Raw genomic sequence first — 57,671 nt, 5'->3', positions numbered from 1 at the left:
CCGCGCTCCGCCTCGATCTCCGTGCTCGCCTTGTCGGTCTCGACGACCGCGATGACATCCCCCCGCTCGACCCGGTCGCCGACACCGGCGACCCACTCGATCAGCAGGGCCTCGCCGAGGCCGTGCCCGAATTCGGGAACCTGCATGTCCTCGGAGGAGTCGCTCACTTCGTCATCACCAGCACCTCGTCCTTGATCTCCTGCACACCGATCAGATAGTCCATCTCGAAGTCCGCCGGGGGATGGATGCGGCGATCGGGCGCCAGCCGGCGCACCGGGGCCAGCAGCGTGTGGAAGCCGTGCTCGGCCACCGACGCGGCGATCTCGGCGCCGATGCCGACGTCCTTGGTCGCCTCGTGCACGATGAGCAGCCGCCCGGTGCGGGCGACGGACGCCAGGACCGTGGCCATGTCGATCGGGGCGACCCAGCGCAGGTCGATCACCTCGACGTCGACGTCGGGGGCGAGCGCGTGCGCCGCCTCCAGCACCTCGTGGGTGATCGCGCCGAACGTGGCGATGGTCAGGTCCGTGCCACGCCGTACCACCCGGGCCGCGGTCGGCGCCCTCGCCGGCTCGGGGTCCCGGGCGGGCGTGTCCCGCCGCCAGTACAGGCGGATCGGCTCGTACATCACCACGGGCGAACCGAGCGTCACCGCGTACCGCAGGATCTGGTCGGCGTCCTCGCCCGTGGAGGGGCACGCCACCGAGATGCCCGGGAAGTGGGCGAAGAGCGCCTCGTTGGACTCGCCGTGGTGCTCGACGCTCCGGAACCCGCTGCCGGTGGGGATCCGCACCACCAGACTCGGGTTCACCTGCCCGTTCCACCGGTGGCCGATCCGGGCCGCCTGGGTCACCAATTGGTTCACCGCGGGGAAGACGAAGCCGTCGAACTGGATCTCGCAGACCGGCACCAGCCCGCTCATGGCCATGCCGACGGCCTGGCCGACGATGGTGGACTCGGCCAGCAGCGAGTCGCGTACCCGATCCTCGCCGAAGCGTTCGTGCAGACCCCGGGTCACCCGGAAGACGCCGCCCAGGCGTCCGATGTCCTCGCCGAGCAGCAGCAGGCGCGGATCCTGTTCGAGCAGGTCGGCGAGGGTCGCGTTGATCGACTCCGCCAGGCCGGCGGACCGTACGGTGCCCATTACGTGTACTCCTTTATCAACCGCTCGCACAGCTCCCGCACTTCCGCGTCGACGGCGTCGAGCCACGCGGTGTCCACCAGGCCCAGGCCGCTCAGCCGGTCCCGGTAGGCGGACACCGGGTCCGCGGCCTTGGCCCGCGCGATGTCCTCGCGGGTGCGGTACGCCTCCTGGGCGTCGGAGGTCGTGTGACCGCGGATGCGCCCCACCTCGATCTCGACGAGATAGGGCGCCCGCTCGCCGCGGATGTGGGTGGCGGCCCGGGAACAGGCGGAGAAGACGGTTTCCGGGTCCCCGCCCGAAAGCCGGACGGACTCGATCCCGAAACCCCGGGCGCGCTCGGCCACCGAGGTGCGCATCTGCTCCTCGGCCGGTTTCGAGATGGCCCAGCCGTTGTTCTGGCAGACGAACAGCACGGACGCCGACTCGACGGCGGCGAGGTTCATCGCCTCCGACATGTCGCCCTCGCTGGTGGCGCCGTCGCCGACGTACACGACGACGAAGTCCTCCCGCTCCTGCAACCGTTGCGCGATCGAGTAGCCGACGCCGTGCAGCGTCTGCGCCGCCAGGACCACGGTGGCGGGGAAGTACCGCGTCCGGAGCGCGTCCCATCCACAGAAGGTGCGCCCGGCCCACTGCGCGAGCAACTCGTCCGGTGTCACGCCGCGGATGAGGGCGACCGCGTGCTCGCGGTAGGTGGGAAAGACGGCCGCGGCCGGGCCCACGGCGAGCGCGGAGCCCACCTGTGCGGCCTCCTGCCCCTGGCAGGACGGCCAGAGGATCAGCGCGCCCTGTTTCTGGAGTCGGTGGGCCTCCTCGTCGATGCCTCTCGCCACCAGCATGTGGCGCAGCAGCGACCGTCGTGTGTCGTCGTCTGGGGCTGTTTCGTACTCGGATTCTGACTTCAAGACCATTGATCACCAGTCGCAGGTTCGTCGATGAGGTTTGTGTCGAACACCGTCGCGCAGTGGCGACCGCGCTCGGGGTGGGGCCTTTCCGACGTTTCTCCACTCGGGAGACCAGGCCTCGGCGGGCCGCGCGAGTCGGTAATCGACTGCGCGCTCTCGATCGCCCAGGCGGGAGGGGATTGGCTGAACCCGAATTCGAGCAGGCCCGTCCACGGGCCGACGCTCGGTCATGGTGGCACAGAATTCGGTGCGGTACAGGTCCGGACGGATGACCGTGAGATGAGCGATCATCCGGCATTGTGGCGTCGGCGGTCGAGTCCTACGGTGTGGTGTCGGCAGGCCGAGTCGGCTGCGGATGCCGGGTGTCCTGTCGACAGGACGACACCGCACGGTGCACCCGCGCCCGGCCCCGGCGATGTGCAATTCCCAGTCGCCTCATGGTGGTCGGGGGTCGCCCGGACCCCGGCGAATTGCAATCCTGAGTTGCCCCGAGATGCTCGGCGGTCGCTCGGTCCTGGTGTTTCCAATCCCGAGTCGTGTCGTGACGATTTGATAAGGACGGTGCCGGTGAGTACAAACCCCTTCGACGACGAGGACGGCCGTTTCCACGTCGTGGTCAACGACGAGGAACAGCACTCCCTGTGGCCGGTGTTCGCGGAGGTTCCCGCGGGCTGGCGCGTGGTCTTCGGCGAGGCGGCCAGGGCCGACTGCCTGGAGTACGTCGAGCGGAACTGGACCGACATGCGCCCGAAGAGCCTGCAGGAGGCCATGGCGGCGGACTGACGGCTTGCGGACTGATCGAGTCCGTCCGATCGAGTCCGTCGAGGAGACGCCCACCCGTCACATCGGAGTCAGTTGATGATCCTTCAGGGAAAGCGGGTGGCCCTGCCCTCGGCACCCGTCGTCCACACACAGTTCGAGGCTCACGCGAAGGCCACCCCCGACGCCGTCGCCGTCTTCTGCGCCGGACGGCAGGTGACGTACGCGGAACTGGACGCCCGGGCCAACCGGTTCGCGCACTTCCTCATCGCGCGCGGACACGGCCGGGGCGCGAAGGTCGGCGTCTGCCTCGACTACTCGATCGATATCGTCGTCGCCATCCTCGGCACGCTGAAGGCGGGCGCGGCCTACGTGCCGCTCGACCCGGCCTATCCGGCGGCGAGGCTGCGACTGCTGCTGGGGCAGGTCCCCGACCTCGCCTTGATCACGGCCTCCCCGGTGACGGCCGAACTGGTCGAGTCCGCGTCCGTGGAGGTCGTCGTCCTGGAGGAGTTGTCCGCGCACCTGGACACGCTCCCGACCACCGGCCCCGACGTCCCGGTCACCGGGGACGACGTGTGCTACGCGGTCTTCACGTCCGGATCCACCGGTACGCCGAAACTGACCGCCGTGCGCCACGAGGGCTGGTTCAACCTGCTGAACTGGCTGATGCTCGAGTACGGCCTGCACCGCGGGTCGCACAACCTGGTCGTCAGCGCGTTCGGGTTCGACCTCTCGCAACGCAGCCTGATGATGCCGTTGTTCTGCGGCGCCACCCAGTACCTGATGGCGAGCCGGAACTTCGACGCCGCGATGGCCTACGGCATGCTGAAGCGGCACGAGATCCGCACGGTGCACTGCGCCTCCAGCACGCTGTACCTGCTGGTGGACTGGGAGACCGCGCGCAAAGGCGAGGCGCTCACCCGGCTGGACTACGTGCTCTTCGGCGGCGAGCCGCTGCACGCGGAACGGCTCACCGACTGGGCGCGGCGCGAGGGGAACACGTGCACCCTCCTGCACCAGTACGGCGTCGCCGAGTGCACGGATGTCGCGTCGTCGTACGACCTCGCCGACTACCGGCCCGGGGAACACGACATCGCGCCGGTCGGCAGGCCGGCCTACAACACCGACCTCCACCTGCTCGACGAGCGCATGCGCGGTGTCGCGGTGGGGGAGTACGGCGAGATCTGCATCTCCGGGACCAGCGTCGGCGCGGGATACCTCGACGGCACGGGGCCCGAATCCGAGCGGTTCACGACGATCGTGGTCGACGGCGAGCCGCGCAGGCTGTACCGCACGGGCGACCGAGGCCACGTGAACGAGGACGGCGACCTCGTCGTCGCCGGCCGGATGGACGCGCAGGTCAAGGTGCGGGGCATGCGCATCGATCCCACCGACATCGAGCGCGCGCTCGGCAGGCTGGCCGGAGTCACGCAGGCCGCCGTGGTGACCAGGTACACCGACGCCGGCGAGGCCGAACTGATCGCGTTCATCGTCCCGTCGGGGGACGATCTCGCCGAGAACGACGTGCGCGCCGGCCTGCTGGAGACGTTGCCGCGGAACATGGTGCCGGCCGGGTTCATCAACATCCCGCGGATTCCGCTCAGTCCGCACGGCAAGGTGGACCGGGCGGCGCTGGTCGACGCGTGCCGGAACCGGTACGCCGACAGCGGCACCTCGGCATAGTCGACGGACCTTGATGACAACCGAGAGGACTGTGATGATTGCCGAGCGAGTACGCGCCATCTGGTGCCGGGAACTTCAGCGCGACGACATATCCGTCGACGACAACTTCTTTGCCCTGGGCGGTCAGTCCGTGATTATGGCCAGGATTCAGGGCGCTTTCATCGAGGAGCTGGACATCGAGGTCCCGGCGGACCGGATGTACCTCAATCCGACGGTGGCGTCGATTTCCGCGTACATCGAATCCATGGGTGCGGTGGCCCAGTAGCTTCAGGCGACTTCACCGGGACGGGCGGGCGGGAACGGCCGGTTCCCGGTGACCGTTCCTCGGGACCGATTACCTGGGACCGATTACATGGGACCGATTACCTGGGGCCGATACGGCGCCGGGTGTATTTCTCCCGCCGGTTCGGAACGGTGGGCATCACATTCGTGTTCGGCGGTGGCCGGTTCGGCCGCCGCATCAACGGTGTGCTCGGGCAAGGCGACAATTCCGACTGCGGCCGCGTCGGGATCCATAAACCACTTGGCAAGAGAGGCGCCATGTACGACGTAATTGTCATAGGTGCCCGTTGTGCGGGTTCGCCGGCGGCCATGTTGTTCGCGCAGCAGGGATATCGCGTCCTGCTCCTGGAGAAAGCGCGTTTCCCGCAGGACACACTGTCCTCGCACTACATCCACCAGCCGGGCGTGGCGTTGCTCGGCCGGTGGGGGTTGCTCGACAAGCTCCGCGACACGGGCTGCACGCCGATCAACCAGGAGAGCTACCAGGGGCCCGGCGTCCGGCTGGACGGCTTCTCCCTGCCGGTCGACGGCTACCGGACGACGTACGCGCCCAGGCGGTTCGTGCTCGACCCGATCCTCGCGGACGGTGCCGTGGCGGCCGGTGTGGAGTTTCGCGAATCCTGCGCGGTCACCGACCTGGTGTTCGAGGACGACCGGGTCGTCGGAGTGCGGTACAGCACGCCCGGCGGCGCCGAGGCGACGGATCGGGCGCGGCTGGTCGTCGGCGCGGACGGCATGCGATCGCTGGTGGCCCGCAAGGTCGGTGCGCCGAACGTCGTCGAGCACCCGCGGATGAGCTGCGTCTACTACAGCTACTGGGCCGGGGTCCCCGCGGGCTTCGAGCTGTACGAGCGCCCGGGGCGCTGGATCGCCACTCTCCCCACCAACGACGATCTCACGCTGATCATGACCTACTTCCCGCAGGACGAGTTCACCAAGGTCCGCACCGCGGTGGAACCCGCGTACCTGGAAGCCGTCCGCTCGACGAGCCCTGAACTGTCCGAGCGCATGTCGGCGGGCAAGCGCGTGGAGCAGATGTACGGCACAGGGCACCAGGAGAACTACTTCCGCAAGGCCTACGGGCCCGGGTGGGTGCTGCTCGGTGACGCGGTGCACCACAAGGACTCCATCACGGCCCGCGGCATCACCGACGCCTTCATCCAGGCGCAGTCGCTCACCGACCGCATCGGGGAGCGGCTGCACGACGAGACCGCGCTCAAGGCGGCGCTGCGGCGCTACGAGAACGACCTGACCGACAACTTCCTCAACCTCTACCAGGGCGTGCTCAACGTGGCCGAGCTCAAGCCCGAGGGGCGCACGGAGATGTTGCGGAAACTGGTCGGTCACCAGGAGTTGATCGACCGGTACTTCTCGACGGTGTCGGGCGCGTGCACCTTGGACGACTTCTACAACGCCGACCTCTTGACGGTGCTCGATCAGAACTGAGTGGCGGATTGCTTCCCGGTAGTTCTGCCGATTTGGAGACACAATGATCCCGTTGTCGTTCGCGCAGCGTCGGCTGTGGTTCGTGGACCGGTTCGAAGGCCCGTCGCCGACCTACAACGGCGCTTTCGCCCTGCGGCTGACCGGTGAGCTGAGCGTGGGTGCGCTGGAGTCGGCGCTTCGCGATGTCATCGACAGACACGAGGTCCTGCGCACGGTGATCGTCGAGGACGACGACGGGGTCCCGTACCAGCAGGTGCTGCCCTTCGATCGCAAGCCGTTCGACCTGCCGGTGGTCGAGGTCGCCGAGGAGGAGCGGGCGGCGGCGGTCGAGGAGATGGCCGGCGAGTGCTTCGACCTGGCCGCCGACATGCCGATCCGGGCCAAGTTGGTGCGGTGCGGACCGCGCGAGCACACCCTGGTGCTGGTGGCACACCACATCGCCGTGGACGGCGAGTCCTTCGGGCCGCTGTTCCGCGACTTCACCACGGCCTTCGCGGCCCGCCGACAGGGCAGGGCTCCGGCGTGGGAGCCGCTGCCGGTGCAGTACGCGGACTACACGCTGTGGCAGCGCGACCTGCTCGGCGACGAGTCCGACCCGGACAGCCTGGCGGCCCGGCAACTGGAGTACTGGCGCGAGAACCTGGCCGATCTGGCCCAGCCGCTGGCGATACCCACCGATCGTCCGCGCCCGAAGGCGATGAGCAGCCGCGGCGACGTGGTGCACTTCTCGATCGACGCCGACCTGCTCCGGTCGGTGGAGAAGCTGGCCGCGCAGGCGGACACCACGATCTCGATGGTCATGCACTCCGCGCTGGCGGTGCTCCTGCACCACCTCGGCTGCGGCGACGACGTGCCCATCGGCGCACCGATCGCGGGTCGCACCGACGAGGAACTGCGGGACCTCGTGGGCTTCTTCGTCAACACCTGGGTGCTGCGCGTCGACCTCTCCGGGAACCCGACCTTCGGCGAACTGCTCCAGCGGGTGCGGGACCGGGCCCTGGCCGCGTACGACAACCAGGACATGCCGTTCGAGCGGCTGGTGGAACTGCTGAACCCGGACCGGTCCACCGCCTACCGGCCGTTCTTCCAGGTGATGCTCTCCTGGCAGCCGCCCGTGCCGGACCTGGAACTGCCGGGCCTTCGGGTGCGGGCCGAGAAGCTCGAGACCAACACGGCCAAGTTCGACCTGTTCTTCGACATGCTCCCGAACGGCTCGGGCGAGGCGGACTGCCGGCTGGAGTACGGAACCGACCTGTTCGACCGGGACACGGCCGAGGGCATCGCGAACCGGTTCGTGCGGGTGCTGGGCCGGCTGGTGGCCGACGCGGGGAGCAGGATCGGCGGCCTCGACGTGCTCGACGAGGCCGAGCGGGACCGGGTGCTCGTCCGGTTCAACGACACCGCCACGGAGGTGTCCGAGCTGACGATCCCGGAGCTGTTCGAAAACCGGGTGGCCGGCACGCCGGACACCCCGGCGATCGTGTGCGACGACCGGACGCTGACCTATCGGGAGCTCGACGACCGGGCGAACGCCGTCGCGTGGGAGCTGATCCGGCGCGGCGCCGGCCCGGAAGACCTGGTGGTGCTGGCGTTGCCGCGCACCGAGGACCTGGTGGTCGGCCTGCTCGGGATCCTCAAGTCCGGCGCCGGGTACCTGCCGATGGACCCGCAGTACCTCGGCGGGCGGGCGGCGAGCGTGCTGTCCGAAGCGGCTCCGCGATTCGCGGTCACCGACACCCGGACGTGGCGGGACCTGCCGCGCGACGACATCTCGACGATCGACCTGGACCACCGCGCGGACTGGGACTCGCCCGAGGGGGCGCCGGACGACACGGGGCGGATCTCGCCGTTGGCTCCGGACAACCTGGCCTACGTCATGTACACCTCCGGCTCCACGGGCAAGCCCAAGGGTGCCGCGATCACCCACCGCAGTGTCGTCAACGGCGTGCGGGAACTGGTGCGCGTGCTGGACGCGCCGCCCGGTTGGCGGATGCTCGCGGGCACCTCGGTGAACTTCGACGTCTCGGTCTTCGAGCTGCTTTCCACGCTGTCCACCGGCGGCACGGTCGAGGTGGTCCCGAACGCCCTGGTGCTCGGCGAGCGGGACACCTGGGCCGGCGACGTGATCAGCGCGGTCCCCTCGGTGCTCGGGGAACTGGTCGGCCACCTGGGAAAGACGACCGGCGTCAATACCGTCGTCTTCGCGGGTGACGTGCTCCCGGCCCGACTGGTGCGGCAGGTGCGCGAGGCGCTGCCGGGCGTGCAGATCGTGAACTCCTACGGGCAGAGCGAGAGCTTCTACGCCACCACGTTCTCCCTCGCGGCGTCCGAGGAATGGGCGGAGAGCGAGGTCGCACCGATCGGCACCCCGCTGGGGAACATGCGCGCCTACGTGCTGGGCCCGGGACTGGTTCCGGTGCCGCAGGGCGTGATCGGCGAGCTGTACGTGGTGGGCACCTGCCTCGGTCGCGGCTACCACGGCCGCCCGGGCCAAACCGCCGAGCGGTTCGTGGCGAACCCGTTCGGCCCCGCCGGCGAGCGGATGTACCGCACCGGCGACCTGGCCCGCTGGAACGCGCAGGGGCAACTGGAGTGCGTCGGCCGCAGCGACGGCCAGGTGAAGGTGCGCGGCTTCCGGATCGAGACGGCCGAGGTCGAAGCGGCGTGCGAGGCGCACCCCGGAATCAGCCAGGCGGTGGTGGTCAGCCGGGAGGTGCCCTCCGGCGGGCGGCGGCTCGTCGCGTACGTGGTGCACACCGGCGGGGAGGCAGTCGGTGACGACGGCGCCGGCGGCATCGGCGACGTGGACGTGCAGTCCGGCGCCTCGGCCGCCGAACTGCGCAGGTTCGTCGCGGCCCGACTGCCCGACTACATGGTGCCGTCGGCCTTCGTGGTGCTGGGCCGCATGCCCTACGGGCCGACCGGCAAACTGGACCGGTCGGCGCTGCCCGAACCGGAGTTCGTGGGAGAGACCTACCAGGAGCCGCGCACCGAGGCCGAGGCGATCATCGCCGCGGCCTACGCGGACGTGCTCGGTGTGGAACGGGTCGGCATCGACGACGACTTCTTCGCGGTGGGCGGGGACAGCCTGCGCTCGATCCAGGTGGTGGCCCGGGCCCGGGCCCGGGGCCTGGAGCTGACCACGCGGGAGATCTTCGAGTGCCGCACGGCGGCCCGGCTGGCCGAGGTGGCCTCCGTTCGCGGGGACCGGATGCCCGTGCTCGCCGAGGACGAGGGCGGCGGCGTCGGCCCGATGCCGTTGCAGCCGGTGGCGCGCCAGGTGTTCGAGCACGGCGGCGGCACGAACCGGTTCGCCATGGCGCTGGCGCTGGAGTTGCCCCCGGACATCGACGCGGACGCATTGGCCGCGACGCTGGACGCGGTGCTCGACCGGCACGACCTGCTGCGCGCACACCTGGTGCGCGGCGACGAACCCTTTCTCGTCGCGCGTGAACCGGGAACCGTGCGGGCGGCGGACCTGATCCGCCGGATTCCGTGCGACGGTCGGTGGGAGGACCCGTCCCTGCTCGACCTGGCGAAGACGGAACTGGACGAGGCGACCGGGCGACTGGACCCGGAAGCCGGGAGCATGGCGGAATTCGTCTGGTTCGCCGCGGACTCGGGCGCGGGACGGCTGCTCGTGGTGCTGCACCACCTGGTGGTGGACGGCGTCTCCTGGCGGATCCTGATGTCGGACCTCGCCGAGGCGTGGCAGCAGGTCCGTTCCGGCCGCACGCCCGAGCTGCCCGCGGTGGGGACGTCGGCCCGCCGCTGGGCGGCGGCGCTGCAGGCCGAGGCGCTCGCCCCGGAGCGGGAAGCGGAACTCGCATTCTGGCGGGACATGCTCGCCGCGCCGAACCCCCCGCTGGGCGCCCGGGCGTTCGATCCGGCGGTGGATGTGATGTCCACGCTCGACACCGTGCGGGTGCACCTGCCCGCCGACGTCACCGAGGCGGTGTTGACCAGGCTGCCCGCGGCGTTCAACGGCACCGGGACGGACGTGCTGCTCGCCGCGCTCGCCCTGGCGGTGAACCGGTGGCGCGGCGCGGACCGCTCGACCCTGATCCGGCTGGAGGGGCACGGCCGCGAGGAGGCCGTCGTTCCCGGGGCCGACCTGTCCCGGACCGTCGGGTGGTTCACCAGCATGTACCCCGCCCGGGTCGACGTGCGCGGCGTGGACCCGGCCGACGCGCTCGCCGGCGGCCCCGCGGCCGGGCAGGCGATCAAGCTGGTCAAGGAGCAACTGCGGGCGATCCCGGACAAGGGCCTGGGCTACGGACTGCTGCGCCGACTGAACCCGGAGACCGCCGGGCAACTCGCCGAACTCCCGGTGCCGCAGCTCGGGTTCAACTACCTCGGCCGGATCTCCGACGCCGACGTGCCCGAACACCTGCGCGCGCACGGATGGGGACCGGCGTCCTGGTCCGCCGAGCTGATCCCGGCGCCCGACCCGGACCTGCCCGCGCTGTCCGCGCTGGAGGTCAACGCGGTCGTCACGGACACCGCCGAGGGCACCCGGTTGCAGGCGGTCTTCATGTTCCCCACCGGGGTGTTGTCCCGCGAGCGCACCGCCGAACTGGCGGACCTGTGGGTCGAGGTGCTGCACGGCATGGCCCGCTACGCCGCGCGCCCGGAGATCGGCGGGCTGACGCCCTCGGACACCTCGCTGGTCTCGGTGCGGCAGGACGAGATCGAGACCTGGGAGGAGCGCTACGGCCGGCTGGCCGAGGTGTGGCCGATGCCCCCGTCGCAGTCCGGCATCCTGTTCCAGGCGGCACTCGCCGACGGCTCCTTCGACGTCTACCACATGCAGTTCGTGCTGCACCTGTCCGGGCACGTGGACCCGGCGCGCATGCGGTCGGCCGGGCAGGCACTGCTCGACCGGTATCCGAATCTGCGCTCCGCGTTCCTGACCGGAGTCGGTGGCGATCCGGTGCAGGTCGTGCCGGAACGCGTCGCCATGCCGTGGCGGCACATCGATCTGACCGGTCGCGGCGAAGCCGAACAGGACGCGGCGCTGGACGCGTTCCTGGCCGAGGACCGGGCCGACCAACTCGATCCCCTGCGCCCACCGCTGATCCGCGTGGCCCTGCTCACCTGCGGGCCGCAGCGGGCGAAACTCGTCATCACCGCGCACCACGCCCTGTTCGACGGCTGGTCGTCGCCGCTGGTGATCACGGATCTGATCCGGCTGTACTCCGGGGCCCGCGACCTCGCCCCGGTCCGCAGCTATGGCGACTACCTGGCCTGGCTGACCGCGCAGGACCGGGAGGCCTCGGCCGCCCGATGGGCCGCCGAGCTCGCCGGATTCGACCAGCCGACCCTGGTGGCCCCGAACACCCCCTTCCAGGAGGCGGCGTCCGCGCTGGGGCGGGTCGAGGTACCGCTGTCGATCGACAAGGGACGCGAACTCGCCCGGCGCGCCGCGGAACTCGGGGTCACGCTGAACACGCTCCTGCAGGCCGCGTGGGCGATCCTGCTCGCGAAGCTGACCGGACAGCGGGATGTGGTGTTCGGCGCCGCCGTCAACGGTCGTCCGGCGGACCTGCTCGGTTCGGACGAGATGGTCGGCCTGTTCATCAACACCCTGCCGATCAGGGTGTTCTGCCGACCGGACGACAGCGTGGCCCGGGTCGTCACCGAGCTGCAGCAGCGACAGACCGCGCTGCTCGACCACAACTACCACGGGCTGGCCGACATCCAGCGCGGCGTCGGGCTGCCCGCCCTGTTCGACACGATCGTCGTGTTCCAGTCCTATCCGATCGACCGCGAGGGCATGGTCGAGGCGAACACCTCGGCAGGCTTCACGATCGACGCCATCCGGCCGTTCGCGGGCTCGCACTACCCGCTCACCCTCAACGCCTCCGACCCCTACCTGCGGCTCTCCCTCGACTACCAGAACAACCTGTACGACCGCGACGCGGCAGAAACGATCGCCGCCCGGCTCGTGCGAGTGCTGGAGCAGGTGCTCGCCGACCCGAGCGCGCCGGTGGGCGCCCTCGAGGTGCTGGTGGAGGACGAACGGGACCGGCTGGTGCGCCGGGTCAACGACACGGCGCATCCGGTGGCCGCGGACACGCTGCCGGACGCGTTCGAGGCGCAGGTGGCGCGCGACCCCGACCGGGTGGCACTGATCGGCGAGCACGAGACGCTGACCTACCGGGAGTTCAACCGGCGTGCCAATCAACTGGCGCACTGGCTGGTGGTGCAGGGCGCCGGCCCGGAACGGCCGGTCGCGGTGCGGATCCCTCGCTCCGTGGATCTGATGGTGGCGATCTACGCGGTGGTCAAGGCGGGGGCGGCCTACCTGCCGGTGGACGTCGACCTGCCCGAGGACCGGGTACGGCATGTGCTGGACAGCGCGAAGCCGCTGCTGGTGCTCGACGGGGCGCTCCCGGACGTGTCCGGATACCCGGTGGTGAATCCGGAGCGGGTGCTGACGCCGGACAACGCCGCGTACGTCATCTACACCTCCGGGTCCACCGGTGGTCCCAAGGGTGTGCAGGTGTCGCACCGGTCGATCACGAACCGGTTGAAGTGGGGTCTGGCGCACTTCGACGTCGGCGTCGAGGACCGGGTGCTGCTCAGCACGTCGGCGAGCTTCGACGTGTCGGTGCCCGAGCTGTTCGCCCCCCTGCAGGTCGGGGCGGCCGTGGTGATCGCGCGACCGGACGGGCGCCGCGATCCGGCGTACCTGGCCGAATTGATCCGCCGGGAGCGGGTCACCGGCGCGGACTTCGTGCCCTCCCTGCTGGAGGCGTTCGTCGCCGAACCCTCGGCCAAGCAGTGCACGAGTCTGCGCTGGATCGAGGTCGCCGGCGAGGCGTTCCCGGCCGCGCTGGCGAACCGGGTCGTCGAACTGCTGCCGGATTGCGGCGTGCACAACCTCTACGGCCCCACCGAGGCGGCGGTCGAGGTCACCGCGTGGCAGCACGTGCCCGGTGCGGACCGGGTGCCGATCGGCGCACCGGTGTGGAACACCCGGGTGTACGTGCTGGACGCGGCGCTGCGCCCGGTCCCGCCCGGGGTCGCCGGTGAGCTGTACCTGGCCGGTGCCGGGCTCGCCCGGGGCTACCTCGGGCAGCCGGACCTGACCGCGAACCGCTTCGTCGCCTGTCCGTACGGGGCACCGGGGACCCGGATGTACCGCACCGGGGACCTGGTGCGGTGGAACGCGGACGACCAGGTCGAGTACATCGGCCGCACCGACTTCCAGGTCAAGGTCCGCGGCTTCCGGATCGAGCTGAGCGAGGTGGAGGCGGCGCTGACCGCGCACCCGGACGTCGAGCACGCGGTGGTCGTGGTGCGCGAGGAACGCGCCGGCGACCAGCGGCTGGTCGCGTACGTGGTGCCGGGCAGCGGCAAGGCGCAAGCGGCGGACCTGGACATCGCCGCCCTGACGGAGCTGGCCCGGGAGCGGTTGCCGGAATACATGGTCCCTTCGGCGATCGTGCCGCTCGCCGAGTTCCCCGTGACACCGAGCGGGAAGCTCGACCGCAAGGCGCTCCCCGCACCCGACCGGGTCGAAGCCGCGACCGGACGAGGGCCGCGCAACCACACCGAGGAAGTGCTCTGCCGGCTGTTCGCCGAGCTGCTCGATGTGCCGGAGGTCGGCATCGACGTCGACTTCTTCGCGCACGGTGGGCATTCGCTGCTGGCCACCCGGCTGACCGGGCGCATCCGCAGCGAGCTCAACGTCGACGTGAAGGTCACCACGGTGTTCCGCAATCCGACCGTCGCCCAGTTGGCGGTCGGGCTGGAGAAGCTCGCCACGTCGAAACGCCCCCAGCTGCGACAGATGAAGGTGCAGGAGTAACGCCGATGATCCCGTTGTCCTTCGCCCAGCGTCGGCTGTGGTTCCTCCATCGTCTGGAAGGCCCGTCCGCGACCTACAACATCCCGTTCGTGCTGCGCCTGGAGGGCGCACTGGACACGGCGGCCCTGGCCGCGGCGGTGACGGACGTGCTCACCCGGCACGAGAGTCTGCGCACCTTGATCGTGGAGGACGCGGACGGCACGCCGGAGCAGCGGATCCTGGCTGCGGCGGAGGCGGTGCTTCCGGTCCCGGTGGTCGACACGACCGCGGACGCGGTGGACGCCGCGCTGCACGAACTCGCGTGCGAGGGGTTCGACCTGGCCGCGGGGCTGCCCCTGCGGGCGACCGTCTTCCGGGTCGCTCCGCGCGAGCACGTGCTGGTGTTCGTGTTCCACCACATCGCCGCGGACGGGTCGTCGATGGCGCCGTTCCTGCGCGACCTGGTGTCGGCGTACTCGGCCCGCAGGCAGGGGAGCGCGCCGGACTGGGAACCGCTTCCGGTGCAGTACAAGGACTACACGCTGTGGCAGCAGCAGCTGCTGGGCGACGAAGCCGACCCGGAGAGCCTCGCCGCAGCTCAACTGGACTACTGGCGGCAGGAATTGGCCGGGGTTCCGCAGCCGGTGCAGTTGCCGCTGGACCGACCCCGGCCGACGGTCGCCGGCCACCGCGGCGGCCATGTCTCCTTCGAGCTGGAACCCGAGGTGCTCGCCGGGATCGGGAAGCTGGCCGCGGATCGCGGGGCCACGGCGCCGATGGTGGCCCAGGCCGCGCTGGCGGTGCTGCTGCAGAAGCTGGGCGGCGGTACGGACGTGACGATCGGCAGCCCGATCGAGGGACGCACCGACGATGCCCTGGCCGATCTGATCGGGTTCTTCATCAACACCTGGGTGCTGCGCGCCGACCTGTCGGGGAGCCCGTCGTTCGGCGAACTGCTGGACCAGGTGCGGGACAAGTCGCTCGCCGCGTACGACAACCAGGACGTCCCGTTCGAGCGACTGGTGGAACTGCTCAACCTGGAACGCTCCACCGCCTACCAGCCGCTGTTCCAGGTGATGCTGGCGTGGCAGTTCCTGTGGCCGCCGATCGAGCTGCCGGGGCTGCGGGCCACTCCCGTCCCGCTGGGCACCGACACCGCGAAGTTCGACCTGTACGTCAACATCGTCCCGGACGCGTCCGGGCGCGCGCACGGACGACTCGAGTACGCGACGGAACTGTTCGACCATGCCACGGCTGTCGACATCGTCGACCGATTCGTGCGCATCCTGGAGCAGGTGGCCGCCGATCGGGGGGTGGGCGTCGCAGACCTCGACGTGCTCGGCGAGGACGAGCGCGGGTGGTTGCTGCGCACGGTGAACGACACCGTCGAGCCGACGCTCGAGCCGGGCCTGGTGGAGACGGTGGCCCGGTGGGCACACGCGACCCCGGACGCGGTCGCCGTCGTCGGCGAGGAGAGCTCGCTCACCTACGAGGAGTTGCACACACGGGCCAACCGGATCGCGCACTGGCTGATCGACCGCGGGGTGCGGCCGGAGTCGTCGGTGGCCGTGCGGCTGCCCCGGTCCGCGGATCTGGTGGTCGCGCTGCTGGCGGTGGCGAAGGCGGGTGCCGCCTACATCCCGATCGACCCGGACCACCCGGGTTCGCGGATCGACTACATCCTTGAGGACTCCCGCCCGGCGCTCGTGCTCGACGCCGACGCGTGGGCCGGTGCGGATTGTTCCGGGTATCCGGACTCGGCACCGGCCGTGCGCGTGTCGCCGGAGAACACCGCGTACGTCATCTACACCTCGGGTTCGACGGGGAACCCGAAGGGCGTGGCGGTCTCCCGCGGCGCGCTGGCGAACTTCCTGGCCACGATGAGCCGGCGGGTCCCGCTGTCGACGGCGGACCGGTGGCTCGCGGTGACCACGATCTCGTTCGACATCGCGGCACTCGAGCTGTACCTGCCGTTGATCTCCGGAGCGGCGGTGGTGCTCGCGGGGAAGGACACCGTTTCCGATCCGTCGGCCGTCGTGGCGATGCTGCGCCGCCACGCGGTCACCGTCGTGCAGGCGACTCCGGCGTTCTGGCAGATGCTGGCGACGCACGAGCCGACCGCCGCGCGGGGTCTGCGGATTCTGGTCGGCGGTGAGGCGTTGCCGGCCCGGCTGGCCCAGACGCTCGTCGCCGAGGCCGCCGAAGTGTCGAATGTGTACGGTCCGACCGAGACGACGATCTGGTCGACCATGGCACCCGTCGAGGCCGGGGCGGGCGTGGCGATCGGGGCGCCGATCGGGAACACCCGGGTGTACGTGCTCGACTCCGCGCTGGGGCCGGTCCCGCGTGGGGTGCAGGGCGAGTTGTACATCGCCGGCGACGGGTTGGCCCGGGGCTATTTCGGTCGCCCCGAGTCGACCTCGGAGCGGTTCGTGGCCTGCCCGTTCGGTCCCGTCGGCGCGCGGATGTATCGCACCGGCGACCTGGTGCGGTGGAGCAGGGACGGTCGGCTGGAGTACGTCGGACGGACCGATTTCCAGGTGAAGATCCGGGGGTTCCGGATCGAGCCGGGGGAGATCGAGCATGTGCTCGCCGGGCACCCCGAAGTGGCCCGGGCGGTGGTCGTGGTGCGTGAGGACCGGCAGGACGACAAGCGCCTGGTCGGCTATGTGGTGCCCAAGGCGGACGCCGCGCTCGCCGATGCCGGCGCCGGGGCGGATGAGCGGGACCCGACCCCCGATCAGGCGATCGCCGCGCTGCTCGCCGAGTTGCCCGAGTACCTGCGCGAGCGCCTGCCGGACTACATGGTGCCCTCCGCGCTGGTGCCGCTGGCGGAGATCCCGTTGACGCCGAACGCGAAACTGGACCGGCGGGCGCTGCCGGCGCCGGACTACGCGCAGGTGTCGACCGGCCGCGCGCCGCGCGACCGGCGCGAGGAGACCTTGTGCGCGCTGCTGGCCGAAGTGCTCGGCCTGGAGAGCGTGGGCATCGACGACGACTACTTCGCCCTGGGCGGGGACAGCATTCGTTCCGTCCAGGTCGTCGCGCGGTCCAAGGCCCGCGGCATGGCGGTCAGCGTGCGGGAGATCTTCGAGTACCGCACGGTTGCCCGACTCGCGGCACTGGTGGCCGAGCGGGAGGGCGAGCGGGACGAGGAGGGTTCGGCCCTGGCCGAGTTGCCGGGGGGTGGCGTCGGCTGGGCCCCGCTGCCGCCGATGGCGGCGCACGTTCTCGCACTGGGCGGCGGCATCGGTCGGTTCTGCATGTCCGGCATGGTGACCCTGCCGGAGGGCATCGACCGGGAGGGGCTGCTCGCCACGGTGGGCGCCGTGCTGGATCGGCACGACGTGCTGCGGTCCCGGCTCGATCGCACACCGCCCGGCCTGTGGATCGAGCCGCCCGGCGGCGTCGACGTCGGCGCGCTGCTGCGCGAGGTCGCCGGCGGCGACGCCGATGTGCGGGCCGAACTGGACGCGGCCGCGGACCGGTTGGACCCGGACGCGGGTGTCATGGCGCAGTTCGTGTGGTTCACCGCCGGCGACCCCGGTGCGGACCGGCTCTTGATCGTGCTGCACCATCTGGTCGTCGACGGGGTGTCGTGGCGGATCCTGGTCCCGGACCTGGCATCCGCCTGGCAGCGGGTGCGCGCCGGCCGCACCCCGGAACCGGCACCGGCGGGCACCTCGTTGCGCCGGTGGGCGCATGCCCTGGTCGACGAGGCGGCCGCTCCGGAGCGCAGGGCCGAACTGCCCGTGTGGCAGCGGATCCTGCGCGCGGACGAGCCGGTGTTGGGCGCCCGGGAGCTGGATCGCGCGCGGGATGTCGCGGCCACCGTGGACACCGTGCGGGTCCGGGTGCCGGCGGATGTCACCAAGACCCTGACGACCACGGTGCCCGCGCTGTTCCGCGGCAGGGCGGACGACGGGCTGTTGGCCGGGCTGGCGCTGGCGCTGGCCCGCCGGCACCTGATCCGGGGCGGGTCCGGGTCGGGATTCTCGGCGCTGGTGCGGGTGGAAGGGCACGGCCGGGAGGAGCATGTGGTGCCCGGCGCGGACCTGTCCGGCACGATCGGCTGGTTCACCTCGTCGTTCCCGGTGCGGCTGGACCTGGCCGGGATCGATGTGGCGGACGCGTTCGCCGGTGGTCCGGCCGCCGGCCGGGCGATCAAGGCGGTCAAGGAGCAGATGCGGGCGGTGCCGGACAACGGCATCGGCTACGGCCTGCTCCGCAGGCTCAACCACGACACCGCCGCCGCGCTGGCCGGCGAACGGGAACCGCAGATCGGTTTCAACTACCTCGGCCGGACCTCCGACGCGGATCTTCCCGCGGACCCGCGCGGCCCGGGCTGGGCCTTCGACGGCACGCACCGGGACCTGATCGCCGCGCCGGACCCGGACATGCCGGTGTTGTCGGCCCTGGAGATCAACGCGGTGGTCACGCCCACCGTCGACGGTGACGAGCTGACCGCCTATTTCGGCTTCCCCACCGGTGTGCTCTCCCGCGAGGAGGTGACCGAGCTGGCCGGGCTGTGGCTCCAGGCGTCGACCGCGCTGGCCGGGCACGCCGAGACCCCCGACGCGGGCGGGCTGACCCCGACCGACGCGCCTTTGGTCGAGGTGCGTCAGGAGGAGATCGACACCTGGGAGGCCCGGTTCGGCAGGCTGACCGAGATATGGCCGACCACCCCGGCGCAGTCCGGGATCCTGTTCCATACGGCGCTGGCCGGGACGTCGTTCGACGCCTACCACATGCAGTTGGTGTTCCATCTCTCCGGCGAGGTCGACCCGGAACGCATGCGCCGGGCCGGGCAGGCACTGTCGGAGCGCCACACCGGCCTGCGCGCGGCGTTCGTCGACCGGGCCGACGGCGACGTCGTGCAGGTGGTGCCGGCGGCCGGGGTGACCGTGCCCTGGCAATACCTCGACCTGACCGCGGCCGGCGAGGCGGAGCGGACCGAGGCGTTCGAGCGCTTCCTCGCCGAAGACCGGGCGGCCCACTTCGACATGGGCACCCCGCCGCTGATGCGGCTGGCACTGGTCGTCCCCGAGCCCGGTCGGGCCGAACTCGTGCTGACCGCGCACCACGTGCTGTTCGACGGCTGGTCCACACCGCTGCTGATGCGCGACCTGCTGCTGCTCTACGCGGCCGACGGCGACCCGGCCGGTCTGCCCGACACGCGCGGCTATGGCGAGTTCCTGGCCTGGCGCGTCCGGCAGGACCGGGACGAGGCGGCACGGGCGTGGGCCGCCGAGCTCGCCGGGGTCGAGGAGCCGACGCTGCTGGCTCCCGGCTCCGAGGGCGCGGACCCCGAGGGCGTCGACCAGGTCGACGTCGCGCTCTTGCCCGACGAGGCGCGCGAACTGGGCCGGTGCGCGGCCGAACTGGGCGTCACCGTGAACACCCTGGTGCAGGGTGCCTGGGCGCTGCTGCTCGGCGGGCTCACCGGCCGCCGGGACGTGCTGTTCGGCGCCACCGTCTCCGGGCGCCCGTCCGCGGTGCCGGACGTCGACTCGATGGTCGGGATGTTCATCAACACCATTCCGGTCCGCGTCGAGTACGCACCCGGCGACACCCTCGCCGAGGTCCTCACCCGGTTGCAGAGCCGGCAGGCCGATCTGCTGGAGCACCACCACCACGGGCTCACGGAGATTCAGCGCTCCGTCGGCCTGTCGTCGCTGTTCGACACGCTGGTCGTCTTCGAGTCGTACCCGATCGACCGGGACGGCCTCGCCGCCGCGGCCGACGCCGCGGACGGGATCGCCTTCACCGGTTTCCGCCCGTCCTCGGCCACCAACTATCCGCTGGCCCTGATGGCGGCGGCCGACCCGCACCTCCAGCTCACCCTCCAGTACGCGACGGGTGTCTTCGAGCGGGACACGGTGGAGGTCTACGCGGCCCGCCTCGTCCGCGTGCTGCGGCAGTTGGCGGCCGACCCCCGGTCGGTGGTCGCCCGGGTCGACATCCTGGAGCGGGCCGAACGCGATCGAATTCTCACGCAGTCCAACGACACCGCGGTGCCCACTCCGGACGTCACCATCCACGGGCTCGTCCAGGCACAGGCGGCGCGGACCCCGGACGAGGTCGCCGTCATCGCCGAGGGCGAGTCGCTCACCTACCGCGAGGTGAACGCCCGGGCCGATCGCCTCGCGCGCGAACTGGCCGATCGCGGAGTGGGCCCGGAGTCGGTGGTCGCGGTGTCGCTGCCGCGATCGGCGGACCTGGTGGTCGGCCTGCTCGCGATCCTGAAGGCGGGCGGCGCCTATCTGCCGGTCGACCCCAAGTACCCCGGCCATCGCCTCCAGGCCATCCTCGAGGCGGCGCGACCGTGCCTGGTCCTGACGCACTCCGCGACGGTCGCGGTGCTGCCGGCGCACCACGCCCCGGACGTCCTGCTCGACACGCTCGACCTGTCCGACGTCGGCTGCGACCAGCAACGGCCCACCCACGCACAGCAGTTGGCGTACGTGATGTACACCTCCGGCTCCACGGGCAGGCCCAAGGGGGTCGCCATCACGCACGCGAACGTGGTCAACGGCGTGTTGCGGCTGGCCTCCCGCGTGGGCATGGAGCCGGGCAAGCGGCTCCTGGCGGGCACCTCGATCAACTTCGACGTCTCGGTGTTCGAGATCTTCACGACCCTCGCCGGCGGCGGAGTCGTCGAAGTGGTCCGGGACGTCCTGGTCCTGGGCGAACGCGAGGGTTGGCGTGGCAGCGTCATCTCCACCGTGCCGTCCGCGTTCGCCGAACTCGTCGACGGGATCGCCGAGCGCACCGCCGTGGAGACGATCGTCTTCGCGGGCGAGGCCCTGCCCGCCTCGCTCGTCGACAAGACTCGGGCCGCCTTCCCGGGCGTCCGGGTCGTCAACGCCTACGGGCAGAGCGAGTCGTTCTACGCCACCACCTTCACCGTCCCCGGCGACCCGCCGGACCGGGCGGGCAGCGCGCCGATCGGCACTCCGCTCGGCAACATGCGGACCTACGTCCTGGGCCCGGGCCTGGCCCCGGTGCCGCCGGGGACGGTCGGCGAGCTGTACGTGGGCGGGAACGTGGGCCGCGGCTACCACGGCCGCGCCGAACTCACCGCCGAGCGCTTCGTCGCCGACCCGTTCGGTCCGTCCGGCTCGCGGATGTACCGCACCGGTGACCTGGCCCGCCGGAACGCCGAGGGGCACCTGGAGTACGTGGGCCGCGGGGACGCGCAGGTCAAGGTGCGCGGCTTCCGGATCGAACCCGCCGAGGTCGAGGCCGCGCTGACCGCGCACCCCGAACTCGCCCAGGCCGCCGTCGTCGCCCGGGGGAGCGGCATCGGCAAGCGGCTCATCGCCTACGTGGTGCCGTCGGGCGAGACCGACGCCGAGGAGATCCGCCGGTTCGCCGCAGAGCGGCTGCCCGAGTTCATGGTGCCGGCCGCGTTCATGCTCCTGGACCGGCTGCCGCTGATGCCCAACGGCAAGCTGGACCGCGCCGCGCTGCCCGAGCCGGAGTACACCGGCACCGCCTACCGCGCGCCCCGTACCCCCCGCGAGGAGGCGCTGGCCGCGCTGTTCGGCGAGGTGCTCGGCGTGGACCGGGTCGGCATCGACGACAGCTTCTTCGCGCTCGGTGGGCACTCCCTGCTCGCCACCCGGCTGATCAGCCGCGTCCGGGCCGAGATGGGGATCGAGATACCCATCCGCAAGATCTTCGACCTGCCGACGGTGGCCGCGCTCGCACCGTGGTCGGAGCAACCGGCCGCTCCCCGTCGCCCCAGTCTGCGCAGGATGATCGTAGAGGAGTGAAGCAATGATTCCGTTGTCGTTCGGACAACGTCGCTACTGGTTTCTGCACCAACTGGAGGGCGGGGAGACCTGGAACATGTCGGCGGCGTTCCGGCTGACCGGGTCGCTGGACCAGGCCGCCCTCGTCGCGGCGATCCACGACGTGGTCGACCGGCACGAGATCCTGCGCACCACGTACGTCACGGACGACGACGGTGAGCCGCATCAGCGGATCCTGCCGGTGGCTCAGGCGCTGGCACAGCTTCGGCTGCCGGTGGTCGAGGTGGCGCCCGAGGAGGTGTCCGGCGCGGTCGACGAGGCGGTGGCGCACGGGTTCGACCTGGCGACCGAAATCCCCATTCGGGCGAACCTGTTCCGCTGCTCGCCACAAGAGCACGTACTGGTGATGGTGATCCACCACATCGCCACGGACGGCAGCTCCGGCGCGCCGCTGGCCCGGGACCTGGCCGCGGCCTACACCGCCCGCCTGGACGGTCGGGCGCCGGGGTGGGAGCCGCTGCCCGTGCAGTACAAGGACTACACGCTGTGGCAGCGCGAGGTGCTCGGCGACGTGGCCGACCCGGACAGTCTCGCCGCGGCGCAGATCGAGTACTGGCGCGAGGAGTTGGCCGGGGCGCCGCAGCCGCTGAACCTGCCGCTGGACCGCCCGCGATCGGTGGAGGTCAGTACGCAGGGCGACGCGGTGGGCTTCGCGGTGACACCGGAGGTGGCGGCCGGGTTGGAGAAGCTGGCCGCCGAGCGCGGGACGACCATGTCGATGGTCCTGCAGGCCGCGCTGGCCGTGCTGCTGAGCAAGCTCGGCGGCGGCGACGACGTGCCCATCGCCACCCCGATCGCCGGCCGAACCGACGAAGCGCTGGGGGAGTTGATCGGGTGCTTCGTCAACAACCTGGTGCTGCGCGTGGACCTCGCCGGTGACCCGTCGTTCACCGACCTGCTCACCCGGGTGCGGAACAAGGCGCTGGCGGCCTACGAGCACCAGGACCTGCCCTTCGACGTGCTGGTCGAGACGCTCAACCCGGACCGCTCCGCGGCGTATCGGCCGCTGTTCCAGGTGATGTGCGGTTGGCAGAACTACGAGCGGCCGACCCTGGGACTTCCCGGCCTGGAGGTGGAGTTCCAGCAGGCCCTCACCTCGAAGACCATGGTCGACCTGTACTTCAGCATGACCATGGACGAATCGGGGACGCTGCACGGCGACATCCAGTACGGGGCCCAGCTGTTCGACCGGGACACGGTCGAGGCCATGGCCGCCCGGTTCACGCGTGTCCTGGAACAGGTGGCCGCCGACCCGGCCGTGTGCGTCGGGGACGTCGACGTGCTCGCGGCGGGCGAGCGGGAGCGGCTGTTGGTGGAGGTGAACGACACCGCCGAGCCGACCCTGGAGTCGGGGCTGGTGGAGGCGGTGCGCAGGCAGGTGGAGGCGACGCCGGCGGCACTTGCCGTGATCACCGAGGAGGAGTCGCTCACCTACCGGGAGTTGGACGCGCGCTCGAACAGGCTGGCGCACTGGTTGGTCGAACGCGGTGTGCGGGCCGAGTCGCTGGTGGCCGTGTGCCTGCCCCGGACGGTGAACCTGATGGTGGCGCTGCTGGCGGTGCTGAAGGCCGGCGGAGCCTATGTCCCGGTGGATCCGGACCATCCGCGTTCGCGGATCGACGACGTGCTCGAGCAGGCGGATCCGTTGCTGGTGCTCGATGCCGACGCGCTGGCCGGTGCGGATTGCTCGGGCTATCCGGACTCGGCGCCCGAGGTGATCGTCCGGCCGGAGAACACCCAGTACGTCATCTACACGTCGGGGTCGACGGGGACCCCGAAGGGAGTGGCGATCCCGCGCGGCGCGGTGGCGAACTTCATCGCCACCACGCAGCGGCGGTTCCCGCTGTCGTCCGCGGACCGCATGTTGTTCAGCACGACGGTGTCGTTCGACATGGCGAACACCGAGCTGTACCTCCCGTTCGTCTCCGGCGCGACGATGGTGATGGCCGGGAAGGACACCGTCACCGATCCGTCGGCCGTGGTGGCCTTCATCCGCCGGCACGAGGTCACCGTGGTGCAGGCCACGCCCGCGTTCTGGCAGATGTTGCTGACGCACGAGCCGCACGCCGCGAAGGGTCTGCGGATCATCACCGGCGCGGAGGCGGTGCCGGTGCGGCTGGCCGAGACGCTCGCGGATCAGGCCGCCGAGGTGGGCAACTGGTACGGCCCGACCGAGACGACGACGTGGTCGACCATGGCACCGGTGAAGGCCGGGGCGGGCGTGGCGATCGGGTCGCCGGTCGGGAACACCCGGGTGTACCTGCTCGACGCGCGGTTGTGCCCGGTTCCGCGCGGAGTGCAGGGCGAGCTGTTCATCGCCGGGGCCGGGATGGCCCGCGGGTACCAGGGCCGGCCGGACCTGACCGCGGAGCGGTTCCTGCCCTGCCCGTTCGGCCCCGCCGGTGAGCGGATGTACCGCACCGGGGACCTGGCGCGGTGGAACCGCAACGGTCAGCTCGAGTACATCGCGCGCACCGATCTCCAGGTGAAGATCCGGGGATTCAGGATCGAACTGGGTGAGATCGAGCATGTGCTGGCCGGGCATCCCGGGGTGGCGCAGGCGGCGGTGGTGGTGCGCGCGAACCAGGAGGGCGACAAGCGGATCGTGGGCTACGTGGTGCCCGCCGCCGCGCCGGTCGAGGCCGGCCACGCGGTGGACGGGGAGCGCCGGGTCCTCGACGACGCGTCGACCGGTGCGCTGCCGGCCGAACTGACGGAGTACCTGCGTGGGTGCCTCCCGGACTACATGGTGCCGTCCTCGGTGATCGTGCTGTCGGAGATTCCGCTGACGCCGAACGGCAAGCTCGACCGACGGGCACTGCCGGAGGAGCACACGAACACCGCGGCCGGCCAGGGGCCGCGGGACGTCAACGAAGAGAAGTTGTGCGCCCTCTTCGCCGAGTTGCTGGGCCGGGAGGGGATCGGGATCAACGACGACTTCTTCACGCTCGGCGGGCACTCGCTCCTGGCCACTCGACTCAGCGTCCGCATCCGCAAGGACTTCGACGTCGACATCCCGCTCAGGACGATCATCAAGTACCCCACCGTGGCCGAGTTGGCCTCGCTGGTGCTCATCGGCGGCATCCCGATGGACAACGCCGACCCGTTCGCGGTCGTGCTGCCGTTGAACACCGATCCCGGCACCGGGAAGGAGCCCCTGTGGTTCTTCCACGGGGGAGGCGGGCTGGGCTGGGCGTACTTCAGCTTCGTGACGCACGTGCGGGACCGGCCGGCCTACGCCCTGCAGTCCCGCGGCTCCGACGGCGTGGACAAGCTGGCGGGGTCCGTGGAGGAGATGGTCGACGACTACATCGACGAGATGCTGAAGATCCAGCCGGAAGGGCCCTTCCACCTCATCGGCTGGTCCTACGGCGGGACCCTGGTGCCGGCCGTCGCGGCGGGGCTCGACCGACGTGGGCACGAGGTCGCCCTCGCGGCCGTCCTGGACTCCCAGCCGGGAGGACACGGGTTCACCGAGATCCACGCCGGCAAGACCCTGTCGGACTACCGGGCGGAACTCGAGGAATTCTTCGGCCAGTACGTCGGCACCGACAACCGGCAGGAGTTCCTCGACACCATGTCGAAGGTCCTGGCCAACAACACGTCGCACATCATGGAATTCGAATCGCCGGTCTACCGCGGCGATGTGCTGTTCTTCAGCGCGACGCTCAAGGACGACTTGTACGCGCACCTGTGGCGGCCGTACGTCCTCGGTGACATCGAGGTGCACGACGTGCGCGCCACGCACCACGAAATGAACATGCCCGCGCCCGTGGCCGAGGTCATGGAGGTCATCAACCGCAAGCTGGCGAAATGACCGGACATCGATCTCCCGGAGCCGGTTCAACGAACCATCGAATGCGTGATTGGGGTTGGTCGGGGTGACAGGACCCGGCATGTCCGCGGAAGACCGGGACCGGACCGCGCTGTTGTGCGTGCCGTTCGCGGGAGCGGGGCCTTCGTTCTTCCACCCGTGGCGGGCGCTGTCCGCCGAGCGGTGGCGCGTGGTCTCGGTCGAGCTGCCCGGCAGGGAGCGGCGGATTCTGGAGACGCCGTACCGCAACGTCGTCGAGGCGGCCAAGAACTCGGTCGACGACATCGTCGCGGACCTCGGCGAAGGCACCCGGACCGTGCTGTTCGGGCACAGCCTGGGCGCGGTCCTCGCGTACGAGCTGGTGCCCTTGCTCGGCGCGCGCGGGGTGCGCGTGGAGCGGCTGGTCGTCAGCGGTTCGCCCGGGCCGTGGACGCAGCGGGAGAGGCGGGCGACCGGGCTTCCGGACGAGGAGTTCCTGGCCCGGGTCGAGGAGTTCGCCGGGTTCCGGCACGAGGCCCTGGATCACCCGGAGATGCGGGAACTGATCCTCCCGGTGTTGCAGGCCGACTGCGAAATGCACGAGAACTACGTCCCGAGCACCGACGATCCGGTGTCGGTGCCGATCTTCTCGATCAGGGGCGACTCGGACGGCCTGGTCACCGCGGAACAGGGTCGAGAGTGGCGGAACGCGACCACGGAAGCCTTCGGCTATGCGGAGTTCCCGGGCGATCACATGTACCTGGTCGATCGCGCGCGGGAGGTGCTGGACCTGATCGAGGCGGAATCCGCCCGCGGTCTATAGGGCGGTGTCGGGTGTTCGCCCGCGGGTTGTGCGGTGCTCCGATCTGCGGCGAGCTGCCGGCAGGCCGGGCAAGGGTGTGACGGGTCGGTGTCGGGATCGGTGGAGACGGTGGGCGCATGACGCGTACGGCTATCGCGGTTTCCGGGCTGCGCAAGGCATTCGGTGACAAGGTCGTGCTCGACGGCATCGACTTCGAGGTTGCCGAGGGATCGGTTTTCTCCATGCTCGGCCCGAACGGGGCGGGCAAGACGACGACGGTGAACATCCTGGCGACGTTGTCGAAAGCCGACGCCGGGACGGTGCGCGTCGCCGGGCACGACGTGGCGAGCGCGATCCGGAAGGTGCGCGCGGCCATCGGCGTCACCGGTCAGTTCGCCGCGGTGGACGAACTGCTGTCGGGCCGGGAGAACCTGCGGTTGATGGCGGACCTGAAGCGGGTGCCCTCCGGGGACCGGGTGGTCGCGCGGCTGCTGGAGCGGTTCGACCTGGCGGAGTCGGCCGACGAGCGGGCCTCCACCTACTCCGGCGGGATGTCCCGGAAGCTGGACCTGGCGATGACGCTGGTCGGCAGCCCGCGGATCATCTTCCTGGACGAGCCCACAACGGGGCTGGACCCGCGCAGCAGGCGCACGATGTGGGCGATCGTCCGCGAGTTGGTGGCCGCCGGCACCACCATCTTCCTCACCACCCAATACCTCGAGGAAGCCGACCAGCTCGCCGACCGGATCGCGGTGCTCGACCAGGGCCGGCTGGTCGCCGAAGGCACTCCCGAGGAGCTCAAGCGCCAGGTCCCCGGTACCCACGTCCGGCTCCGGTTCGCCGATCTCGGTGAACTCGACGCGGCGGCGCGGATCCTGGCCGGGGCCACCAGGGACGACCAGGAGCTGACCCTGCGGGTGCCCAGCGACGGTGCCTCGAAGTCGCTGCGGGCCCTGCTGGACCGGCTCGACGAACACACGATCAACGCCCTGGAGTTCTCCGTGCACACACCGGACCTCGACGACGTCTTTCTCGCCCTGACCGGGCGCACGAGCGCGGAGGCGATCGCCCAGTGAGCAGTGTCTCGACGGCGTGGGCCGACTCGGCGATCATGTTGCGCCGCAACCTGAAGCACTCCGTGCGCAACCCCCTCGTGGTGTTCAACGCGGTCCTGTTCCCGATCGTGATCATGGTCATGTTCGTCAAGGTGCTCGGTGGCGCGTTCAGCGTCGGCGAGGACTACATCGACTACGCGACGCCGGGGCTGCTCGTGATGGCCGTCAGCTACGGGTTGGGGTCCACCGCGACGGCCGTGAACGACGACATGACCAAGGGCATCATCAACCGGTTCAAGGCCATGGACGTCTCCCGGGGCGCCGTGCTGACGGGGCACGTCTTCGTCACCACGGTGCGCTGTCTGGTGGCCAACGTGGCCATCGTCGGGGTGGCCTTCGCGATGGGGTTCGACCCGGCCGCGAGCGCCCTCGACTGGCTCGGCGTGCTCGGTCTCGTCGTGCTGCTCACCGTCGCGGCGAGCTGGCTCACGGTCGCCGTGGGGTTGGCCGCGAAGACCGCGGAGTCGGCGGGCCTGGCCACCGTACCGTTGATCATGCTGCCGTTCCTGAGCAGCGCGTTCGTGCCCGCCGACTCGATGGGGGCGGGCGCGCGGCAGTTCGCGGAGTACCAGCCCTTCACCCCGATCATCGAGACGCTCCGGGGGCTGCTGAAGGGCGATCCGTCCGGCGGCGACGCGATCGCGGCCGTCGCCTGGTGCGTCGGGCTCGCCCTCCTCGGGTACGTGTGGGCGGTCTCCACGTTCAAGAAGCGTTCGTGACCTCGACCCGTCGAGACCGGCGCAATGCGGCGTCGAGAATTCCGGAATCGATTTCTCGGCGATAAAGGAATCACCCGCACCGCCGAAGTCAATGCTTTCCCGGGTATTACTGTCCTGTCGGCGGGACATCGACGCCCGGGAGGGTGTGGGTACCGTCGTCCCTTGCACCGGGTTTCCCCGGCCATTTATGTTGGCGTCGCGAGTTTGCCCCCGACGGCCGTTCACCGTCCCGCTCTTCGAGCGGTGGTTCGTTCACGGCTGCTTTTCACCCCGGGCTCCGCGGCATCGCGGCCGCGGGATGGGAATCACGGAATACTCGCTTTCGGCCATCCAAAGATTTGTCTCGCCGGTGGGACAGCGAAATGCGGCCGGCAATGGCGTGGGCGGGCACGCCCTCCCGTTCGGCGGAGGAAGGAGAGGCTGGCAATGGAATCGTGGCCGCGCGTTCACGAACAGGACGGGCAGGACGAGGAGTCGGAAGGACGAGCCGCGCCGTCGAGTGCGCCGACGGCACTCGTGCGGGAGATCTCGGCGCTGTGGGGGGAGTACCTCGACGGTCGCGAGGTCGACGCGCAGGACGACTTCTTCGCGATCGGCGGGAATTCGCTCATCGGGATCAAGATCATCGACCGGGTGTCCCAGGACTACGGCGTCGACCTGTCCGTGCGCGCCTTCTACCTGGCGCAGACCCCGGCCCGGGTCGCCGAACTGATCGAGCAGGGGAGGGTACGGACGTGAGGCTGACTCCGGGTGACGGGCGCGACATCGACCTCGACCGCGTCGACCTGTTCGACCTGGACCTGTACACCTCGGGCGATCCGCACCCGATCTGGGACGTGATGCGGGCGAAGGCACCCCTGCACCACCAAGTCCTGCCGGACGGACGCGAGTTCTGGTCGGTGACCCGCTATGAGGACGTCTGCCGCGTGCTCGGCGACCACCGGGAGTTCACCTCGGAGCGCGGCACGGTGGTGACCCATCTCGGGGAGGACGACGTCGCGGCGGGCAAGCTGATGACGTCCACCGACCCGCCGCGGCACACGCAGGTGCGCAGGGCGATCGGCGCCAAGCTCACCGCGCGGGCGGTGGCGTCCTGGCAGGACCGGATCCGGGAGTCGATCGTGCGCTTCCTGGAACCGGCGCTCGACGGCGACACCTTCGACCTGGCCGAGAAGGCGCACCGCCTCCCGATGATCGTCGCGGGCCCGCTGATGGGGATCCCGGAGCGGGACTGGGACGAGCTCGTACAACTGACCGCCATGGTCACGGCCCCCTCGGACCCGCACTTCAAGCACGGCAGCGAGGCCGCGACGCTGGCCATCTCGCACCACGAACTCGTCACCTACGTCACCCAATGGGTCAAACGGCGGCGGTCGGCCGGAGACGAGGACGGGAGCCTGCTCGACCACCTGATGAGCGTCCGGGCGGGAGACGCGCCGCTCACCGACGAGGAGATCGCCCTCGACGGCTACAGCCTGCTCCTGGGCGCCAACGTGACGACGCCGCACACCGTCTCGGGCACGGTGCTCGCGCTCGTCGAGCGGCCCGAGCAGTTCGCCAAGGTGCAGGCCGATCCGTCGCTGGTCCCGTCCCTGGTCGAGGAGGGGCTGCGCTGGACGTCGGCGGCGTGCAACTTCATGCGGTACGCGGTGGACGACGTCGAGATCGGCGGAGGCACGATCCCGGCCCGGGGCGCGGTCGTCGCGTGGATCGGGTCGGCCAACCGGGACGAGTCCCAGTTCACCGATCCGCACCGATTCGACGTCACGCGGCGGGAGAACCGCCACGTCGCGTTCGGGTTCGGGCCGCACTACTGCATCGGTGGACCGCTGGCCCGGCAGACCCTGCGCATCTTCTTCGAGGAGCTGCTCCAGCGATTCGAATCGATCGAACTCGACGGCGAACCGCAACACCTGCGGTCGTACTTCATCGCCGGGATGACCCACCTCCCCATCGTCGCCCAGAAACGAAAGACGCCATGACCTCCGGCTCCAGCCTCGCCGCGTCGCCGTGGTTCGTCCGGCCGCGGACCGGCGACCACCCCGCCCGGATCTTCTGCTTCCCCTACTCCGGGTCCGGCGCCTCCGCCTTCAGCGCCTGGCCGGCAGCCATCGACGACGTCGAGGTCTGCCCGGTGCAGTTCCCCGGCCGGGAGAACCGGTTGGCCGAACCGCACTACGGCACCTACGAGAACCTCGCCGCCGGCCTGGTCGAATCCCTGAAGCCGCGGCTCGACCGGCCGTTCGCGTTCTTCGGGCACTGCGCGGGCGCGCTGCCCGCGTTCGAGACCGTGGTCGGGCTGGCCGAAACGGGCCTGCCGGGACCGGAGTGCCTCTTCGTGTCGGGCCAGCCCGCACCGCACGACGCCGCGGCCGATCGCATGCTCACCATGACCGAGTCCGAGCTGCGCGCCGAGGTCGAGTCGTTCGTCCGCGGCCGGGGCATCGAGCCGCGGCCGGACATGATCGACATGGGCTTGGCCGTGCTGCTTCGCGACCACGCCGCCGCGCGCGCGTATCGGCGAGCGGAGCCGGTCACGGTGGCATGCCCCATCGTCGTACTGCACTGGCGGGACGACCCCGACGTGAGCCTCGACCGGCTGGAGGGGTGGCGGCGGTACTCGGATTCGGTCGACATCCGGGTCGTCGACGGCGGCCACCACGACTTCATGAACGCGCCGGACGAGCTGCTGAAGCTGTTGACCTCCTGGCGCTGAAGGCAGTGCGGCCCGCAGGAGCGGTGCGTCGAGGGAATCGGAAGGGATTCGTATGAGTGGCGCAGCCACCGATATCGCCGTCATCGGTATGTCGTGCCGCTTCCCCGGTGTGCACAACCCGGGGGAGTTCTGGCGCCTGTTGGTCGACGGCACGTCGACCGTCGGGACGTTTCCCGAGCAGCGGGCCGTCGACGCGAAGCACCCGTCCCACCCGGACGCCGCGACCTTGAACTCGGGTTCGTTCTTCGACTCCATCGACGGGTTCGACGCGGAGTTCTTCGGCACGGGCGCGGCCGAGGCGACCGCGATGGACCCCGTGCAGCGGCTGGGGCTGGAACTGGCCTGGGAGGCCGTCGAGGACGCCCGGGTTCCGGCGACCGCACTCGCGGGCCGCGAGGTGGATGTCGTGGTCGGCGCCGCGCCCTCCGGGTACGAGTTGCTGCGCAAGTCGGCCGGCAGCGACCGGGACGACCACTACGCCGCGCTCGGTTCGAGCGGTGCGTTGATCGCGAACCGGATCTCGAGCCTGTTCGACGTCCGCGGCATGAGTTTTTGCGCGGACTCCGGCCAGTCCTCCTCCCTCGTGTCGTTGGCGCTGGCGTGCGACCGGATCCGGAGCGGCGCGGTCGAGATGGCGATCGCGGGCGGCGTGCACCTGATCGCCGACCCGGAAGGGGGACTCGGCCTGGCCAATCTGGGCGCCCTGTCGCCCGAAGGCCGCTGCTTCACCTTCGACGAACGGGCCTGCGGGTTCGTCCGAGGCGAGGGCGGGGCGTTCGTCGTGCTGAAGCGGCTCGACCTCGCCGTCGCCGACGGCGACCGCATCCACGCGGTGGTGCGCGGCTGGAGCGTCGGCAGCGGCGGCGCGTCCTCGCGGATGCCCGATCCCAGCCCCGGCGCGCAGGCGGCAACCGTGCTCCGCGCCCTCGAACGCTCCGGTGTCGCGTTCGACACCGTCGACTACGTCGAGGCCCACGGCACCGGGACACGAGTCGGTGACCCGGCCGAGATATCCGGTCTGCGCGAGGTGTTCCGGGAAACCGGCCGCAGTCGCCCCCTGGTGATCGGCTCGGTGAAGACGAACGTCGGGCACCTGGAGCCGGCCGCGGGAATCGTCGGCTTCGTCAAGGCGGTGCTGTGCGTGGATCGTGCGCACCTGGTTCCGAACCTGAACTTCCGCTCCCCGAACCCCGCCATCGCGGACTTCCAGGAGGACTTCGAGGTCCTCCGCGCCCCGCGGCCCTGGCCGGGCACGCCGGATCGGCCGCGGCGGGCAGGGGTGTCGGCGTTCGGGATGGGTGGCACGAACGCGCACGTGATCCTGGAGCAGGCGCCCGAGGCGCGGACCGGCCCCCGTGTCGCGGATGCGGGCCCCGCCGCCGTGGACGCCTCCGGGGCACGGCCGTGGGTGCTGTCCGCGCGGTCGGCGCCGGGATTGCGCGAACAGGCGGAACGTCTACGGGAGTTCGTGGCTGCGGACGCGTCGCTGTCGGTGGCCGACGTGGGGTACTCGCTGGTGTCGACGCGGTCGTCGTTCGAGCACCGGGCGGTGGTGCTCGGCGGCGGGCGTGCCGAGGCGACGGCCGGTCTCGACCTGGTGGCGGCGGGCGGTGATTCGGCGCGGGTGGTGCGCGGGGTGGCCGCGGGGCCGGTGGGCCCGGTCGTCTTCGTGTTTCCCGGTCAGGGGTCCCAATGGGTGGGCATGGGACGGCAGTTGTACGCGGAGTCGCAGGTCTTCGCGGGCGGGATCGACGAGTGCGCGCGGGCGCTGGAGCCGTGGGTGGATTGGTCGCTGGTGGATGTGGTGACCGGTGCCAGGTCGGCTGCCTCGCTGGACCGGCTGGAGGTGGTTCAGCCGGTGCTGTTCGCGGTGATGGTGTCGTTGGCGCGGGTGTGGCGCTCGCTGGGGGTGGTCCCGGACGCGGTGATCGGTCACTCGCAGGGCGAGATCGCCGCGGCGTGCGTGGCGGGTGCGCTCTCGCTCGAGGACGCGGCGCGGGTGGTTGCCGTACGCAGCCGGGCATTGACCGAACTGGCCGGCTCGGGCGGGATGAGTGCGGTGGCCGCCTCCCCCGAATGGGTTCGGGACCGGTTGTCGCAGTGGTCCGGGCGGCTGTCCACGGCAGCGGTCAACGGGCCGACGTCGGTGGTGATCTCCGGGGACGACGAGGCGCTGGACCGGTTCGCGGCGATGGCGGCCGAGGACGGGGTCCGGGTGCGCCGGGTCAAGGTGGACTACGCGTCGCACTCCCACCACGTCGAACGCATCCGTGCGGGTCTGCTCGCGGCCACCTCGGGTCTTTCGCCGACGGGATCGGTGGTGGAGTTCCACTCCACGGTCACCGGGGGACGGCTGGACACGCACGCGCTCGACGGCGCGTACTGGTACGACAACCTGCGCTCGACGGTGCGCTTCGGCGAGGTCGTCGAGCACCTGATGCGGGACCGCGGTGGGGTGTTCGTGGAGGTCAGCCCGCATCCGGTGCTCGAAGTGGCGATGGCGGAGACCGCCGACGCGCTGGCCGCCTCGCCGGTGGTGGCGGGCACCCTGCACCGGGACGACGGGAGCGCCGGCAGGGTCCTGGCGTCGTTGGCCGAGTTGTACGTGCGCGGTGTGCCGGTGGACTGGGAGGCGGTGTTCGCCGCGGACCGGGCGCGCCGGATCGACCTGCCGACGTACGCGTTCCGGCGGCAGCGGTACTGGCTGACGGCACCCGAGGACGGCGGTGGCACGGACCCGGATTCCCCTGCGCGGGCGACCGCGCACCGGCCCGCCATCGGCGGAACCGGGGCGGCGGAACCGGCTTCGGAGGCATCGGTCCTGGCTCTGGTGTGCGCCGAAACAGCGGCCGCGCTGAGCGCGAAGGACCCGGAACTGGCGGGCGCCGATCTCGCGGCGAGGGCGACCGAGACCTTCAAGGATCTGGGTTTCGAATCGTCGATGGCGGTGCGGCTGCGCAACCGGCTCGCCGCGGCGGCCGGTGTACGGCTCTCGGCCACCGTCGCGTTCACCTACCCCACTCCTCAAGCGCTCGGTCGGCACATCTTCTCCCTCCTCCAGTCGAAGGCGCCCGACGCCACGGGTGCGGTGCGCGAAACGCGTTCGGAAGGCCCCGGCGAAGCGGAAAGCCGCCGCGACGCGGAAAGCCGCAGCGGTGCCGAGAGCCGCAGCGGTGCCGAGAGCCGAAGTGGTGCCGAGAGCCGAAGTGGTGCCGAGAGTCGCAGTGATGACGAATTGTACGAATTGATCGACCGCGGATACGTGTAGCACCACCCGTTCGTCTAAGTACTCGTTGGGGGAGTTCCTGGTGGAGGATGTCGACAAGCTCCGGTCCTACCTGCGACGCGCGGTCGGCGATGCGCAGGTTCTGCGCGAGCGGGTGCGCGAGTTGGAGGAGTCCGCTCGCGAGCCCGTCGCGGTCGTGGGTGTGGGGTGTCGCTTCCCGGGTGGGGTGAACTCCCCCGAAGGGCTGTGGGACGTGGTGTCCAACGGTGTGGACGCGGTGGGCGACTTCCCGTCGAATCGCGGGTGGGACCTGGAGGCGCTCTACGACCCGGATCCCGAGGCGCACGGGAAGACGTACACGCGCACGGGCGGATTCCTGCACGATCTCGCGGAGTTCGACGCGCCGTTCTTCGGCATCAGCCCGCGCGAGGCGCTGGCGATGGACCCCCAGCAGCGCCTGGTGCTGGAGACGTCGTGGGAGGCGCTGGAACGGGCCGGTATCGACCCGGCCGGGCTGCGCGGTTCGGCGACCGGGGTGTTCACCGGGATCTACGCGGTCGACTACGGCCCGCGCCTGGGCAGCGGGGCGGCCCGCGAGGTGGAGGGCTTCGCGATCGCGGGGACCTACACCAGCGTGGCCTCGGGCCGGGTGGCGTACGTGCTGGGCCTGGAGGGTCCCGCGGTGTCGGTGGACACCGCGTGCTCGTCGTCGCTGGTCGCCGTGCACCAGGCCGTGCGGTCCCTGCGTTCGGGGGAGTGCACGTTGGCGTTGGCCGGTGGAGTGTCGGTGTTGCCGACACCGGGGATGTTCGTGGAGGGCGCCCGGCAGCGAGGTCTGTCGGCCGACGGTCGCTGCAAGTCGTTCTCGGACGCGGCCGACGGAACCGGCTGGGGCGAGGGCGCGGGCGTGCTGGTCCTGGAGCGGTTGTCGGACGCGCGGCGCAACGGGCGGCGGATCCTGGCGGTGGTCCGGGGCTCGGCGATCAATCAGGACGGAGCCTCCAACGGGTTGACCGCGCCGAGCGAACTGGCGCAGCGACGGGTGATCCGGGCAGCCGTGGCCGATGCCGGGCTGTCGCTCGTCGACGTGGACGCGGTGGAGGCGCATGGCACGGGCACGAAGCTGGGTGACCCGATCGAGGCGGAGGCGTTGCTGGCCACCTACGGGCAGGGCCGGGACGCCGGCAGCCCGCTGTGGCTGGGCTCGCTGAAGTCGAACATCGGCCACACACAGGCCGCGGCGGGCGTCGGCGGCATGATCAAGATGATCATGGCGATGCGCCACGGCGTGCTGCCCAGGACGTTGCACGTGGCACGCCCGACCCCGCATGTCGACTGGTCGGCCGGGGCGGTGGAGCTGCTGACCGAGGCCCGGGAGTGGGCCGGCGCACCGGGGCGGCCGCGGCGCGCGGGTGTGTCGTCCTTCGGGGTCAGCGGCACGAACGCGCACGTCATCCTCGAGGAGGCCCCCGAGGCCCCCGCGGCCCCCGAGGCATCCAAGGCATCCGCGGCATCCGCGGCATCCGAGACGCCCGAGGTCCCGGGTCGTCCGGCCGTGGACGCCTCCGGCGGGCTCTCCGGCGCCGTGCCGTGGGTACTGTCGGCGCGTTCGCCGCAGGCGCTGCGGGAGCAGGCGCTGCGGCTGCGGGACAGCGTGGCCGCGGACCCGGACCTGCCCATCGCGGAGGTGGGGTCCGCGCTGGTGGCGACCCGATCCCTGTTCGAGCACCGTCAGGTGGTGATCGGAGCGGACCGGGACGAACTGCTCGCCGGCCTGACCGCCGTGGCCGAAGGGGCCAGGAATCCCACCGGTGTGGTCACCGGCGTCGCGAAGCCGGTGGGCAGGACGGTGTTCGTCTTCCCGGGCCAGGGGTCGCAGTGGCCGGCGATGGGGCGGGAGTTGTGGGAGTCGAGCCCGGTCTTCGCCGAGCAGATACGCGAGTGCGCGCAAGCGCTGGAGCCGTGGGTGTCCTGGTCGTTGATCGACACCGTGTGCGGGGGACCGGAGGCGGCGGACCTCGATCGCGCCGATGTCGTCCAGCCGGTGCTGTTCGCGGTGATGGTGTCGCTGGCGCGGGTGTGGCGTTCGCTGGGGGTGACACCGGACGCGGTGATCGGTCACTCCCAGGGCGAGATCGCCGCGGCCTGCGTCGCGGGCGCCCTGACCCTGCGGGACGCGGCCAAGATCGTGGCCGTGCGGTCCCGACTGCTGGCCACGGCCACCCAGGACGGCGGCATGGCCGGGATCGTGGCGCCCCGGGACCGGGTGCTGGAACTGCTGCGGCCGTGGCAGCCCCGGGTCGCGATCGCCGGGATCAACGGACCGTACTCGACGACCGTCTCGGGCGAGGCCTCGGCGGTCCGGGAACTGGTCGCGCTCTGCGAGTCCGAGGGCATTCGCGCGCGCTGGATCCCGGCGAGCGTTCCCGGACACTCGCCGCTGATGGACCGGTTCGCGGACCCGCTGCGGGACGGACTGGGCCGGATCCCGGCGGTGTCCTCGCCGGTGACGTTCTACTCGACGGTGACCGGCGGGCCGATCGACACCGCGGAGCTGGACGCGGCCTACTGGTTCCGCAACATGCGCGAACCGGTGCAATTCGAGGCCGCCATGAGGCGCCTCCTGGAAGCGGACTACGGCGCGTTCGTCGAGGTCAGCCCGCACCCGCTGCTCACCATCAACATCCAGGACATGCTCGACGGCACCCCCGGTGCCGGCCGCGTGGTGGTGGGCTCGCTGCGCCGCGGCGACGGTGGGCCGGCGCGGTTGTACCGGTCGGTGGCCGAGGCCTTCGTGGCGGGCGTCGCGGTGTCGTGGGAGGCGGCGCTCCCCAGGCCGGACGGCCGGTGGGTCGAGTTGCCCACGTACGCCTTCCAGCGGCAGCGCTACTGGCTGGACGCCCCCCACGAGACGAACGGCGAGAGCACGTCGGACCACCCGCTGCTCGACGCCGTGATCGATCTGCCCGAGGACGGGGAGCGGGGTGGAGTGGTGGGCGGCGGGCGCCTGTCGCTGCGCCGCCACCCGTGGCTCGCCGACCACGTGGTCCACGGGGCCGTGCTGGTGCCGGGAACGGTGGCGGCGGAGCTGGCGGTGTGGGCGGCGCGCAAGGTGGGCTGCGACGTCGTCGACGAACTCACGCTGGAGACACCGCTGGTGTTGTCCCGTACGGCCGATCGCGAGATCCGCGTCGTGGTCGACGGCAAGCGGGTGATCAGCGTGTACTCACGGGGTGAGGGCGAACCCGAGTGGACGCGCAACGCCGTCGGGGTCGTCGGGTCCGATACCGGAGGAATCCGGCGGGAGGACGACCTGGTCGCGTGGCCTCCGGCGGGCGCGGTCGGGGTGCCCTTCGAGGACGAGTACGCCAGGTTGTCCGCCCTCGGGTTCGACCACGGGCCGCTGTTCCGCGGGCTGAAGCAGGTGTGGCGCCGGGACGACGAGCTGTTCGCGGAGCTGGAGTCGCCCGCGCACGAGGGTGCGGATCCGGGCCGGTTCCGGATCCACCCGGCGCTGCTGCACGCCGCGTTGCTCCCGATCGGCATGGGGGACCTCGTCGAGGACTCCGGGTCCCGGGGCCGACTGCCGTACCGCTGGACGAGGATCCGCCTGAACTCCGCGGCGCCGACCGTGCTGCGCGTCCGGCTCGCGCTCACGGGCGAGAACGTGTGGTCCGTGGCCATCGCGGACCACACCGGAGCACCGGTCGGCGGCGTCGAGTCGCTGACCCTGCGGCCGGTGGACGTCGGGAAGCTGACCGCGTTGGGCTTCGACCACCAGGACTCGCTGTTCCGGGTGGACTGGGTGCCCTTCCCGGTCGCGTCCGGGGAGGCCGCGGGCGGGTCCGCGGTGCCGGGCGCGCCCGAGGGGGTGGCCGCGTCCCCGGGACAGGGCGGACCGGTCTTCGCCGACCTCGACGAACTCGCCGCCTCCGGCGGGGCGATACCCCCGGTCGTGATCGTCGGCATCGATCCGGCGGACGCGGGGGTCGGCGACCCGCCCGCCGCGGTCGAGCGCAACCTCCACCGGGTGCTGAGGTGGACGCGGGCCTGGCTGGCCGACGACCGGTTCCTCGACTCGCGCCTGGTCGTGGTGACGCGGGACGCGGTGCAGGACGAGCGAGTCCTTCGCCCCGACCCCGTGGCGGCCGCGATCTGGGGATTCGTGCGCACCGCGCAGACCGAGAACCCGGGCCGGTTCACGCTCGTGGACACGGACGAGGAGCCCGACTCGTGGGCGGCCATCCCGGCGGCCGCCGCCACCGGAGAGCCTCAGCTCAAGATCCGGGCCGGCGTCGCGAGCACCCCGCGACTGGCCCACGCTTCGGGCACGTCCGCCGCCGGCGGGATCCCCGGCGAGGCCGCGGGCGGTCTCGGGTCCGGGACGGTGCTGATCACCGGAGGCACCGGCGGCCTGGGGGCGATGCTGGCCCGGCACGTGGTGGCGCGGCACGGGGTGCGGCGGTTGGTGTTGACGAGCAGGCGAGGGCCGGCGGCTCCGGCGGCGGCGGGGCTGCGGGACGAGTTGAGCGCGGCGGGTGCGCACGTGGAGATCGTCGCCTGCGACGTCACGAGCCGTGCGTCCGTCGCCGAGCTGATCGCCGCGGTGCCGCACGAGCACCCGCTGACCGCGGTGATCCACTGCGCGGCCGTGCTGGACGACGGGGTCGTCGAGGCGCTGACCGAGGACCGGGTGGACGCGGTGCTGGCGCCGAAGGTGCGCGGCGCCTGGTACCTGCACGAACTGACCCGGCACCTGGACCTGTCCGCGTTCGTGCTGTTCTCCTCGATCGCGAGCGTGCTCGGGACCGCGGGGCAGGCCAACTACGCGGCGGCGAACGCCTTCCTCAACGGGTTGGCGGAAGCCCGTCGGGCCGAGGAACTGGCCGGCATCTCGTTGTGCTGGGGGTACTGGGCGGAACGCACCGAGGGCGGCGCCGACCTCGGTGCGGCGGACATCGTGCGCCTGCGGCGGCAGGGCGTGCAGCCGATGTCGTCGTATGAGGGGCTCGCGCTCTTCGACGCGGTCGTCTCGCGGAACGAGCCGGTGCTGGTGCCGGCGCGGTTGAACCTCCCGGCGCCGGGCGCGCCGCAGACCGGCCACGCGCGTTCGCCGCTGCTGCGCACGCTGATCGGCACGTCCGCCGGTTCCGGCGGCCCGGGGAGCGGGGAGGTCGCCGACGTCGGGATCGCGCGGCGGATCAGGTCGCTGCCGCGGGCCGACGCGGAGGCGGTGTTGCTCGACGCCGTTCGGGCGCAGACCGCGATCGTCCTCGGCCACGCCGACACCGGGCGGGTCGGCCCCGGCACGGCGTTCAAGGATCTCGGGATCGATTCGCTGATGGCACTGGAGCTGCGGAACAAGCTGTCGGCGGTGACCGGCCTGAAGCTGTCCGCCACGCTCGCGTTCGACTACCCGAACCCGAGCAGCCTCGCCCGGTTCCTGAACGCCGGCATCCATCCCGACCCCGCCGGCGACCGGCAACCTCCGGTCGATCGCCTGACCAAGGAGATCGAAGCACTGGGCGCCCGGCTCGAGGACGCCTTCCTCGGGCTCGCGGCCGAGGACAAGGCCACCATTTCCACCCTGCTCGGCGAACTGCAGGGCCGCGTCCGTTCGATGGCGGGCGACGGATCACCGGTCGGCGTCGCCGAGCGGATCGGTTCGGCATCAGTGGGCGAGCTTCTCTCGCTGCTGGACAAAGAGCTCGGCTAGGGGAGAGCGATGACGAACGACAACAACGCCGATGTTCTCGATTACCTCAAGCGGACATCGATCGAGCTGATCGAAACACGTCGGCGCCTGCAGGAGCTGACGGAGGCCGCCGCCGAGCCGATCGCGGTCGTGGGTCTCGCCTGCCGTTTCCCGGGTGGGGCGGTGTCCCCGGAGGCCCTGTGGGACCTGGTGGCGGCGGGCCGGGACGCGGTGTCGCACTTCCCGGACGACCGCAACTGGGACCTGGCGAGCCTGTACGACCCGGACCCGGACCGGCCCGGCACCTGCTACACACGCTCCGGCGGTTTCCTGCACGACGCGGGTGACTTCGACGCCGAGTTCTTCGGGATCAACCCGCGCGAGGCGCTGGCCGCGGACCCGCAGCACCGGTTGTTGCTGGAGTCCTCGTGGGAGTCCCTGGAACGGGCCGGCATCGACCCGCGAACCCTGCACGGCAGCGACACCGGCGTCTTCGCCGGTCTGGCGTACTTCGGGTACGGGAACCACTTCTTCACCCCCGAGAGCATCACCGGCTACGGGCAGACCGGTTCGCTGCTGAGCGTGGCGTCCGGGCGGGTGGCGTACGCGCTGGGCCTGGAGGGCCCGGCGGTGTCGACCGACACCGCGTGCTCGTCGTCGCTGGTGGCCGTGCACCAGGCGGTGCAGTCGCTGCGGCAGGGGGAGTGCGCGCTGGCCCTGGCCGGGGGCGTCACCGTCATGGGGACGACGCAGGTGTTCCGGGAGATGTCGCGGCAGCGGGGCTTGGCGGTGGACGGCCGGTGCAAGGCGTTCGCCGACGCGGCCGACGGCACCGGCTTCGCGGAGGGCGTCGGGATGCTGGTGTTGGAGCGGTTGTCGGACGCGCGCCGCAACGGGCGGCGGATCCGGGCGGTGATCCGGGGCTCGGCGATCAACCAGGACGGGGCGTCCAACGGGATGACCGCGCCGAACGGGCCCGCGCAGCAGCGGGTGATCCGCGCGGCGTTGGCGAACTCCCGCCTGCGGGCGAGCGACGTGGACGCGGTGGAGGCCCATGGGACCGGTACGACGCTGGGCGATCCGATCGAGGCGCAGGCGCTGCTGGCCACCTACGGGCAGGACCGCGATCCCGGCCGGCCGTTGTGGCTGGGGTCGTTGAAGTCGAACATCGGCCACGCGCAGGCGGCGGCGGGCGTCGGCGCGATGATCAAGATGATCATGGCGATGCGGCACGGGGTGCTGCCCAGGACGTTGCACGTGGACCGCCCGACGACGCATGTGGACTGGTCGGCCGGGGCGGTGGAACTGCTGACCGAGGCCAGGGAGTGGCCGAGCACCCCGGGACGGCCTCGGCGGGCGGGCGTGTCCGCCTTCGGGGCCAGCGGCACCAACGCGCACCTGATCCTGGAGGAGGCGCCCGCAGCGGAGCCGGCGCCCGACGTCGCCGACCAAGCGGCCGCAAGCGCCGTCCGACCGGTGCCGTGGGTCGTGTCGGCGCGGTCGGCGGCGGCGCTGCAGGCACAGGCGGAGAAGCTGCGCGCCTTCGTCGCCGACGCCGACGCCGACATCGTCGACATCGGGTGGTCGCTGGTGGCCGACCGGGCGCGGTTCGAGCATCGAGCGGTGGTGCTGGGCCGTGACCGCGACGAGTTGTCGAGCGGTCTGGCGTCGTTGGGAGAGGGCGCGGAGTCCGCCGCGGTGGTGCGCGGTGTCGCCGGCGACCTCGGTGGCACGGTCTTCATGTTCCCCGGCCAGGGATCGTCGTGGGTGGGTGTGGCCGGGCAACTGTACGACGCCTTCCCCGTCTTCGCGCAGAGCCTCGACGAGGTCTGCGCACGCTTCGACACCCACCTGCCCTACGCGCTCAAGCCCCTGCTCCTCGCCGACGCGCCCGAGGCGGCCCGCGCGCGGCGCACGGACATCGCGCAGCCCGCGCTGTTCGCCCTGCAGGTCGGCCTGTACCGGCTCATGGCGCGGTTCTGCGGCGAGCCGAACCACCTGATCGGTCACTCCGTCGGCGAGATCGCCGCCGCCCACGTGTCCGGCGCCCTCGACCTGGACAGCGCGACACGGCTCGTGGCCGCACGCGGACGGGTCATGCAGACGGTCACCGAGCGCGGCGCCATGCTGGCGGTCCGCGCCTCGGAAGAGCAGGTGAGCGCGTTGCTCGGCCCAAACGAGCGCGTCGGCATCGCCGCCGTCAACGGCCCGGAGTCGGTGGTGGTCTCGGGCCACCGCGAGGCGGTCGTCGAACTGCGTGACCGACTCGTCGCCGGCGGCACCTCGGCGAAGCTGCTCGAAGTCGACCACGCGTTCCACTCCCCGCTCATGGAGCCGATCCTGGACGAGTTCGCGGCCTCGATCGGCGAAATCCCCGCGGGCCGCGTCTCGATCCCGGTCGTCTCGACCAGGTCGGGCCGCGTGGCCACGGTCGAGGAGTTGACGTCCGTCACGCACTGGGTGAGACACGTCCGCGAACCCGTCCGCTTCTTCACCGCGGTGGAGTACGCCCGTACGGCCGGTGCGGGCACCTTCCTCGAAGTGGGGCCGGGCTCGACCCTGACGAGCATCACCAAGGAGGCGTTCGCCGGCGCGGGCGCGGACGACGCGGTGGTCCTGTCGGCCTCGCGGCGCAACCGCGGGGCGGTGCAGACGCTGCTCGGCGCGCTGGCCCAGTTCCACGTCCGCGGCGGAACCGTGGACTGGGGCGCCCTGTTCGGGGCGCGCCGGTCCGTGGACCTGCCCACGTACGCGTTCCAACGGCAGCGGTACTGGCTGGACTTCCTGGCCGGGATGGGCACCGGGGACGTGGCCTCGGTCGGGCTGGCGACTCCGCGGCACCCGCTGCTGGGCGCCGCGGTGGACCACCCCGGCACCGACGAGGTGGTGTTCACCGATCTGTGGTCCCTGCGGACCCACGACTGGCTGGCCGATCACGCCGTGTTCGGCGCGGTCGTGGTTCCGGCGACGGCCTACCTCGACCTGGCGCTGTCGGTGGGCGACTTCCTCGGGTGCGCCGCGATCGAGGAACTCTCTCTGGAGGTTCCGCTGATCCTTCCCGAGGCGGGCGACGTACAGGTGCGGATCGTGGTCGGCGCGGCGGACGAGAGAGGACACCGCTCCGTGGACGTGTACTCGCGTCCCGGCGAAGACGACCGGACCGTCGGCGGCTGGACCCGGCACGCGACGGGGAGTCTGGCACCGAGCGTCCCGCGCACGGCCACGGGGCCCGACGACGCGCCGGCCCTTGCCGCGTGGCCACCGGCCGGGGCGAGCCGGATCGACATTGACGGGCTGTACGACTCCTTCCAGGACGCGGGCTTCGAGTACGGTCCGACCTTCCGCGGGCTGCGCGAAGTGTGGCGGCGCGATGACGATCTCTTCGCGACGGCCACCCTGCCGGTGACCGCCGACGGCTCGGCCGCCGGGTTCGCCCTGCATCCGGCGCTGATCGACGCCGCGCTGCACACGGTGGTGGCCGGCGCCGTCGTCGACGTGACGGGCGGTCGGGGCTGGATGCCCTTCTCGTGGTCCGGGGTGGAGCAACTCGGGGAGTGCGGCTCGACCGTGCGGATCCGGGTCTCCCCGGCCGGTGAGGCCGCCGTGTCGGTGGTGGTCGGCGACGAGCACGGCCGCCCGATCGCGCGGATCCAGGCGTTGACCTTCCGTCCGGCGAGCGCCGAGCAACTGCGCTCGGCGCGCCGCGGGCACGAGCAGTCGCTGTACGAACTGGAATGGCGACCGCTCCCGCCGAGCGGACGAGAAACCCCCGGCGTGCGATGGGGCGTTCTCGGCGCGAAGGACGGCCTGGCCTCCCGGCTCCTGGAGGCGGGTGCCGAGAGCGTCGTCCTCCACGCGTCCATGAGCGACGTGCTCGTGGGGGAGGCGCCCCCGCACATCGTGCTGTGCCTGGACGACTTCGTGAGCGCGGGCCCCGATCCGCTCGCCACGGTCGGCGGCACGGACACGCGCGTGCTGGAGTGGGTCCAGCGGTTCCTCGCCGAGGAGTCGCTCGCCGAATCCACGCTGGTGGTCCTCACCCGCCTGGCCTTGGACACCGGTGGAGGAGAGAGCGTCGAAAGCCTCCCCGGCGCGTCCGTCTGGGGCCTGATCCGGTCCGCCCAGACGGAGCATCCCGGCAGGTTCCGGCTGGTGGACGTCGACGACGAACAGGCGTCCTGGGCACGCCTCGCGGACGCGCTCGCCACCGGCGAGGAGCAACTGGCCCTGCGCGGCGGCGGGTACCTCGTTCCCCGGATGAAGGCGGCCGCGGCCGCGCACAACCGGATCGAGCCACCGGCGCCCGGCGCCCACCGGCTGGGCATCCCGACCAAGGGCACGCTGGAGAACCTGACCTGGGTGCCCTGCCCCGAGGTGGAGGCACCCCTGACGAGTGGTCAGGTGCGCGTCTCCGTGCACGCCGCGGGGCTCAACTTCCGGGACGTCACGATCGCCCTGGGACTGGTGGAGCGCACGGCCATCGACGCCGGGATCGGCAGCGAGGGCGCCGGAACCGTGCTGGAGGTGGCGGACGACGTCACCGCCCTGGCACCGGGCGACCGGGTGATGGGCATCTTCTCCGGCGCCTTCGGCCGCGTGGCCGTGGCGGACCACCGCCTGCTCATGCCCGTCCCCGAAGGCTGGAGCCACACCGAGGCGGCGTCGGTGCCGGGCGCCTTCCTCACCGCCTACCACGCCCTGTTCCGCGTGGCGAAGCTCGAGAAGGGCCAACGGATCCTCATCCACGCCGCCGCGGGCGGGGTGGGGATGGCCGCCGTGCAACTGGCGAAACACGTGGGTGCCGAGATCTACGGAACGGCGAGCTTGGCCAAGTGGCCGGCCCTGCGCGCTCTGGGGCTGGACGACGCGCACCTGGCGTCGTCGCGGGATCTGGAGTTCGCGGACACGTTCCTGGACTCCTCGGCCGGGCGCGGTGTGGATTTCGTGCTGAACTCCCTCGCGCACGAATTCGTCGACGCCTCGCTCAAGCTGCTCCCCGAGGGCGGAAGCTTCGTCGAGATGGGGAAGACGGACATCCGTGATCCGCAGCGGGTGGCAGCCGACCACCCGGGCGTCGACTACCAGGCCTTCGACCTCTACGAGGCGGGCCCGGACGCGATGCGGGAGATGTTCCGCGCGGTCATGGAACTGTTCGCCGACGGGCGGTTGCACCTGAATCCGATCGCCGTGCGCAACATCCGCGACGCGCGCAAGGCGTTCCGCGAGATGAGCCAGGGCCGCAACATCGGGAAGGTCATTCTCGACCTGGGCAGCGGCTTCGGCAGTGGGACCGTGCTGGTCACCGGCGGGACCGGAGGCGTGGGTTCGCTGGTGGCGCGGCACCTCGTCGCCGAACACGGGGTGCGCAGCCTGGTGCTGGCGAGCCGTCGGGGCATGGCGGCCGACGGGGCCGCCGAGCTGGTCTCGGACCTGGCGGCGGCGGGCGCGGTCGTCAAGGTCGCGGAATGCGATGTCGCGGACCGGGCCGCGGTGGCGGACCTGCTCGCGGACATGCCGCCCGGGCATCCGCTGACGGCGGTCGTGCACGCGGCGGGTGTCCTGGCGGACGGCACCCTCGAATCGCTGACCGCGGAAAGCCTCGACCGGGTGCTGCGCGCCAAGGCCGGCGGCGCGGTCAACCTGCACGAGCTGACCAGGGGCCACACCCTGTCGGCGTTCGTGCTCTTCTCCGCGCTCGCGGGCACGCTGGGCACCGCGGGGCAGGCGAACTACGCCGCGGCGAACGGGTTCCTGGACGGTCTGGCGGCCCAGCGCAGGGCCTCCGGCCTGGTCGGCACCTCGCTGTGCTGGGGCTGGTGGGAGCAGCGCAGCGGGATGACCGCGGACCTGGACGAGGTCGACCTCGCGCGGGTCCGGCGGCTGGGCATCGCCGAGATGCCCACACCCGAGGCACTGGCCTTGTTCGACGCGGCGTGCGCGCTCGACAAACCCGTGCTCATCCCGGCCAGGCTGGACCTCTCCGCGCTGCGGAGCAGGACCGGTGCCGACCTGCCGCTGCTCCTGCGCGACCTCGTCGACGGTGGCCGGTTGCCCCGGAACCGGGCGAGCACGACCAGGGGCGGCGGTTCGCTCGGGTTGCCCGCCCGGCTGGCGGGCCTGGAGCAGGGCGACGCGCGGGCGGTGGTGCTGGACTGGATCCGCGACCAGGTCGCCATCGTGCTCGGGCATCCGTCCGGTGCGGCCGTCGACGCCGACCAGGCGTTCACCCACCTGGGATTCGACTCGCTGACGTCGGTCGAACTGTGCAACCGCCTGGCCTCCTCGACCGGGCTGCGCTTGGCGTCCACCCTGGTCTTCAGCTACCCGACACCGCGTGAGCTGGGCGGACACATCTTCGGCCTGCTGCGTCCGGCGGCGCCGCAGGCGGGCCCGGACGAGGACGCCGAGATCCGGGAACTGTTGCGAAACGTCCCGATCGACAGGCTGCGCGGTGCGGGCCTCCTGGAGTCGGTTCTGGCGTGTGCCGACCCGCCTCGGTCGGATGCCGAGGGGCAGGTGCCGGACGCGGACGCCGGCGCGGGCGTACTGGCGGCCATGGACTTGGAAGCACTCGTCGGCCTGGCTCTGGATGAGAGGGGCAAGTGACCATGGAAAACTCCGCGGATCGCACGGCGGACGGCGCGGCCCGGGTCGAGCGGGCACTGCGCACCCTGTTGGAGGAACGCGACCGCCTGCGGCTGGAGATCGACGCCCTGAAGGCCGGCCGGGTCGAGCCGATCGCCGTGGTGGCCATGGCGTGCCGCTACCCGCGTGGGGTGTCCTCGCCCGAGGACCTGTGGGACATGGTGCGCGGCGGCCTGGACGCGGTGGACGAGTTCCCGGCGGACCGCGGATGGCGGGACCTGTACGACCCCGATCCCGACGCGGTCGGCAGCTCGTACGTGCGGCACGCGGGATTCCTGACGGACGCGGCGGACTTCGACCCGGAATTCTTCGGCATCAGTCCGCGTGAGGCGTTGGCGATCGACCCACAGCAGCGCCTGTTGTTGCAGACGTCGTGGGAGGTCTTCGAGCGGGCGGGCATCGTTCCCGCCGATGTGCGCGGGGCCGACGTCGGTGTCTTCGCCGGGGTGAGCTCGTCCGAGTACGGGTCGCGCTTCCTGGAGGGGGGCCGGAACGAGCTGGAGGGCTACCTGATGCACGGGAGCGCGCTGAGCGTCGCGTCCGGCCGGGTGGCGTACGAACTGGGGCTGACCGGACCGGCGGTGAGCGTGGACACGGCCTGCTCGTCGTCGCTGGTGGCGCTGCACCTGGCGATGCAGTCGCTGCGTTCGGGGGAGTGCTCGCTCGCCCTGGCGGGCGGGGTGTCGGTGATGTCGACGCCGGCGATCTTCGTGGAGTTCTCCCGGCAGCGCGCGCTGTCCGCGGACGGCCGCTGCAAGTCCTTCGCGGACGGAGCCGACGGCACCGGCTGGGCGGAGGGGGTGGGTGTGCTGCTGCTGGAGCGGCTGTCCGAGGCCCGCCGCAACGGCCACCCGGTGCTGGCGGTCGTGCGCGGTTCCGCGGTGAACCAGGACGGGGCCAGCAACGGGTTGACCGCCCCCAACGGACTCGCCCAGGAGAAGGTGATCCGGCAGGCGCTGGCGAACGCCGGGGTCGCGCCCGGGGAGGTGGACGCGGTCGAGGCGCACGGGACCGGAACCGTGCTGGGGGACCCCATCGAGGCACACGCCCTGCTGGCGACCTACGGGCGGGACCGGGCCGAGGGCAGCCCGCTTTGGCTGGGGTCGATGAAGTCGAACATCGGTCACGCCCAGGCCGCGGCGGGCGTCGCCGGGGTGATCAAGATGGTGATGGCCATGCGCCACGGCTACCTGCCGAAGACCCTGCACGTGGATACGCCCTCACGGCACGTGGACTGGTCCTCCGGCGCGGTGGAACTGCTGGTGGAGGGGCGTGAGTGGATCCGTGCGGAGGGTCCTCGGCGAGCCGGGGTGTCGTCGTTCGGAGTCAGCGGCACCAACGCGCACGTGATCCTGGAGGAGGAACCGCCGCCGGCGCCGACGGACGGGCGTGATTCGGACTCGGGCGTCGTCGGCGGGCTGGTGCCGTGGGTGGTGTCGGGCAAGAGCGCGGCGGCCGTGCGGCGGCAGGCGGACAGCCTGCGCGATTTCGCCGCGGCCGAGTCGGGTGTGGATGTCGCCGACATCGGTTGGTCGTTGTGGTCGAGCCGGTCGCGGTTCGATCATCGTGCCGTGGTGCTGGGCCGCGGTCGGGACGAACTGCTCGACGGTCTGGCGTCGTTGGGCGAGGACGCGGAGTCCGCGGCGGTGGTGCGCGGGGTCGCCGGGAACCTCGGCGGTGTCGTGTTCATGTTCCCGGGACAGGGGTCGCAGTGGGTCGGGATGGGCCGGGAACTGTACGACACCTTCCCGGTCTTCGCGCACGGCCTCGACGAGTGCGCGATCGCCCTGGCCGAGTGGGTCGACTGGTCGCTGCTCGATGTGGTGCGCGGCGTGGAGGGGGCGCCGACCCTGGACCGGGTGGACGTGGTGCAGCCGGCGTTGTTCTCGGTGATGGTGTCGATGGCCGCGCTGTGGCGGTCGTGGGGGGTGGAACCGGCCGCGGTGGTGGGGCACAGCCAAGGCGAGATAGCCGCCGCCCACGTGTGCGGTGCGTTGTCGTTGCGCGATGCCGCCAAGATCGTGGCCCTGCGCAGCAAGGCCCTGCTGGGGTTGATCGGGCACGGCGGGATGGCGTCGATCGCCGAGTCCGCGGACTCCGTGACGGCACGGCTGACTCCGTGGAAGGACCGGGTGAGCGTCGCCGTGGTCAACGGCCCCCGTTCGGTGGTGGTGTCCGGGGAACCGGACGCGCTCGACGAGTTCGTCGAGAAGATGAAGGCCGAAGGCGCGCAGGCCCGGAGAATCTCGGTCGACTACGCCTCGCATTCGCATCAGGTGACCCGGGTCCGCGATCAGGTGATCGGACCGCTGTCCGATGTTTGTCCGAAAACGTCGACGCTGCCCTTCTATTCGACCCTGCACGGCGAAACAATCGATACCGCGGAGCTGAACGGCGAGTACTGGTACGACAATCTGCGCGAGAAAGTCCTCTTCGAATCCTCCGTCCGGCGGTTGATCGCCGACGGTTTCCGGGGGTTCATCGAGATGAGTCCGCACCCCGTGCTGACCGTCCCGGTGCAGGAGATGGTCGAGGATCTGGACGACGCGGTGGTCCTGTCGTCGTCCCGGCGGGATCGGGGCGAGGCGGAGGCCGTGGTCGGCTCGCTGGCCCAGCTGTACGTCCGCGGCGGAGCCGTGGACTGGGGCGCCCTGTTCGGGGCGCGCCGGCGGGTGGAGCTGCCGACGTACGCGTTCCGGCGGCAGCGGTACTGGCTGAACTCCGTACACACCGCGCCGGTGGCGGAGCCGGCCTCGACGGAACCGCCCGCGGACGACGATCAGGCCGTCCCCCTGTCGGACCGGCTCGCCGCCCTTCCCGACGGGGACGCGAAGGCACTCGTGCTGGAGCACGTCCTCGCGAAGGTCGCCGTCGTGCTCGGACACCCCTCCGGCGAGACGATCGACCCCGACCGGGAGTTCAGGGAGATCGGCTTCGACTCGTTGTTGTCGGTGGAGCTGAGCAAACGCCTGGCCGCGTCGACCGGTCTGAAACTGAGGGCGAACCTGGTGCTGCGGCACCCCACGCCCAGGCGCGTCGCCGAGCACGTCGCGTCCTCGATGGCCGACCTCGATCCGCGCTGATCCCACCGCGTTCCGGGCGCCTTCCCGCGCCCCGGGACCGTCCCGTCGGCGGGACACCGCACGTTCGACAGTGGGTGCGCCCGTCCCGGCACCCCGTTGTCTTGACCGGCTGATCCACTTCCGTGAATGTGGAAGTGATCTGCGAATCTCCCAGGTTCCCGAGCCTGCCTGCTGAGGGGATGTTCCCTGTGCGTTCGTTCGGTGCGTCGTCGGCGCACAAAGGATTGTGGCTGGCGCAGAAAATGTCCCCCGAAACGCTGAACCATGCGCTGACCATGTGGGATGTGGACGGTGAATTGGACGCGGCCGTCATGGAATCCGCATTCCTGCACGTGCTGGGCGAAGCGGAAGTGCTGCGGGTCACCTTCGTCGACGACGGCAGCGGACTGCGGCTGGTGCCGCGGGAATTGGGCGACTGGCGGCCGTTCTTCCTGGATCTGGCCGCCGAGGCCGATCCCGAGCAGGCGGCGCGCGAAGCGTTGGCCGACCTGATCAAGCAGCCGTTCGACCTGGAGCGCGATCTGCTGTTCCGGCTGGGGGTGGTCAAACTCGCGGCGACCCGCTCGCTGGTGGTGATCGCCTACCACCACCTGATATCGGACGGGTACGGCGCGGGTGGCCTGCTGTCGCGGCGCCTCGCCGAGGTGTACACGGCGTTGGCGCGGGGCGCCGGGATACCGGAGTTGCCGCACCCGTGGGATGTGGAGTCGTTCGCGGCCGGGGCGGCGGAGTATCAGGACTCCCCGAAGTTCACCGAGGACACCGAGTTCTGGCGCGAGTACCTGGCGGACGCGCCTCCTCCCGCGCAGGTTCCGCGCGTCGCGCTGTCCGACGCGATGTGGTCCGCGCCGGCCGAGCCGATGAGCAGCGCGGACTCTTGGGGGCAACTGGCGGACGCCATCGGCATGGTGAGCCGAACGCTCACGGTGCCGCGTGCCGAGGCGGACACCTGGACCGAGGCCGCGAAGTCCATGGGCGTGTGGATGTCGTCGCTGCTGACCGCCGCCGCGGCGGTGTACTTCCGGCACCGCTGCGACCGCCCGGAGTTCCTCGTCTCGCTCGCGGTGGGCAATCGGGTCGGGGCGGCGAGCAACACGCCCGGTCTGGCGGTGAACGTGGTGCCGGTGCGGGTGAAGGTTCCGCTCGGTGCGACCTTCGGCGAGATCGCCGACGCGGTGGTGGACGAGACATACGAGATCTTCGGTCGGACCGCCTGCCACTACTCGGAGATCCAGCGCGCGAGCGGAACCGTCCTGAGCGGCCGCGGCAGTTTCGGTGCCGTCGTCAACGTCGTCGAGTTCGCGGAGCAACTGCACTTCGCCGACAACCAGGCGCGCCACCTGGGCGCGACGACCGGGGTCTTCGACGAACTGTCGATCGGCGTCTACACCGACGGGAGCCCCGACAGCGACCTGTTCGTCCGGCTCGACGCCCCCGCGGGCCTGTACACCGGCGCGGAACTGTGGTTCATCGGGGCGGAGTTGATCGCGTACACCAGTGCGCTGACCTCCGCCGATCCGCAACTGCCGGTCGGTGCGCTGGACGTGCTGCGCGGCGCCGAGCGGGACCGGGTGGTACCGACGGCACCGAGCGACACGGATGTGCCGTGGTCGACCGTCGCGGAACAGTTCGCCCGCCGGGTGGAATCGGCCCCCGACGAGGTCGCGGTGGTGTCCGGGGACTCGGCCGTGTCGTACCGGGAACTGGATCGGCAATCGAGTCGGCTGGCCGCGGCGCTGCGGCGTCGAAACGTCGGACCCGAGACCGTCGTGGCGGTGGCGATGCCCCGATCGGTGGACCTGGTCGTCGCCCTGCTGGGGGTGGTGAAGGCGGGCGGAGCCTACCTGCCGATCGACCCGACGACGCCGGCGGAGCGGATCACCGCGGTGGCCGGCGACGCATCGGTGCGCCTCCTGCTCACCGATGCGGCGACCGCCCAGGCGCGCTCCGCCGATCTCGATGTTCCGGCGCTCGTGTTCGACGACCTGGCGTCGGACGCCGACGGCGACGGCGATGTGGGGGAGTTGCCGACCCCATCGCGACCGAACAACCTGTTGGCTGTGATGTACGGCTCCGGATCGAACGGTGCGGCCACGCCGGTCGCCGTGACGCACCGGAACATGCGGCGCTTGGTCGCGGATCGCCACTGGCGCGAAGGCGCGCGCGGCGCCGTGTTGTGGCACTCGCCGCACACCTTCGATGGGCTCGCCCTGGAAGTGTGGGCGCCGTTGCTCAACGGCGGCCGGGTGGTGGTGGCTCCGCCGGGGGAGTCGTCCGTCCGGACCCTGACCGAGTCGCGAGCGGCGAACGAGATCACCGCGGTGTGGCTGCCCGCGGGGCTGTTCTCGGCGATCGCGGCGGAACACCCGCAGTGCCTGGTCGGGTTGCGCGAGGTGTGGACCGGTGGTGACCACGTGTCCGCCGCGGTGCGACGGGTGCGGGAGGCCTGCCCCGAGTTGACGATCGTCGACGGCCACGGACCGACGGAGACGACCGGGTTCGCCGCGGCCGACCGCCTGACGGCGGAGGAGCCGGTGCGGCACGCGGGCGCGGTGGGCGGCCCGATGGACGACACCGCCCTGTACGTGCTGGGCCCGGGGCTGGCACCGGTCCCCGTCGGCGTGACCGGAGAGCTGTACGTGGCCGGGCCCGGTCTGGCGCGCGGATATCCCGGGCGACCCGGGCAGACCGCCGAGCGGTTCGTACCCTGCCCGTTCGGTCCGGCCGGCCGGCTGATGTACCGCACCGGGGACCGGGTGCGGTGGGGCGCGGACGGGTGGGTCGAGTACGTGGGACGGGCCGACACCCAAGTCGACGTACGCGGTGTCCGGATCGAGCCGGCCGAGGCCGAGGAGGTGCTGTCGGAGCACCCCGGACTGGCGCAGTCGGTGGTGGTCGTCCGGCAGGACGCGTCCGGGCAGGAGCGGCTGGTGGCCTACGTGGTCCCGGTGGGCGGTCGGGACGACCTCTCGAACGAGGAACTGCGCCGGTTCGCCGCGGGACGGTTGCCGGAGTTCATGGTGCCCGCGGCGTTCGTGGTGCTGGAACGCCTGCCGGTGACGGCGGCCGGGAGGGTGGACCGGACGTCGCTGCCGGAGCCCGCGTTCGACGACGGGTCCTACCGGGCACCGCGCAACCGCACCGAGCGGGTGCTGGCCGAGGCGTTCGCCGACGTGCTCGAGGTGGACCGGGTGGGCATCGACGAGGACTTCTTCGACCTCGGCGGGAACTCGCTCCGGGCGATCAGGCTGGTCGGCCTGATCCGGGCGGAGCTGAGTCTCGAGGTGTCCATTCGCACGCTGTTCGCGGCGCGCACCATCACCGGTCTGTCGGAGATGTGGGAGGACCTCTCCCGGTCGAGCAGGCCGGCCCTGCGCAGGAGGACGAAGGCGGGCGAGGTTCTCTGAGCGTCGGCCGCGGTCGCCGTCCACCCCGATCGTCACCCGGTGTGCGGAAAGGGATTCCTCGATGAGCCGTCCGGTGGACGAGCGGTGGATACGTCGTTTCCGGGACGACGACGGATGCGCGACGAAGCTCCTGTGCTTCCCGCATGCCGGCGGCTGGTCGAACGCGTACCGAACCTGGCCGCTGGGGCTGCCCCCGGACGTCGGTGTGCTCGCCGCGCGGTACCCGGGCCGGGAGGACCGGCTCGGGGATCCGTTCCCGTCCGGCCTGGAAGCCCTCGCGGACGACATCGCGGACGCGCTCGGCGAGCCGGCGCGGCATCGGCTGGTGCTGTTCGGCCACAGCATGGGGGCTTCGGTGGCGCACGAGGTGGCGCTGCGCCTGCAGAAACGGGGGTGCCCGCCGGCCGCCCTGTGCGTGTCCGGCCGACGGCCGCCGCATGCGCTGGAGGGTCTGCGGCAACACTTCGGCACGGACGAGGAGATCATCGCGGATGTCGTGCGCTTCGACGAGAGCTGCGCCCCGGTCTTCGCGGACCCCGACCTGTGCGAGATCCTGCTGCCCGCGATCCGCGCGGACTACCGCTTGGTGGACGACTATCCCGGTGGCCACCGGCCTCCGCTCGACTGCCCGGTCTACGGCTACACCGGTGACAGCGACACCGAGGTGAACCCGGAACAGATGCGCCGCTGGGCGGACATGACGAACGGCGCCTTCCGGCTCCGGGTGTTTCCCGGCGGGCACTTCTATCTCCGAGCCGAGGAAGCCGTGCTGCTGGCGGACCTGAGCGACGTACTGGGCGGTCTCGAATACCGTACGGAGGCCGCCCCGTAGGGTGTGCGAACGAGCGCCGCACGGCAGCACGCATCCGTCGTCGCCACGGAAGGGTCGGGGGCCGGCGCGGTGACCGCCCGCCGATGGCGCCACCCCGGGGCGTGGTCGCTTGCGATGGCACAACATATGCGCCATGATGGCGCCATGGATGTAAGCCCGTTCGTGGACAAACTCGGGCGCGAGTTCGCCGCGCTCGTTCGAGTCGACCGTGGGGACGCCGCCGCGTCCGCCGCGCGGCTGGAGTCGGTGATCCGACGCACGTTGTTCGACGCGCTGAAGGCTGCCGCGGACGAGATCAACCGCGACCTCGCCCCGGGCTTCGTCGAACTCCACCTCCGCGCAGGCGAACCGAACTTCGTCGTGACGCCGGCCTCGCCCGACGGGTCGTCCGAGGCCGCGGCGCGCGGTGGCACGCCCCATGCCGAGGACGGCGCCACCGCACGTGTCACCGTGCACATGCCCCGGCACCTGAAGGCGCGCGTCGAGCAGGCGGCCTGCCACGAAGGGCGTTCGGTGGACGCGTGGTTCGCCCGGGTGGCCGCCGCCGCGGTGGTGCACGACCGCGCCCCCGCCACCGCCGATCGGCGGGGCAGACGAGGGCGGCAGCGCTACATCGCCTGGGTGCACTGAACCAAGCCGGACCGATATCCCGCTCGTCCCGCCACAGGGGGACGACCGTCGGATATTCGGACATCACCAGAAGGGACAGCCATGCCTGTTTTCGAGACTCCGAAGTCGATCTCCGTCACGATCGAACTCCACGTCGGCGACGTGCAGATCACCGCCGAAGACCGGACCGACACCGTCGTCGAGGTGCGACCGAGCGACGAGAGCGACGCCTCGGACGTGAAGGCCGCCAAGGAGACGAGCGTCGAATTCGTCGACGGTGTCCTGGTGGTCAAGGGCTCGAAGCCGCTCGCGGGATTGGACCTCTCCCGGAAGACCCGTTCGGTGGACGTGTCGATCGTGCTGCCGGTCGGCTCACACGTGCACGGCAAGGCCGCGCTGGGCGAGCTGCGCTCCTCCGGCCGCCTCGGCGAGTGCACGTACAAGACCTCCACCGCGATCGTTCACCTGGACCACGTCGGTCCGCTGCGGCTGCACTCGGCAGGCCACATCACCGTGGGCCGAGTCGACGGCGACGCCGAGGTCGGCACGTCCATCGGGCGGATCCGGATCGGTGAGGTCGACGGTGCGCTCAAGGTCAAGAACTCCAGCGGCAACACCGAGATCGGCAAGGTCACCGGCGACCTCCACGTCCGCAACTCCAACGGCGACATCTCCATCGACCACGCCTCGGGACGAAAGACCGACGCCAAGACCGCCAGCGGCAACATCCGTGTCGCGGAAGTCACCCGCGGCGAGGTCGTGCTCAAGACCGGCTCCGGCGACCTGGAGGTCGGCATCGGCGCGGACCGCCCGGCGAAGCTCGACCTGGCCACCGGATACGGGCGCGTGAACAACATGCTGGAGCAGGTCGCCGAGGCGTCCGAGGAAGGCATCGAGGTGCGGGCGCACTCCTCCTACGGGGACATCACGATCCACCGCGCCTGACGAACGACCTCCTCGCGCGGGAGCGAGCAGGCACGGCGCGACGTTCGGGACGAAGCGGCCCACGGGCGGTCCGTGCGAGCCGTCGAGTCGACGGGATGCGAACCACATTCGCATCCCGTCGGTCATCGGCGTGGGCGCACCGAAGTCCGGCCCTTTCGGGCCGTTGCCGTGCTCGCTCGCGACGGCTACTGCACCCAGCCGTTGAACTGCTGCTTGCCGCGCTGGGCCCGCCTGCTGTTGGACAGCGCCGCGGCGGAGGCTCGGACCATCCACGTATTGACCGAGATGCCCTGCCTGGACGCCGCCTTCTCGATCTCGTCCTTCATCTCCTGCGGAGGCCGAAAGTTGATCCGGGCGGTGGCGCCGCCCCTGGCGCCACCGAGCGCTCCGGCCGACCAGTCGCCCGCCGCGTCGTCGCCATCATCCGCGGCGTCCCGCGCGGGCCCGTCGTCGACCGAGGGCGCGGTCACCACAAAACTGGGATCCATCCCCCGCAGGCGCAGGTCCACCGAGCCGGGCGCCAGCTCCCGGGTGATCTCGTCGGCCGCCGCCGACAGAACCTTGAGCAACGTGAGCCGAACGGCCGACTCCAGCGGAGCGACCAGCCGCTCCGCGACCGCGCGGGTCTCGGCATCTCCCGCCGCGGAGGCTGTGACCAGTTCGTCGCGCAGCGCCTCGACGTACTCCCGAAGTTCCATGGAATCATGATGGCACATTGATTGCGCCGCGCGGCGCCTGCCTGGCCCGATGATTGTGCGTGGCCCATTTGTCCCGGTGAACCGCGGTGTTTCGATCGGCCGGGAATAGCGATTCGCATATCGGCGGACCGTGGACCGCCACCGAGTTCAGGTGAACTGTCGCCGGCGGGATCGCTATGGCGTCATGATGACGCCATAGCGGGTGAATGCGCGCGGTACAAAGGCGCGGTGGCGATATTCCGCGGTCAGGACGGGCAATATTCGGCGTCCAGGATGGCCAGGATGTGCTCTCCTCCCCAGTCGCTGTTGAAGTTGACCGTGAATTGCCGGCGGCCGTCCTCGGTGGTGGCGACCAAGGTGATCGACCCCGCGGCGGCGCCGTCGTGGTACCACAGGGTCGTACCGCATCTCATCGTGAACCGTTCGATGCCGAGCCCGTAGGCCGCGCCCGGGAAGTCGGGGTTCTCGACGGTGGTCAGCATCTCCTTCAACTGCCGCGGAGGCAGCAGCTTCCCGCGCATCAGGGCCCGGTAGAACACGTTCAGATCCGCCGCGCCGGAGATGATGTCGCCGTTGCCCCAGACCTGTGACGCGTTCATCGCGGTGACGTCGTCGACGCGGTCCGGCTGCGACGCGAAGAGCCTGGAGTAGCCGCGGCTGCTCGGCCGGGGCAGGTGGACGCCGTCGCGCGGGGTGGACGTCGCGTCCAGACCCAGGGGTTCGATGATGCGCTCGCGCACCTCGCGCTCGTACGTCCGGCCGCCGACCCGCTCCACGATCAGCGCGGCAAGGACGTCGTTGGTGTTGGCGAACGAGTGCCTGGCACCGGGCTCGAACGGCGGCTCGTGGGCGAAGGCCACCCGCAGGCGCTGCTCTGGCGTCAGGGTGTCGTACCGGTGCCGGAGGAAACCGTCGCCCGTCAGATACCTCTCGCGGTACTCCCGATCGGCGGCGTAGTCGAACAGGCCGCTGGTGTGGTTGAGAAGCTGCCGTACGGTGATCGCGCGCCCGTCGTTGCCGTTGCCGCTCACCAAGCCGGGCAGATGGCGCTCCACGCTGTCGTCGAGAGCGAGTCTTCCCTCCGCCTCCATCTGGAGGAGAACGGTCGCCACGAAGGTATCGGTGATGTTGCCGACCCGGAACCGGTCGTTCCTGCCGCGTGGCGCCCCCGTCTTCAGGTCGCCCACGCCCGACGTCGCCTTCCAGACGCCGTCGGCGTCCCGCGCCTGGGCGGTGATGCCGGGAACACCGGCTTGTACGGCCGCGTCCATCGCGCGCTGCGTCGCACGGTGGTCGGCCGGCGGGCAGGACGCCTCCCGGGACGCCCGGGCGGAACCCGTGAAGGCCGTGGCCGCCAGCACGACCGCCGCCACACCGACCACGGCGGCCCTGGATCTCTTGCGTAACGTCATTCCGCGCTCCCGGGAGTCGTCTGTCCTCGGCCGTACGCCCTACTCGTGCGGTCCGTCGGCGGCAGCGTAGGTCACCCGTGTCGCGTGCGGGGCGCTCGCGGCCGCGGCCGCGGACGGCGACGAAGTGGTTGACCCATACG

General features: G+C 71.3%; 26 protein-coding genes (1 of these 26 cut by a window edge). 21 read left to right on the top strand and 5 right to left on the bottom strand.

All coding sequences use genetic code 11. From position 1 onward, the window contains the following. The 3 genes in view from ACWCPW_RS27595 to ACWCPW_RS27585 are tightly spaced (each overlapping or abutting the next) and all read right to left on the bottom strand, a layout consistent with a single transcriptional unit that may run on beyond the window. Window positions 1–167, bottom strand: the 5' portion of a protein-coding gene (locus ACWCPW_RS27595) for a biotin/lipoyl-containing protein (RefSeq protein WP_406293667.1). It extends 82 nt beyond the left edge of the window; the window shows 167 of its 249 coding nt (coding positions 1–167); its start codon is at window positions 165–167; its stop codon lies off the left edge, out of view. Further along, window positions 164–1,144 (bottom strand): alpha-ketoacid dehydrogenase subunit beta, encoded by a 981-nt coding sequence (locus ACWCPW_RS27590; protein WP_449764288.1) that lies wholly within the window; start codon window positions 1,142–1,144, stop codon window positions 164–166. Before ACWCPW_RS27590 ends, ACWCPW_RS27595 begins: the two co-directional genes overlap by 4 nt. Continuing rightward, window positions 1,144–1,983 (bottom strand): thiamine pyrophosphate-dependent dehydrogenase E1 component subunit alpha, encoded by an 840-nt coding sequence (locus tag ACWCPW_RS27585; protein ID WP_449764287.1) that lies wholly within the window; start codon window positions 1,981–1,983, stop codon window positions 1,144–1,146. The genes ACWCPW_RS27590 and ACWCPW_RS27585 overlap by 1 nt, the downstream gene beginning before the upstream one ends. 633 nt (window positions 1,984–2,616) lie before the next feature. On the opposite strand from ACWCPW_RS27585, the gene ACWCPW_RS27580 reads away from it, so the two are divergent. The 21 genes from ACWCPW_RS27580 to ACWCPW_RS27480 all read left to right on the top strand — a co-directional run bounded on the left by ACWCPW_RS27580 (window position 2,617) and on the right by ACWCPW_RS27480 (window position 55,421). Continuing rightward, on the top strand, window positions 2,617–2,832 hold the full coding sequence (locus tag ACWCPW_RS27580; RefSeq protein ID WP_406293661.1) for an MbtH family protein: 216 nt from the start codon (window positions 2,617–2,619) through the stop codon (window positions 2,830–2,832). Between the two features lie 75 nt (window positions 2,833–2,907). Then, a complete protein-coding gene (locus ACWCPW_RS27575) occupies window positions 2,908–4,494 on the top strand; it encodes an amino acid adenylation domain-containing protein (protein WP_449764286.1) in 1,587 nt (528 codons plus the stop codon). Between the two features lie 34 nt (window positions 4,495–4,528). Then, entirely contained in the window at window positions 4,529–4,759 is a 231-nt protein-coding gene (locus ACWCPW_RS27570) for an acyl carrier protein (RefSeq protein WP_449764285.1), read from the top strand. A gap of 275 nt (window positions 4,760–5,034) precedes the next feature. After that, window positions 5,035–6,222 carry an NAD(P)/FAD-dependent oxidoreductase gene (locus tag ACWCPW_RS27565; RefSeq protein WP_449764284.1) on the top strand — a complete coding sequence of 396 codons (1,188 nt, stop codon included), beginning with the start codon at window positions 5,035–5,037 and terminating at the stop codon, window positions 6,220–6,222. A 43-nt stretch (window positions 6,223–6,265) separates the two neighbouring features. Continuing rightward, on the top strand, window positions 6,266–14,038 hold the full coding sequence (locus ACWCPW_RS27560) for an amino acid adenylation domain-containing protein (protein ID WP_449764283.1): 7,773 nt from the start codon (window positions 6,266–6,268) through the stop codon (window positions 14,036–14,038). 5 nt (window positions 14,039–14,043) lie between these two features. Continuing rightward, a complete protein-coding gene (locus tag ACWCPW_RS27555; RefSeq protein ID WP_449764282.1) occupies window positions 14,044–21,795 on the top strand; it encodes an amino acid adenylation domain-containing protein in 7,752 nt (2,583 codons plus the stop codon). 4 nt (window positions 21,796–21,799) lie between these two features. Further along, on the top strand, window positions 21,800–25,651 hold the full coding sequence (locus tag ACWCPW_RS27550; RefSeq protein WP_449764281.1) for a non-ribosomal peptide synthetase: 3,852 nt from the start codon (window positions 21,800–21,802) through the stop codon (window positions 25,649–25,651). Between the two features lie 79 nt (window positions 25,652–25,730). Beyond that, entirely contained in the window at window positions 25,731–26,450 is a 720-nt protein-coding gene (locus ACWCPW_RS27545; protein WP_449764280.1) for a thioesterase II family protein, read from the top strand. A gap of 116 nt (window positions 26,451–26,566) precedes the next feature. Then, window positions 26,567–27,505: an ATP-binding cassette domain-containing protein gene (locus ACWCPW_RS27540; RefSeq protein ID WP_449764279.1), complete on the top strand. Its 939-nt coding sequence runs from the start codon at window positions 26,567–26,569 to the stop codon at window positions 27,503–27,505. After that, window positions 27,502–28,263 carry an ABC transporter permease gene (locus ACWCPW_RS27535; RefSeq protein ID WP_449764278.1) on the top strand — a complete coding sequence of 254 codons (762 nt, stop codon included), beginning with the start codon at window positions 27,502–27,504 and terminating at the stop codon, window positions 28,261–28,263. Before ACWCPW_RS27540 ends, ACWCPW_RS27535 begins: the two co-directional genes overlap by 4 nt. 426 nt (window positions 28,264–28,689) lie before the next feature. Further along, on the top strand, window positions 28,690–29,001 hold the full coding sequence (locus ACWCPW_RS27530; protein WP_449764277.1) for a phosphopantetheine-binding protein: 312 nt from the start codon (window positions 28,690–28,692) through the stop codon (window positions 28,999–29,001). Further along, a complete protein-coding gene (locus ACWCPW_RS27525) occupies window positions 28,998–30,245 on the top strand; it encodes a cytochrome P450 (RefSeq protein WP_449764276.1) in 1,248 nt (415 codons plus the stop codon). Before ACWCPW_RS27530 ends, ACWCPW_RS27525 begins: the two co-directional genes overlap by 4 nt. Next, entirely contained in the window at window positions 30,242–30,979 is a 738-nt protein-coding gene (locus tag ACWCPW_RS27520; RefSeq protein WP_449764275.1) for a thioesterase II family protein, read from the top strand. Before ACWCPW_RS27525 ends, ACWCPW_RS27520 begins: the two co-directional genes overlap by 4 nt. A gap of 52 nt (window positions 30,980–31,031) precedes the next feature. Further along, window positions 31,032–34,247 carry a type I polyketide synthase gene (locus ACWCPW_RS27515; protein WP_449764274.1) on the top strand — a complete coding sequence of 1,072 codons (3,216 nt, stop codon included), beginning with the start codon at window positions 31,032–31,034 and terminating at the stop codon, window positions 34,245–34,247. 37 nt (window positions 34,248–34,284) lie between these two features. Then, window positions 34,285–39,921, top strand: a complete 5,637-nt coding sequence (locus tag ACWCPW_RS27510) for an SDR family NAD(P)-dependent oxidoreductase (protein ID WP_449764294.1) — start codon at window positions 34,285–34,287, stop codon at window positions 39,919–39,921. Window positions 39,922–40,050: 129 nt separating this feature from the next. Beyond that, a complete protein-coding gene (locus ACWCPW_RS27505; RefSeq protein ID WP_449764293.1) occupies window positions 40,051–46,506 on the top strand; it encodes a type I polyketide synthase in 6,456 nt (2,151 codons plus the stop codon). Window positions 46,507–46,508: 2 nt separating this feature from the next. After that, complete coding sequence (locus tag ACWCPW_RS27500) at window positions 46,509–49,628, top strand: type I polyketide synthase (protein ID WP_449764273.1); 3,120 nt, start codon at window positions 46,509–46,511, stop codon at window positions 49,626–49,628. A 179-nt stretch (window positions 49,629–49,807) separates the two neighbouring features. Beyond that, complete coding sequence (locus ACWCPW_RS27495; protein WP_449764272.1) at window positions 49,808–53,035, top strand: non-ribosomal peptide synthetase; 3,228 nt, start codon at window positions 49,808–49,810, stop codon at window positions 53,033–53,035. A 61-nt stretch (window positions 53,036–53,096) separates the two neighbouring features. Beyond that, entirely contained in the window at window positions 53,097–53,867 is a 771-nt protein-coding gene (locus tag ACWCPW_RS27490) for a thioesterase II family protein (protein ID WP_449764271.1), read from the top strand. A 144-nt stretch (window positions 53,868–54,011) separates the two neighbouring features. Then, window positions 54,012–54,497, top strand: coding sequence for a hypothetical protein (locus ACWCPW_RS27485; RefSeq protein WP_449764270.1), 486 nt, complete (start codon window positions 54,012–54,014; stop codon window positions 54,495–54,497). Between the two features lie 81 nt (window positions 54,498–54,578). After that, a complete protein-coding gene (locus tag ACWCPW_RS27480; RefSeq protein ID WP_449764269.1) occupies window positions 54,579–55,421 on the top strand; it encodes a DUF4097 family beta strand repeat-containing protein in 843 nt (280 codons plus the stop codon). Window positions 55,422–55,606: 185 nt separating this feature from the next. Here ACWCPW_RS27480 and ACWCPW_RS27475 read toward each other — a convergent pair whose 3' ends face one another. Beyond that, on the bottom strand, window positions 55,607–56,119 hold the full coding sequence (locus ACWCPW_RS27475) for a hypothetical protein (protein ID WP_449764268.1): 513 nt from the start codon (window positions 56,117–56,119) through the stop codon (window positions 55,607–55,609). A 245-nt stretch (window positions 56,120–56,364) separates the two neighbouring features. Further along, on the bottom strand, window positions 56,365–57,531 hold the full coding sequence (locus tag ACWCPW_RS27470; protein ID WP_449764267.1) for a serine hydrolase domain-containing protein: 1,167 nt from the start codon (window positions 57,529–57,531) through the stop codon (window positions 56,365–56,367). Between the last annotated feature and the right edge of the window lie 140 nt (window positions 57,532–57,671).

This window comes from Embleya sp. NPDC001921, from assembly GCF_053594475.1.
Note: the sequence above shows the minus strand (reverse complement) of the source record. Positions and strands in the feature narration are given on the sequence as shown.

Excerpts from the sequence above, each read along its gene's own strand:
- ACWCPW_RS27485 (WP_449764270.1), top strand. The coding sequence starts at position 54,012 with ATGGATGTAAGCCCGTTCGTGGACAAACTCGGGCGCGAGTTCGCCGCG.
- ACWCPW_RS27575 (WP_449764286.1), top strand. The coding sequence starts at position 2,908 with ATGATCCTTCAGGGAAAGCGGGTGGCCCTGCCCTCGGCACCCGTCGTC.
- ACWCPW_RS27555 (WP_449764282.1), top strand. The coding sequence starts at position 14,044 with ATGATCCCGTTGTCCTTCGCCCAGCGTCGGCTGTGGTTCCTCCATCGT.
- ACWCPW_RS27560 (WP_449764283.1), top strand. The coding sequence starts at position 6,266 with ATGATCCCGTTGTCGTTCGCGCAGCGTCGGCTGTGGTTCGTGGACCGG.
- ACWCPW_RS27590 (WP_449764288.1), bottom strand. The coding sequence starts at position 1,144 with ATGGGCACCGTACGGTCCGCCGGCCTGGCGGAGTCGATCAACGCGACC.
- ACWCPW_RS27545 (WP_449764280.1), top strand. The coding sequence starts at position 25,731 with ATGTCCGCGGAAGACCGGGACCGGACCGCGCTGTTGTGCGTGCCGTTC.
- ACWCPW_RS27480 (WP_449764269.1), top strand. The coding sequence starts at position 54,579 with ATGCCTGTTTTCGAGACTCCGAAGTCGATCTCCGTCACGATCGAACTC.
- ACWCPW_RS27550 (WP_449764281.1), top strand. The coding sequence starts at position 21,800 with ATGATTCCGTTGTCGTTCGGACAACGTCGCTACTGGTTTCTGCACCAA.
- ACWCPW_RS27585 (WP_449764287.1), bottom strand. The coding sequence starts at position 1,983 with ATGCTGGTGGCGAGAGGCATCGACGAGGAGGCCCACCGACTCCAGAAA.
- ACWCPW_RS27515 (WP_449764274.1), top strand. The coding sequence starts at position 31,032 with ATGAGTGGCGCAGCCACCGATATCGCCGTCATCGGTATGTCGTGCCGC.
- ACWCPW_RS27500 (WP_449764273.1), top strand. The coding sequence starts at position 46,509 with ATGGAAAACTCCGCGGATCGCACGGCGGACGGCGCGGCCCGGGTCGAG.
- ACWCPW_RS27495 (WP_449764272.1), top strand. The coding sequence starts at position 49,808 with ATGTTCCCTGTGCGTTCGTTCGGTGCGTCGTCGGCGCACAAAGGATTG.
- ACWCPW_RS27530 (WP_449764277.1), top strand. The coding sequence starts at position 28,690 with ATGGAATCGTGGCCGCGCGTTCACGAACAGGACGGGCAGGACGAGGAG.
- ACWCPW_RS27540 (WP_449764279.1), top strand. The coding sequence starts at position 26,567 with ATGACGCGTACGGCTATCGCGGTTTCCGGGCTGCGCAAGGCATTCGGT.
- ACWCPW_RS27520 (WP_449764275.1), top strand. The coding sequence starts at position 30,242 with ATGACCTCCGGCTCCAGCCTCGCCGCGTCGCCGTGGTTCGTCCGGCCG.
- ACWCPW_RS27470 (WP_449764267.1), bottom strand. The coding sequence starts at position 57,531 with ATGACGTTACGCAAGAGATCCAGGGCCGCCGTGGTCGGTGTGGCGGCG.
- ACWCPW_RS27475 (WP_449764268.1), bottom strand. The coding sequence starts at position 56,119 with ATGGAACTTCGGGAGTACGTCGAGGCGCTGCGCGACGAACTGGTCACA.
- ACWCPW_RS27570 (WP_449764285.1), top strand. The coding sequence starts at position 4,529 with ATGATTGCCGAGCGAGTACGCGCCATCTGGTGCCGGGAACTTCAGCGC.
- ACWCPW_RS27565 (WP_449764284.1), top strand. The coding sequence starts at position 5,035 with ATGTACGACGTAATTGTCATAGGTGCCCGTTGTGCGGGTTCGCCGGCG.
- ACWCPW_RS27490 (WP_449764271.1), top strand. The coding sequence starts at position 53,097 with ATGAGCCGTCCGGTGGACGAGCGGTGGATACGTCGTTTCCGGGACGAC.